This is a genomic window from Paenibacillus sp. LHD-38 (genome assembly GCF_031157315.1).
Lineage (GTDB): Bacteria > Bacillota > Bacilli > Paenibacillales > Paenibacillaceae > Pristimantibacillus.
The window spans coordinates 115,343-161,635 of sequence record NZ_JAVIFU010000015.1 but is presented as its reverse complement, the minus strand read 5'-3'; the positions used below and the strand labels follow the sequence as shown (position 1 = coordinate 161,635).

32 protein-coding genes and 3 pseudogenes (1 of these 35 running past the window's edge) are annotated in these 46,293 nt (G+C 41.7%); 5 read left to right on the top strand and 30 right to left on the bottom strand.

The features are described from left to right. Window positions 1-291 (top strand): annotated as a pseudogene (locus RCO25_RS15150) (IS4 family transposase); the annotation flags it as partial. Between the two features lie 417 nt (window positions 292-708). On the opposite strand, the gene RCO25_RS15145 reads toward RCO25_RS15150, so the two are convergent. The 10 genes and pseudogenes from RCO25_RS15145 to RCO25_RS15100 form a co-directional block, all read right to left on the bottom strand. Continuing rightward, entirely contained in the window at window positions 709-1,071 is a 363-nt protein-coding gene (locus RCO25_RS15145; protein WP_308996973.1) for a hypothetical protein, read from the bottom strand. Between the two features lie 227 nt (window positions 1,072-1,298). Continuing rightward, complete coding sequence (gene murD, locus RCO25_RS15140) at window positions 1,299-2,705, bottom strand: UDP-N-acetylmuramoyl-L-alanine--D-glutamate ligase (RefSeq protein WP_308996972.1); 1,407 nt, start codon at window positions 2,703-2,705, stop codon at window positions 1,299-1,301. 365 nt (window positions 2,706-3,070) lie between these two features. Then, window positions 3,071-3,850, bottom strand: coding sequence for a hypothetical protein (locus RCO25_RS15135; RefSeq protein ID WP_308996971.1), 780 nt, complete (start codon window positions 3,848-3,850; stop codon window positions 3,071-3,073). 27 nt (window positions 3,851-3,877) lie between these two features. Beyond that, window positions 3,878-4,378, bottom strand: a complete 501-nt coding sequence (locus RCO25_RS15130) for a hypothetical protein (protein WP_308996970.1) — start codon at window positions 4,376-4,378, stop codon at window positions 3,878-3,880. Further along, window positions 4,375-4,788, bottom strand: a complete 414-nt coding sequence (locus RCO25_RS15125) for a MerR family transcriptional regulator (protein ID WP_308996969.1) — start codon at window positions 4,786-4,788, stop codon at window positions 4,375-4,377. The genes RCO25_RS15130 and RCO25_RS15125 overlap by 4 nt, the downstream gene beginning before the upstream one ends. A 599-nt stretch (window positions 4,789-5,387) precedes the next feature. Further along, the gene (locus RCO25_RS15120) at window positions 5,388-5,792 is read right to left on the bottom strand and encodes an NUDIX hydrolase (protein ID WP_308996968.1); all 405 of its coding nucleotides are present in this window, start codon (window positions 5,790-5,792) and stop codon (window positions 5,388-5,390) included. 359 nt (window positions 5,793-6,151) lie between these two features. Next, window positions 6,152-6,619: a nucleotidyltransferase family protein gene (locus RCO25_RS15115; RefSeq protein WP_374992117.1), complete on the bottom strand. Its 468-nt coding sequence runs from the start codon at window positions 6,617-6,619 to the stop codon at window positions 6,152-6,154. A 135-nt stretch (window positions 6,620-6,754) separates the two neighbouring features. Further along, window positions 6,755-7,126 (bottom strand): annotated as a pseudogene (locus RCO25_RS15110) (IS1595 family transposase); the annotation flags it as partial. 326 nt (window positions 7,127-7,452) lie between these two features. Continuing rightward, window positions 7,453-8,643, bottom strand: a complete 1,191-nt coding sequence (locus tag RCO25_RS15105) for a YfbR-like 5'-deoxynucleotidase (protein ID WP_308996967.1) — start codon at window positions 8,641-8,643, stop codon at window positions 7,453-7,455. A gap of 421 nt (window positions 8,644-9,064) precedes the next feature. Next, complete coding sequence (locus tag RCO25_RS15100; RefSeq protein ID WP_308996966.1) at window positions 9,065-10,762, bottom strand: ATP-binding protein; 1,698 nt, start codon at window positions 10,760-10,762, stop codon at window positions 9,065-9,067. 312 nt (window positions 10,763-11,074) lie between these two features. On the opposite strand from RCO25_RS15100, the gene RCO25_RS15095 reads away from it, so the two are divergent. Together RCO25_RS15095 and RCO25_RS15090 are read left to right on the top strand one after the other, a co-directional pair. Continuing rightward, window positions 11,075-11,959, top strand: coding sequence for a DUF4062 domain-containing protein (locus RCO25_RS15095; protein ID WP_308996965.1), 885 nt, complete (start codon window positions 11,075-11,077; stop codon window positions 11,957-11,959). A 367-nt stretch (window positions 11,960-12,326) separates the two neighbouring features. Then, complete coding sequence (locus tag RCO25_RS15090) at window positions 12,327-14,642, top strand: AAA family ATPase (protein WP_308996964.1); 2,316 nt, start codon at window positions 12,327-12,329, stop codon at window positions 14,640-14,642. A gap of 146 nt (window positions 14,643-14,788) precedes the next feature. Here the strand turns inward: RCO25_RS15090 and RCO25_RS15085 are convergent, their stop codons facing one another. The 9 genes and pseudogenes from RCO25_RS15085 to RCO25_RS15045 all read right to left on the bottom strand — a co-directional run bounded on the left by RCO25_RS15085 (window position 14,789) and on the right by RCO25_RS15045 (window position 26,395). Beyond that, a complete protein-coding gene (locus RCO25_RS15085; protein WP_308996963.1) occupies window positions 14,789-15,406 on the bottom strand; it encodes a hypothetical protein in 618 nt (205 codons plus the stop codon). Window positions 15,407-15,485: 79 nt separating this feature from the next. Then, a complete protein-coding gene (locus RCO25_RS15080) occupies window positions 15,486-15,686 on the bottom strand; it encodes a hypothetical protein (RefSeq protein ID WP_308996962.1) in 201 nt (66 codons plus the stop codon). 698 nt (window positions 15,687-16,384) lie between these two features. Continuing rightward, window positions 16,385-16,768: a DUF6262 family protein gene (locus RCO25_RS15075; RefSeq protein ID WP_308996961.1), complete on the bottom strand. Its 384-nt coding sequence runs from the start codon at window positions 16,766-16,768 to the stop codon at window positions 16,385-16,387. Next, a pseudogene (locus RCO25_RS15070) lies at window positions 16,761-18,299 on the bottom strand (tyrosine-type recombinase/integrase). Before RCO25_RS15070 ends, RCO25_RS15075 begins: the two are co-directional and overlap by 8 nt. A gap of 411 nt (window positions 18,300-18,710) precedes the next feature. After that, window positions 18,711-19,841, bottom strand: coding sequence for a tyrosine-type recombinase/integrase (locus RCO25_RS15065; protein WP_308996960.1), 1,131 nt, complete (start codon window positions 19,839-19,841; stop codon window positions 18,711-18,713). A gap of 460 nt (window positions 19,842-20,301) precedes the next feature. Then, window positions 20,302-21,051 carry a hypothetical protein gene (locus RCO25_RS15060; RefSeq protein ID WP_308996959.1) on the bottom strand — a complete coding sequence of 250 codons (750 nt, stop codon included), beginning with the start codon at window positions 21,049-21,051 and terminating at the stop codon, window positions 20,302-20,304. Next, complete coding sequence (locus RCO25_RS15055; RefSeq protein ID WP_308996958.1) at window positions 21,044-22,666, bottom strand: site-specific integrase; 1,623 nt, start codon at window positions 22,664-22,666, stop codon at window positions 21,044-21,046. The genes RCO25_RS15060 and RCO25_RS15055 overlap by 8 nt, the downstream gene beginning before the upstream one ends. 15 nt (window positions 22,667-22,681) lie before the next feature. Continuing rightward, entirely contained in the window at window positions 22,682-25,129 is a 2,448-nt protein-coding gene (locus RCO25_RS15050) for a hypothetical protein (RefSeq protein ID WP_308996957.1), read from the bottom strand. A gap of 18 nt (window positions 25,130-25,147) precedes the next feature. After that, complete coding sequence (locus RCO25_RS15045) at window positions 25,148-26,395, bottom strand: hypothetical protein (RefSeq protein ID WP_308996956.1); 1,248 nt, start codon at window positions 26,393-26,395, stop codon at window positions 25,148-25,150. A 952-nt stretch (window positions 26,396-27,347) separates the two neighbouring features. Here RCO25_RS15045 and RCO25_RS15040 point away from each other — a divergent pair. After that, a complete protein-coding gene (locus tag RCO25_RS15040) occupies window positions 27,348-27,725 on the top strand; it encodes a YfbR-like 5'-deoxynucleotidase (RefSeq protein WP_308996955.1) in 378 nt (125 codons plus the stop codon). Window positions 27,726-29,080: 1,355 nt separating this feature from the next. On the opposite strand, the gene RCO25_RS15035 is transcribed toward RCO25_RS15040, so the two are convergent. The 11 genes from RCO25_RS15035 to RCO25_RS14985 form a co-directional block, all read right to left on the bottom strand. Further along, window positions 29,081-30,697, bottom strand: coding sequence for a glycoside hydrolase family 3 protein (locus RCO25_RS15035; RefSeq protein WP_308996954.1), 1,617 nt, complete (start codon window positions 30,695-30,697; stop codon window positions 29,081-29,083). 31 nt (window positions 30,698-30,728) lie between these two features. Then, window positions 30,729-32,372, bottom strand: a complete 1,644-nt coding sequence (locus RCO25_RS15030) for a response regulator transcription factor (RefSeq protein WP_308996953.1) — start codon at window positions 32,370-32,372, stop codon at window positions 30,729-30,731. Further along, window positions 32,369-34,180, bottom strand: a complete 1,812-nt coding sequence (locus RCO25_RS15025) for a cache domain-containing sensor histidine kinase (protein ID WP_308996952.1) — start codon at window positions 34,178-34,180, stop codon at window positions 32,369-32,371. The genes RCO25_RS15030 and RCO25_RS15025 overlap by 4 nt, the downstream gene beginning before the upstream one ends. A gap of 20 nt (window positions 34,181-34,200) precedes the next feature. Further along, complete coding sequence (locus RCO25_RS15020) at window positions 34,201-35,046, bottom strand: carbohydrate ABC transporter permease (RefSeq protein WP_308996951.1); 846 nt, start codon at window positions 35,044-35,046, stop codon at window positions 34,201-34,203. Further along, entirely contained in the window at window positions 35,046-35,927 is an 882-nt protein-coding gene (locus tag RCO25_RS15015) for a carbohydrate ABC transporter permease (RefSeq protein WP_308996950.1), read from the bottom strand. Before RCO25_RS15015 ends, RCO25_RS15020 begins: the two co-directional genes overlap by 1 nt. 94 nt (window positions 35,928-36,021) lie before the next feature. Beyond that, window positions 36,022-37,392, bottom strand: coding sequence for an extracellular solute-binding protein (locus RCO25_RS15010; protein ID WP_308996949.1), 1,371 nt, complete (start codon window positions 37,390-37,392; stop codon window positions 36,022-36,024). Between the two features lie 193 nt (window positions 37,393-37,585). Then, window positions 37,586-37,777, bottom strand: coding sequence for a hypothetical protein (locus RCO25_RS15005; RefSeq protein WP_308996948.1), 192 nt, complete (start codon window positions 37,775-37,777; stop codon window positions 37,586-37,588). A 9-nt stretch (window positions 37,778-37,786) separates the two neighbouring features. Beyond that, window positions 37,787-40,690: a DEAD/DEAH box helicase gene (locus RCO25_RS15000; protein ID WP_308996947.1), complete on the bottom strand. Its 2,904-nt coding sequence runs from the start codon at window positions 40,688-40,690 to the stop codon at window positions 37,787-37,789. Further along, a complete protein-coding gene (locus RCO25_RS14995) occupies window positions 40,687-42,303 on the bottom strand; it encodes an SWIM zinc finger family protein (protein WP_308996946.1) in 1,617 nt (538 codons plus the stop codon). The genes RCO25_RS15000 and RCO25_RS14995 overlap by 4 nt, the downstream gene beginning before the upstream one ends. A 168-nt stretch (window positions 42,304-42,471) precedes the next feature. Next, entirely contained in the window at window positions 42,472-44,226 is a 1,755-nt protein-coding gene (locus tag RCO25_RS14990) for a sensor histidine kinase (protein WP_308996945.1), read from the bottom strand. A 115-nt stretch (window positions 44,227-44,341) separates the two neighbouring features. Then, window positions 44,342-45,016, bottom strand: coding sequence for a tetratricopeptide repeat protein (locus RCO25_RS14985; RefSeq protein ID WP_308996944.1), 675 nt, complete (start codon window positions 45,014-45,016; stop codon window positions 44,342-44,344). Between the two features lie 216 nt (window positions 45,017-45,232). On the opposite strand from RCO25_RS14985, the gene RCO25_RS14980 reads away from it, so the two are divergent. Continuing rightward, window positions 45,233-46,293, top strand: the 5' portion of a protein-coding gene (locus tag RCO25_RS14980) for a catalase (protein WP_308996943.1). It continues 514 nt past the right edge of the window; only the first 1,061 of its 1,575 coding nucleotides appear in the window; the start codon lies at window positions 45,233-45,235; the stop codon falls past the right edge of the window.

The following is a 46,293-nucleotide window of genomic DNA, read 5'->3' as shown; positions in this document are numbered from 1 at the left end:
ATCATCCAAGAGATTTTTGCAAGAATGATTATGTACAATTTCGCTGAAATGATGACCTCGCACGTCGTCATTTCCCAAATGGATAAACGGCACCAATACCAAGTTAATTTCACGGTCGCTGTTCACGTTTGTAGACATTTTCTGCGCTCAAAAGGTGATGAACCCTTGCCTAATGTTGAAGCACTGATTCGCAAAAACATTTTGCCGATTCGACCCGTTCGCAAAGGGCAGCAGAATACGCGCAAAATCCGCTGGAAATCAGTCGTGAGCTTCGTCTATAGAGTAGCATAATTCGTTTCACATGAACATTTTTTAAAGCGGACACTCCATCCGCTTTGTTTGCTATGCGCTTTTTCTTTGCTTTCCCCAAAAAAACAAACGGCACAGGACTTTTCCCATGCCGTTTTGGATTTCATTTTTATTCCTGTTCTTGTCTTTGAGCTAAACTAAATGACATTGACCAAACGGCAGCCCTTTCGGTGTTCAACTATCGTTACCCGTCAATCCCATCTATATATCGAGACACTGTTTCCAATCGTAATGGGGATGTCATAGCCAGTTTTATTTCGTTCCTTCAATTCAATACCATGACCAACCGTGTAAATCCCGACATTCGGCGTGATCAGTCAGTCATCACCGAACCAAACCTCCACCCAATACCAAGCGGTTTTTACCTGCTCGGTTTCTTTTTTCTTGCATTACTCGGCATCATGCAAAGGCATATCTGAACAATCCGTAATACAAAGGTCCGACCATGACAACAAATGTTATCAACATCCAGACTCTCCTCGCCACAATCGGCAGCTCCTCCAGGATTTCTTCCCCTTCATAACCTTTTAAAAGCATCGTGAATGATAAATCCCACAGAAACGCTGCCACGGAGACAAATTTCCAGACAGTAGGATTTAGAATAGCTGTTTCCGTAACGTACCCGAACAATCCAATCCATGTAATGATGGATACGACGAAATCTATTTTGCTAAGTTTCGACTTATATTTTCCTTTTATTAAAAAAGTGAGGGAAGCTGTTGCGAGCAATCCTAAATAAATCGTCCATAAAACGTCAACCATACATTCTCCTCATTCTTTTTCTTTATACTTTTGAATTTGATGACCCTTCGCCATCCTATTGCTATTATAGCTAATCAAGTCCATAACCGATATATTAAATCCCTTTCCATATTTAGGGTGTATTTTGAGAGGAATGATTGGATATCGACCTATGGAATACTGGGTAGTCCTTATTCAACTATCCTGCCCGTTAGCTTAATAAAGGTTAGAATTTCAAATCAACATCATCATTTATAAAGCCCTAGAACAGCCTGTTTAAAAATTTGTCCACGTTCCTCAAAAGTCGCAAACATATCCCAACTAGCGCATGCAGGAGAAAGAAGTATAATATCGCCCACTTCTGTCAGATCCGTGGCAAACTGTACCGCCTTTGTCATAGTATCTGCAGCGACAGGTTCATTTTCAATCAAAACTATATTTCTAATTGCTGCTTCTTGTGCGATATGTTCAATCTTATTTTTAGTTTCGCCAATAGCGATCACTGCTTTTACTTTATTTTTGAGATGCGGTATTAGTTCGAAATATTCCATATTCCGTTCTAATCCTCCTGCAATAAGTACAATGGGTGCATCGAAGGAGTGCAATGCCTTGATCGTCGCAGCTGGATTTGTAGCCTTAGAGTCATTATAAAAAGAAATTCCATTTTGTTCAGATACAAATTCAATGCGGTGTTCTACTGCATCAAGGTCGCATAAAACCTGAGCAATTATCTCTGACTTTATGCCTGCTGCCTTACCTACTGCAGTTACAGCTAATGTGTTTTCGATATAAATCTTTGCTGGCATACAAAGATCGTCTACAAGAACTATCTGCTCCTCTTTCCCATTGTGGTCACGAAATATAACACATGAGCGGTCATTAGTTTCTTTCAGATAAACTCCCGTGTTTAATTCTTCTTTCACAGAGAAAGGGATAACTTTGGCTTTAATATGTGGAATTAGACTTTGACATGCCGAGTCGTCCCAATTAATCACAGCTATATCTTCAGACGTTTGATTATCGAATAGTTTAGCTTTTGACGATACATAATCTTCTACAGAACCGTGATAATCAAGATGTGTAGGTGTTATATTTAGCAACAGAGCAACTTTGGGTCGAAAGTTAACTGTACCCTTCAATTGAAAACTGCTTAACTCGACCACTAGAGTGTTTCTTGCCGTCAACTGTTGTGCGACCTCACATAAAGGCACTCCGATATTACCTGCGATGACAGGTGACATTCCTACCTTCTCAAGTAGTTTCCCGATCCACGTTGTGACGGTCGTTTTACCGTTAGATCCCGTAATTCCGATGATCGGGGTGTGAGATATTTGGAATGCAACTTCAACTTCAGATACTATCTCTATTCCTAAGTCCAAGGCTTTCTGTACTGGTGAAGTGGAGTAAGGAATACCAGGATTTTTGACCACCAAGGATACACCAGGGTGTATCAAATTTGTTGAATGAAACCCGCATACAACAGAAATACCCATTGCCTCAAGTTCTTCAGCCTCTGGGCATAGATCTCGTTCCTTTTTATCATTCACTTTCACAATTGCACCAAAATTGTGAAACAATTTAGCCGAAGCTACCCCGCTTTTTGCCAAACCAATAATGATAACCTCTTTATTACAATAGTCTCTCGGATGCTTCACGGCATTTTCACTCCTTTTGTTCTTAGGCTTGGCGATATTTCAGTTGGTGATCTATCGAACAGTTTCATAAGTATTATTTTACATTTTCTCTATGGATTTAATTACTAATTTATTTGCGCTATACTGCCCTTTAGTGGGGAAAAGGCAGCCGAGATGGCTGCCTTTCATTTAGGTTATTGAGCTATCGTTCCCCGTTAGTTGAATCAGGAAATTTTAATAAACTTTGTCCCTTCATCTCTGCGGTTTCCGAACAAATCCTTCTCTTTTACAATCATACCGCTACATTGACCCGAAGGTCCCAAATTAAAATGTATCTTCATGCTGACATAATCAAGATAAAATGTACTCAGATCTTCTGGCTTCAATTATCGATCTCCAAACCCGAATAGTTGACCGTCTTTCAACTCAACGTGGATATGAAGGTTCAATTCCTCGTTGTAGTACACCCCGACATATTTCATAAGTTCAGTATATGGAATAATTGGATCGGGTACGCAAGACCAGCAGAAGTGATCCACGATGGTGTGATAATAAGAACTCCAATCCCAATTGGTATTCTCGATCGACAGAGACCATGGACTGCACATGCTATTCGCAATTCCAGCAATTTGCGCAAAATCCATCAAAAAGTCGAGATGTGCTTCTGGATTTGTCTGCCCCCGATTCACATAATAGGGTTCTTGTTTAAATTCCTCAAATTTCGCATTTAGCCAGTTGACTCCTCCTTTTGCGTTCATCATTCTTTTAATCCCAACCATTGGGTCACTCTGATACAGATACACTAAATGGAAATCAAAATTCGTAAACCGTGCACATATGCTTTCGATGAACCGAATAATCGCTTCTTTATCCAGATCCATATGGAGCAGATGAAGAATGGGCGCCTGGAATAATACTGACTCCATCACAAAAGTAGCCTTTTTGTCCCTTAGTTCTTCTAAGAACCGATCCCAATTCAATAAATACTGTTTCATCCAAGCCGCAGGGTTAGCAATCGTCTCCGTTATCAAGATTGGATGATGGTATGTAGTTTCATGGAAAAGCTGCGTCGTATTTCCGTTCCGTTCAGACTGCAAGGCGAGGAATCTTGCTGTTGTAGACTTTCCCGAACCAGGAATTCCCTCGACAACGATCAATTTCAACATGCTCACCCCCCAATGATTAAAGCGCCTTCAAAAGTCAATACGATATTTTTCTTCTAAAAATGCATATTCATTTACCGTCTTGTATGTTTTGGGCTGTGGTGTGACATTGTCGTCTTTTGCTGACTGTAAATTTTTTAGAAACGTTATTACGTTTTCATCAATCACTAAGCCCTCCATATCACCTTCGTCGGCAAGGGTCATCGTGACAGTATTCTCATATTGTGATGTTGTGGTATCCTTGGACTTCAGGGTTAACACCGTATTTACCGTTGTTTGCTCGAAGTTTAATTTTTCCTTCGTGTATAGTTCAATCAGGAGGTGTTGTGTCCATTTTGTACGATGATCGATTAGAATGGAGCCTGACTCATCCTCATAGTAACCAGTCAAATTTTTCGTGCGGAATATGCCGTCTGGAAGGATAATGCCCACTTGTGCTCCCTGAACATCCAGAGGGGGGATCTCAATTAACAGGTGGTTCATGCCCTCTTCGTTTTCCATCATGGATTTGGCTATGCTGGTTTTCATCATTCGGTGCTGCCTCCTTTAAGGATTTGGGCCACCGAGTTAATTACCCGTTCCTTAATCTCTACGGAAATTCGAGGACTCAACGTGATCAGCACATCGTCGTTGACCTTGACCGTTTCATGATCGTTGTTGGGCTGATAAAAGGGCATGAGTTCCCCGATTTTACGGATTTCTTCGATAGGCATGGTGCCAAGCTTTTCTTGGATTACCTGCAAGGACTCGCCCGCCTTTGACAAAGTACGTATTGCGCGAAAATAGTCCAAGTGACTAACTGTGTACACTCGTTTATTGCCAACCAATTCAAGTGGAGGGACTAAACCGATCTGCGTATAATAACGAACCGTACGTAAGTTCATCCCTTCGTCGTGTTCTTGCAAAATTTCTGAAAGTTGTTTTGCAGTATAGTAAGCCATATTATAACCAGCCCTTCTTCACACTTAAAATACAACCGTTACAGTTTACTGTAACACTTACACCATACTGTAACATAATTGAGTTGTCAAGATTTTACTTAACACAAAAAGGCTACCGATTGTCGGTAGCCCCATGAAACTAAACTGCCAAATAGCTTAACGAGGCTGCCGATGCCTCGTCCTGGTTGTGTATTGAGCTAACGTTACCCGTTAGCGTAATAATCTAAGGAGAAATTTAATCCACTTGGGCTCGTATGCTTCGCTAATTGGGATCCCTGTATAATATTTATGATAAGTGTCCATTTCCCATATCTTCATGAGCCCCTCAGGAACTTCATACTTAAATATGGTAGAGCCATGATTCGCCCTATAATAATACTCTTTACATGCAACACAGTACAAAACCTGCGATCCATCGGAGGAATATGAGTAAATACTAAGTTCAGTGCTACAGGCTTCGCATCGATTATCCGTTTGCGGTTTAACCAATCAAAAAATACCTTCAGATTATCATCTCCTGTCGTAAAAAAAGAAATTTCAATCGCATACTTGTATGCCGTCGTGAACTATCGTGTCCCGTTAGCGCAATGATTGAATATTTATGATTCTATCGAACTCCACACCTTAATTAAAAAATCCTGATCCTCAGGGTATGCATGTTTACACTCCATTACATCATCCAACGATTTCCATCCAACATTATGTATGATACCGTCAGGATCATCGATCCTTTGTTGGCCACCTATTAATTTCACTTCAAAGTAATGTGTTTTTACCTTTATTCCACTAGCAGTTTGTTTATTTTTAACAAAAATTTCTTTCACAACCTCAACGTCATATCCTGTTTCCTCTTTTACTTCTCGCACACAACACTCTTCAAGTGTTTCATATTTTTCTAAGCCTCCTGAAGGAATGGCCCATTCAATTAAGTCTTTACCTTGAACCATCAGTAGTTGTTTCTGGCTATTAATGCACACAGCTGCCGAACCTATCCATTCTTTCATAAGAGACCTCCATCAAATATTTATATACATATTCAAGGCACAAGCTTATCATGGCCATCGGGGTCTAACAGGGTAGGATTAATTCCAGTTGATTATATTGCTTCTTCTTTAAATATATTGTTACATTTGTTGCAAATATAAAGTTTGGTTATGCCTTCTTTAATTTTCGTATATTGTGGATCACCTGGTTCCAACACAAACTTTTTTGCACATGACATACATCTAGCCTCCAAAAAATCACTCCCTTAAAAGAAATGTTCAACCTAATTTTACCATGCAATGAAATTTTTCTGTATGACAATAATATGAATACGTATACATTTCACATTCTTCAGTATTTTCGAATAACTCACTAATGACTATGGCTGTTTAGGAATAAATAATGCGAATACGATCCCATCTTGCAGCCCATTTTTTTCTGTGATCCGTTGTTCATAGATAGTCCGTTTATCTTTTGACGTGAAATAGGGAGTAGGACGTACGATTAAGTTGACCAAATCCTCTACGCCATAAGGAGCAACTAAAACCACTTCACCATTCGAATTTAAATAAACTCCTATTGCCGTACAGACTTCAGGGTAGTTTGACAGTCCATCAGCGGTGGAAGTGTAGGGGACATGACCATTTTTAGTGTGCATTCGTGCCTGATTTTTCACAGACCAAGGAACTGAAGAATTAATCTTCTTTAGACTTCGCTCATACTCTTTTTCGATGGATTCGTCGGTGTGTTCGGGATCAAAATACACTACGTCGACGTCAGGCAAACGTGTCTCTTCGAACCCATGAAGGTAATCCCAAACTTTAGATCGAACAAAACCTGCACACACCAATCGGGCAACCCCAATGTTTCAACGACACGAAGGACCTGCATCATTCGTTCGTCATCTTTTATCAAACGAACAATATCTTGTTTTTGCAACTTTCAACCTTCTCTAGGTTGTTCAACTCTCTTGCCCCATAGTTCAACAATAAGCCATCCGTCGAAGTCTGGCATTCGTATCCTTCACAGAAAACAGGCATGAAGACGCCAACATGCTCTTCTTATTCGCCGTTGTGTTCTCATAGTCCTTGCTGTCGAGATAGCGGAACCACGCCAGGTAATGCTCCAAATACTTTGTTGCAACCCCATTGAAGCGGTACATCCATTTTTTCAGACGCCTATGGTAGCTGTTGACGTTCTGGATATGGTAAACGCCTTTGACGCGCTGTTTCCCATCGGACTTGAATCGGTAATGCGCCAATCCCTTTTGATTAGCATAGGAACTGAACGCGCGCCAGGAATCAGTACAAAGCACGTTGGAGCTCGACAGGTGATAGCGGATGGCTTCATCCAGCTTCGTTGTACGGATGCATCCACGCCAACCATTATTCCCTTGGTTCGCGATTGCAAAAAGCGGTTGAGTTCTTGTTTGCCGTTATCGTCCAATGCGTCAGCAAGTCTCTTCAATTCATTCATTTCCATGGGTAAATCTTCTCCGAACCATAATGTTACCTTAATTACAGAACGAACGTTCGATATATTCAAATATCAACAATTGGATTTAACATAGCCAAATATATAAGATACTCAACAAAAGACTATCTATGAAATCACAAAAGGGCTGCTCGCATAGATCGCTCGCAGCCCTTATTTTGTTCAACCATAATTTATATGATATTTTTATTTAACAAAATTTACGTATGTCAAATCATGCAGAATGTATGCTAGAAAGAAAATTACACACGGGTTTTCGAATTGATGTTGAATTTTTGTTAGCTGCTCATAGTATGTTTCTGCATAATGAGGATTGTTACGCATTTCTAAATTTGTTTTTATTAATGCATCAATTTTATCTGCAATATCCACCATTTCTCCTTCGTAAGTTTCATCCTTACAGTTGATCATAAAATCTCCCATATCTTTGTGAAAAAACGGAGGAAGTTGATTTACCATTGTACGAGCTATTTCTTTCTCATATTCTTCAAATGCTCTTTTGATATCTTCAGTAGATTTTTTTATGGTTGAACCGACATCCCCACTTATACCTTCAACAATATCATGCAAGATAGCTTTGCACACCAAGCGGTATACATCTAGATCATTTTTTCCAAATCGCTCTCTTTCAAGGAATCCATTAAATAGGGAAATTGCCGCTACACGGAAAGAATGAGTAGCATCGTTATCAGGAACAAGGTTAAAATTTCCACTCCACCGCTCAACTTTATCAAGGTTTAATATATAGCTCAAAAAGTTATATGTCCCTTCCTGCTTATCAAATTCCTGTGCTAACCATCGTATCGACTGAAGTTCAGAGTTCTGTATTTTATCATGAAGAAGTTGAAACTGAGAGTTGAAGTAAGAGCTGGAATCCGAAATGTCTTCCCGATGACAGAATAACATCGCATCAAAAGTGTCAATTTCCTTGACAAGTTTCCCCAAATAAGTGTCATCTTCAGCATTTACGATAAATTCTTGAAAGTATGGTCGCAATGATTTAGATAGGTACGAAACAATAGTATGGTTGACTTCATCTTCAAGGTTTTGAATGTATTTATTAACGACGCTGTCTTTTTTAGTAATATGTTTAATGCTGCCAGTAACCGTTTCATTTAAATCATGCAATAATGCTCTTGCTAGCAATGATAATTTATCTATTTTGTTAGCGAAAACTCTTTCTTCAATAATCCCCAACAAAATAGCTAATGCAGCACATCGAAAGCTATGACTTGCTGCATTATCTTTGTATCTTGGTGCATAATCGTTCCACCTTGGAACATAATGCATTTTAATAATAATGCTTGTAAACTTTCCATTCTTCATTATCCAGCCCTCACCTTTTTGTAAGATTAAAGGAGTATGTAAGACAAACAAACGTTCCTCCTGGCATTATAACAAAAAAACAGTAAAAGTGTGATCATGCGTTATCTAGACTAAGTTGATGGATTAGCGCTATTGTTGGTGCTTTATTCATTATTTGCATATAATTAATGAAATATCACGATAACAGACAGTAATAAGGCATACTGATTCCCTATGAGAACGTCAATAAAGAAAACTTAGTAAAAAAGCTAAGAAGCATAAAGTATGCAATATTCAGTATGCTGCACTTGAACGGACAATCGCACATAAGCTTGAGTAGTAACGATTTTGAAATTGGTACTGCGTGCTTGACGAAGTTTCTGTAATCATTAGGCTCAAAATTGAAAAGGGGCTGCACGCTTATCCGTGAAGCCCCTTCATTTTAATTTGTACAAAAAACACTAGAAATAAGCGCTTGTCTCAAACAGCAAGATTATCTTGTTCTACGAAATTGAATGCCAAGCTTTTCAGATAAATACTCTTCAAGAACAATTATTTCTATACGATGTGGGTCTCGTTCATCTTCAAGGAAATATTGTGTAAATGAGCTTTGTCCTGATCTTGGCACTATTCTCAGTTTCCGCGGGTTTCCAAAGGCATCGTTAACAACCTCGTCATGTAATATCTTTAATTGCCAACATACTATGCCGTAGAGACGACTAAAAGAGTGATTGAAGTTCTTATTTAATAGATATTTAAATTCCACATATCTGAGCATTGATTGATCTAGGTGTACACGTGAATCTCTTAATTGTGCGAGTACGTCGATTCCAGCATGCGTATCATAATCAATAATATCAAAAGGAAATAATTGCGGTTCGAGAACATCAATAGCACGATAAATGGAAAATACACCCTGCTCTTGTCGTGGTTCGCGTAAAACTATTCCCTTAAACTCAGCTGTTTTAGCACTACGTGCATGCTTTACACGCTTATCCAGATCGTTCTTTTCACGTCGTTCACTTTGATAGGCATCAGACTCTCTAGTTAGATAATCAATATTAGCCCAATCATCACTTTCAGTAATTTCTCGGTAAAGCCTTTCTATCTCTCTTTGAACTTGACTCAAAATATCTGCTGGTGTATTGTCTATAGATCCACGATTTGCAGTCAGTTTTAAAGCTTGGCAATTGAAGAAGGCATGTAATCTTGTAAACTCACTACCCTTTGAACCAATCCAATCATTCTTCTTTTGTACAGGAATAAAATCTTTGGATAACCAAAGTCCATACCTTTCCTGAACAGTATAAGAGCCATCAGGTGCACGATATCCACTCCGTTTGATCATTGGATTGTATTCTCTTTTTGCTTTGTTTCCCTCAATATAGAAAACAGCTTGATATTCAATCTCGGGGAAATTTGGCAACCGATCTATATGACAAAAACGTTTCACAAACCTATCAGGTGCATCAGCTAAGTGGTCATCTAACAAGCGATCCAAACTCAATGTTTCCGTAGCGAAGACATGTCCAAATGAAATCTTCTTGGCTTCCCTAACATCGATACCTTGCAAGAATAACTCTATCTGTTGATGTGGCAGATCTCTGTATTCGTCAAACTGTTGCTCAAATGAACCGAATTTCGTAAACCATAAAATGTAGTCCTTAAGTTGCTCTTGTTTGAACATGTATCTCTCATTTCCGTTGTATCCTATTATTTCAATGAGAGTTCCTTCAAAGATTTCATCCGATTCGATAACCTCCACTTCAGGAACATATCCATCATAAAGACATCCAATAGGATTTCTCATATGACACTCGTACTTTTTCCCTTCTTTTCCAGTTACTACACCTATTTGCTCTGAGTTGAAGTAGATTTTGGTTCCATGACCTTTTTCACCAATTAATGAAGGATCATCATCTTTTTGGTGGACGCGGTTGGAATTGCCTAAATCAAAGAAGGAATTTAAATCATCGTAATTCATACCACTACCGTTATCACGAATCAATATTTTTAGTTTTGGTCGACCATGTTCTTGAAATGTAGTAAAAGATAAATCCATACGGGTGGCTTTCGCATCAAAAGCATTACTTATTGCTTCACGCACCAAATCAAGAGGGTTTGAAAAATCAGATGCTATCTCAAGGAACTCTCGACTAGGATTTACTTTTGGAATAAAGTTTCGATTCATTAGATCCTCCAAAGATTTGTGATAGGTTATAATAATTGTTTTGGTTTAAGAAGGATATTTCCATCCTTAATGAAAGGAGGTTTATCCCAAATATTCACAATTCGATGCGATGCGACCTTTTTCCTGCTTTTGGATAAAAGAATGCGTATTTTTGATCGCTAAGTCCTACAACCAGTTTTTCATGGTGGCTTTTTGGAAGTCCGAAGTAAGTAGTTTCTTGTATACAAAAGCCCTTTGAACATTACTTTTAACGTTATATTAATTGTGGTATAATCTGGATGTTGTTTTTATCGAACACGGGGGGAAACAAAGATGTCTTATCAAGCTGAGGTAATAAAAGTACTAATCGCATCTCCATCAGATGTGGCGAATGAGAGAGTTGCAATACCTGAAGTTATTTATTCATGGAATGCAATAAATTCTGAAGAAAATAAAATTGTGATGCTGCCCATAAAGTGGGAGACACACTCTACACCAGAAATTGGTGATAGACCGCAAGCATTAATAAATAAACAGTTGGTCAAAGACTGTGATATTCTTGTGGGGGCTTTTTGGACAAGAATTGGAACGCACACTGGTGTTGCTAAGTCAGGCACCGTTGAGGAAATTAACGAGTTCATAGAAGCTGGGAAGCATGTGCTTTTATACTTCTCATCTCAACCCATCGAACCAGATTCGATTGATCTTGAACAGTACAAACAATTAAAAGAATTCAAAACTGAAATGCTGAAGAAAGGCTTAGTGGAAACATATTCGAACATTTCAGAATTTCGCGAAAAAGTGAATAGACATCTAACAGCAACGACAAGAAAAATTGCGAAAGACACAGAATCTAAAGTACTGGTTGCAGAAACGCCTACACCAAGAAATGAACTAGCTATGGCTAAAGAGCAGTTACTCTCTTTTTTAGATCGCTTTCGCCTTACATGGGTGTCTGAACGGGATAGCACACCTTTGAATGTTAATTCTGGCAAAGGTTTACTTCGGGATTTTGGTAGTCAACTCATTGAACATAGCCAGATGTTGAATGGGAGAGTTGAAGATAAAATTATTGCCGATATTCAAGAGATCATTCTAAACACAAGGAAAATACAGAATTATCTAATTACAATGGATGGCGGGGAATCTTTCGGACGTTTTTGGCGAAGTGGAGATAGTATTCTTGATGAAATGCAACACATAGCCGAGAATATTTGATTCAGACTGGCACATATCTCTGATACCTTCACACATTTAAATACTAAATTAATGGCGAACGAGAGTTTAATAACTCGAATTAAACCGCGGTTTTTTATTTGTGCCACTAATTCAATAATTATAAAAGATGACGTACTATAAAATGCTCTTCCATTAGGAAGGGCTTTTTGGCCATTAAGCATATTTTCATTTCTAGCATCTATTTTCTACAGACTGGGAGATATGTAGTTTAAAAAAGCATTTCAGTCAGGACCACAGAAACGAAATAACCATACCTCGACATCACTCTCTGTTTAATACCAAAAAATAAGAGGAAACCTACGGAAATTGTCGAATATTTCCTTAAATCATTGTAAAGGGTGATCCCATGATAAGAAAAATAATTAGCATCAAAAATACAGGTAAATTTAGATCATGTGCCCCAAAAGGGGATTTGCAATTAAACAAATTCAACATTGTTTATTCTGAAAATGGTCGTGGGAAAACAACACTCTCAAATATTTTTCGTTCTCTTCAAGAACAAGATGAATCATTAGTTATTGGCAGAAGGACACTAGGTGGCGGAGGTGAGCAAGCGATTGACCTGTTATCCGATAGCGGTAAGCTAATGTTTAAACAAAACAAATGGATTAGCAAGCCCAACTTTGATATAGAAATATTTGATTCGCAGTTTGTCAGCCAAAATGTCTATTCAAAACATATCGAGCATGAACAGAAGAAGCAGTTATATCTATTCACGATCGGAAAGCAAGGTGTAGATATGGCTGATCGCCTGCTTGCTCTCGACGAGGAATTAAAAAAAGAAAATGCAGAAAAAAAAGAAAAAGAAAAAGAACTTTTACATGGCGTTCAAGGAGTATTGAGTGCTGCAGACTTTATTCGGTTATCCCTAAGTAACAACATTGATGATGAAATTCTGGATCAATCACGAATGTTACGCTCATCGGAAAGAGAAGGTGAAATTAAATCAAAACCATCCTGTATTCGAGTCGCATTACCCGCTTTCGACAAAACAAAATTTCTTAGCAACATTTCAAGCCCCTCTCTCAAGCGCATCTTGGACAATGCTGAGCAACTAACGAAACAACACATGAAACAAAACCTTGATCAGCACGGCGAACAATGGCTAGAATACGGTGTATCCAAAATTTCGGATCATGAACGATGCCCGTTTTGCGATCAGGAAATTAACGATGTTACGATTGTTGAGGCTTTTAAGACATACTTCAGCGATGAGTATAAAAAAGCTATACATAGCGTTAAAGTATTGGAAGCGGCGTTTGCCAAAACATTCTCTATAGAAGCTATGTTTACGCTTCAAAAACATGTGGCCTCCAACTTGGAACTGATAGAATATTGGAAAACGTATGCGTCTGTTGGTGACCCTACATCACTGGATTGGGAGCATATCAGCAAGACATGGGAACAATTTACTTATGGTATCAGAAACGTCATCGAGGCTAAAAAGCTAGCGCCGTTAGAGGAACTAGTTGTTTCTGATGACACAATCATACTGATCGATAAGTATCTTTTACTAATGAACGAACTAACTGCGTACAACGATGCAAACGATCAAATCAATAAAATAATAGAGGAACGAAAAACCACCGTTAATAAAATAAAGATCCAGGATATTAAGAGTAGACTAAGCTATCTCTCCAATGTGAAGTTGCGGTTTAGTGATGGTAAAGTAGCTCTGGTTGAGGAATATAAGCGATTATTATCTTCAATAAAAAATATGGATAACTCAAAAAGTGATTACAAAACATCACTAAACACCTACACTGCGGAAATTTTCTCGAAATATGAAGAACGAATTAATCATCATTTGGTTAATTGCGGAGCTAGTTATAAAATTTCTGATTTTAAATCGAGTTTTCAAGGTGGCAAACCGAGTAGTAACTTTATTCTCAATATAAATAACGTGGCAGTGGATTTAGGAAATGAAAAATCACCCTTAACAGCACCTTCGTTTAAAAATACACTAAGCGAAGGAGATAAAAGCAGCTTGGCTTTCGCGTTTTTCCTGGCGAAACTGGAGTCTGATCCCGAAATTAATAATAAGGTTATTATCTTTGATGATCCCATTTCCAGTCTTGATAGCCATCGAAAGAGCTATACTGCAGATCAAGTAATGAAGTTTTCAGCCCTTGCCAAACAAGTTATTGTTTTAACGCATGACATGTTCTTTGCGCGTGTTCTTTGGGGAAAGTTTGCTGACAAGAAAACTCTTCTAACTCAGCTTTGTATTAAAAGAGATGGAATACATGACAGTACGATCGATTCATGGGACATTGAAGCGGAAACGAGATCTGACTATTATCAATTGTATTTTACATTAGCCGATTTTTTAGAAGGTAAGCCGAAAATGAATCACCGATCTGTAGCGATGTGTATTCGTCCCATTCTCGAAGGAAATCTGCGTGTTCGTTTTCCACAGGACTTCAGCAGCAATGAGTGGCTAGGCGGCTTTATTCAGAAGGTCAGAACGACAAATGAGGTACACCTGCTACCACTCAAGAGCAATCTTACTGATCTAGAGGATATAAATGATTATAGTAAGAAGTACCATCACGATCAAAATCCCTTTGCCGAGAGTGAGGCGATAAATGAACAGGAGTTGTTGACATATGTCCAACGAACCCTGCTAGCCCTTAAAGGTTTGCATAATGCTGTAATCTAATGCTAAGGAGGTTTACTGTAACATCAAGATAAGCCTGTTTCTCGTATAGTGTAAAGTTAAACACAACCACGGATACAGGCTTGTCTTATCATATTAAAAATTTTGTCGAACTAGTTTGAAATTAATCTCTATATGATATCCATAGATTACAGACTCAATTCCCCCTTAGTTGGAGAAGTAGATACCAAACGATTCTTAAAAATGTCATACCTTTTATTTTGAAAATAAATGCAATCACAGAGTGCCTCTATAAATTCAATAAAGCTTTGTGCGCTCTCCTTCGTGAAAGCATCCTCTGACTTGAATCCTACTCCACAAGGTATTTCCTGTCCCCAATCATACATTCTACGACCGATAAGCCCCTGATTATGTAATAGAGCTAATCCCTCACTATATGTAATAACCTTCTCATCTTCTGCATTGTGGGTTCTGTGAATTACACTAATAACATTCATACATATATGAGCGCATGTGTCATAAGCCCCCTTGTTAAAACTAGTTCGCGCAGCTTCCATGCACTCATACACGTCATCGGAGACATCCCAAAAAGAAGATAATGCGTTCCTCGGCCAGATTCTACCGACCTTCCCCCATTTAAGTGGGTGTGTTGCAATAACACTCTGAGAGGCCAATATTGAACAGCCGCAAGTTGGGCAAAAAAGCAAAAGGATTCTAGTTGCTTTCGCATCATTTTCATCGAGAATATGTGAACCGCAGTAAAGTGCATCGACATCGGTCTCACAAATAAAACAATTGACGATCATATATTACTCCTTTCCTGTAATATGGGAATTGGAGGGACGATTCACTTTTTTCTAACCTTTCTTCTTGCCACTTGCCCCATTACCATACTTGTTGATTATTCATTTCCTCAGCCCGACGCAAGGCTTCTAAGTGCTGTTTGTGTGTAATCTTATCGGCATACAACTCCTGAAAAGCTAACAAGTACGCGATGGCGTCAGATCCCTTCTTGAAACCATTGCCGCTAGCGAAATCGTCGAGCGACACCTTCACATTCGATTCCACATGTACCGTTTTCCGCACAAAATATAACCCCCTTGTATATGTGCACACAACTTGTTATTTTGGGTCCAAAAAATATTAATTTGTACCCAATTCACAGAGGACATGCGGACGAATCAGTTACGATATACCCAGTTTTCAAAAATGATTTTTTCCATGCCTTTTTCCTCTGTACGGTGAATTTTTGCTGTTGTATAACCAATCAACCAGTTTGGACCTAATAAATTAAAATATCATTTATCAGCCTGAGCCATATCTGTTTGGATATAGGTATTGATAGGAGCTAGGAGTTTTATCGCAGCTTTTATTCCTTTTGCTACCTTGATATGCCGCCACGTTACCAATGTCCATACACACCGTTCGCTTACGTATCATGAAATGGCGGCATGTTTGTTTCCAATTGACACATTTAGTAGGCTGGTGGCACAGGTCGCTTGTTATTAAATTTTGTAATCGTGATCGTGTCTCCGTTAAAAAGCTTAATATGCGAAACTTCCATCTTGAGGACATGTTGCTCATCAAAATCTTGTATGTGTTTTTTCTCATTTTTCTTTATTAATCGGTTTAGTAAATCGAATTTCACGAGGGAAACTGCCTCCTTAAGATACGTTTTATCTACAGGCGGTCTATCATGAACTTAACCTCACTGTAAGTAGAATGATCGTTTGGTTTCCAACTTGATTGATTCCGCAAAAGTAAAGAATCATTGCCTATTTTTATTATAAATTGTTATATTGCTGCCCTAAAAAGACACTTAATTTTCTTTTTAAATCTTCATTTTCCTTCTCTAATGTTTGAACCCTGTTGCGTAATGATTCAATAATTACAGCTTTCGATGGGTCGCTCATATTTCGCTTTACTTTCTTTATTGATGATAAACCTTCCTGTTGACCACGGAGATGCTTAATCCGTTCTCTAATCGCTTTTTGTGAGTATAGGTAAGCAGTAGAAACGTTTGATTCTTTTGAAACAGTATTGAAGTTTATAGATACCTGTTTTTTAATCGTGCGTTTAATAGCATCATCCACTTTTTTAATGGTTACTTCAGATTTAGTTTTAGCATGATGGGCTATGCCCGACATGTCAGGAGATTGATTAGCCATGTTTCTTTTCCTCTCCTACATATTCACGTTTTGCTTTCGGCAAGCCGAAAATTCCTCCAGTGGTTTGGATTGAATTAGCAAGTTCTTTATAACGGTTCAATTTCGGCTCTATAAGCTCAATTGAGCGGATCCTACCTGATTGCATGTAAGTCTTTATGTCTTGCTCCATTTGGTTAATCTGTGACTCGTAATAGGAAAGAAACGTTGTGTCAACATGAAAACTGCGGCAGTTGTTTTTGATGCAAGGTGGTTCCAGTGTTTGATTTAAAAAGTCACATGAAATTTTTGGGCTTTTCACGCATAACCCGTGATCGAGCCGAATGGAGTCCAAGTTATGGCGGATCCATTCTAATTCTAAGCCGTTTTCTAGCGCTTGTACCTCTAGATCCACTTTTACCACTTCGCCAATAGTACTGAGCCTTACAGCTCCTTTTTCGCGCGCCATTTCCCATTGCTCACGAAGCGTAGAATACAAAATCTTTGCATAAATAAGCGTCATTTCAGGACTAGCATGTGCCATTAATTGCTGAATAAGTACCAAAGGCATACCGTTATTGACTAAGGTAACGCCATAACGATGGCGAAATGCATGATTTTTTATATGAAATATGTTACCTTTTTCATCTAAAAGCGGTATTTTCTCAGCCACTCGATTTCAGCTTGTATTGAATGTATTTCTACTCAAAGGTTTATTAATTCTTTTCCCGTCAAAACGGGGAAACAGAAATCGATCGGGATTGGTGCCATTGATACTTTTCTCTGTTACCAATTGTATTTGAGCAGCGACTACTTTAGCGATATCTTCGTTGATGGGTACCCGATGATCCTTATATTTCACCTTCATTTGGTTACCGCTGATCCACCATCCATCATTGCGATGTTGCAGGCAGTCCAGCTTTAACGTCAATATATTAGATCCCCGAAAGCCCGTAGCCTCAAACAGTAAAATTATAGGTACATATTCAGGTGGGAATAAATGAATGTTGTTAAGAATCTGGTTCCATATTTCGTCAGGGATAAATTTAATATTATCGGGATTCGTAGGAGACCGTTTAGGCTTGTCCTCAGGATATATAAGACGTTTAATCGATTTAAGAGGAGCCTCTTCCCATTCATACCGTTGTATGTCTGAGAGGAAAGTCTCCAAATAATTAAGGGTTTTGTATACATAATTGTCGTTAGATTCCCTCTTACCTTGTCTTATATTTCCAATTCCCTCTTTCCTCAACAGGTCGTTAAACAAAAGAATATCATCACGATTTAACTGAGTTATATCTTTCCATGACGGGTGTTTTCCCTTAACCATATTAAATAATCGGTTTAGCATATATACGTAAATAATAGCAGTGCTCACTTGCATATTTCTTACAACAATAAGTCGTTGTTTAACATAACGTTTGGATATCTCTCTGAAGGGTAGCGGAATGTCACCAAAATTAATGAAATATTGTGTACTTGTTAAATTAAAATCAATGCCTAGTTTTCGAACATCCCAACGATCCTTTTCCGTTTCCTCTCTTTTGTCATACATTTCTTCAAAATAACGATAAATATTACTATAAATACTTATATTTCTTGGATTTATACGTTTGTAATTAATGTGTAAATACTTCTGAAATCCAAGCTTAAATTTCTCGATTGGAATATCAAGTAAGCTTTTCATTGTAGGATAGTATTGTTGAATATAAGAGCCAATTTTCTTGATGGAGTTGCTGTATAATGGCCATACGCTGTATGGTGATAAATGCTTATTCGATAATTTCTTGTAAAAGTAGTACTTGAACATAGAGCGCAAAGTCTCATTAGGAAGGTTCTCAAAAGATATTTTCATTTGACTTCGCCCCCAGGGCTTATCAAGCGGTATGGGATATTCTCGAATATCCCATACATCATTAGCCCAAAAAGTTGTTAATTCACTGCTAATTTGGTAAGCAAATCAGCTTTATATACCTTCTTGTGTATGACTTCCATTTTTATTTCCTCCATGATGTAAATTCTTCTTTGAATTGGCTGCGTTATAACTTTTACGTATCGTTTCATCGGAGGGGTGGATGTAGGTGTTAAAGGTTGTTTGTACACTTGAATGTCCAAGCAATTGTTGGATGACACCAACGTCTACTCCGTTTGCGTGAAGTTCGGTTGCATAAGTATGTCGTAACATGTGGGGAGTGAAAGGAACATTAGATTTCTTGATTGCACGTTTTACCATTGAGCTTACTGCGCTGTATGAAAGCTGTTTCCCGTGATTTTTCCCATTTAGAGTAAGGAATACATAATTGCTATCAAATTCATCGCAAATATCAATTAAGTAATCCTGAAAAACATTCATCGTATCAGCGTCAACGTACACAGTTCGTCCTTCTCCAGCTACGGTTTTGGACTTTGTCACCTTAATACTTTGTTTTGAAAAATTGAAATCTGATATTTCAAGGTTTAACGCTTCCGAAATACGGAGACCGCTCTCATAAAGAATGCGAAGCAAAAGCTTGTCACGAATGTTGGTGACGGAGCGATAAACCGCTTCAAGTTGTTCCGACGATAACGTCTTAACTCTTGAACGCGGTACTTTAAGCTTGAGTGTATTCTTACCGATGGTTTTACCTATAGATATGTGATGCAAAAACGGTTTAAACGATTTGAAACGGCCTGATATTTGCCGCTGGGTATGGTCAGATATTTCTTTTTCGAATGCTTCCGAACGGAATAAAAAATCATAAAAGCTAACCACACATGTCAAAATCGTGTTGACTGTCCGTTCTGAACGTTTGGATACTTGCTCATTCATTGAAATCACATTCATATTCACTTGGGGATCACGCAGCCAAGCGATAAACTGACCGAGTATCGTCAAATTCACTTTTGTGTACTCTAGCGAACAACTATCCAAAAACTCGAAGTACAATTTGAGGTGATAACAATAGGCTCTTAATGTACTCGGTTTATTCCCTGTGTTATCAAGATATTTTATGTAATGCATGACAGGTTGGACAAGAGCGCCTCTGTTATCGACTAGCATGTACCTCTTTTTTTGGTTATCATCTTCCACATCAATTAATATCTCATGAACTTTCACGCTGTTCACTCCTCAACAGAAATAGGGACAGCGCTATTCTAACATAATCTTATCAAAGTATACATAATAAAATAACATAAAAAAAGTAAACAATAAATTAATTCCCATGTGATGTATGAAAAATAACAGATAAAGTTACAATTTTATTTATGGAAAATATATTTAATATTAAAAATATATAAAAAAAACCAATAATAATATACATATCATTTTCTACATCATTTTATTGGGTATCCAGATATTCCATATATTTCATATAGGAGGTAGGTAACTAATATTTTAATAAATGCTCCCGCGCCTCCGCTTGAGCTTTGCCCTCTAAAACAACCTAACCAATATAGGCTTTGTAATCATTGTTATAAGAGTATAGTTATTCATTCTACAAAGAAATAAAAAAGAAGCATTCTTTAACGTTGTAAACGTTGTGGAGTGCTTCTTCTGTAGGTATAGTTAACGGTTTTCACTCATCCTCTAATAATCCTGGAGCAAGTTCTTTCAAATATTCAAAATTCTCTTTTTTTACTTGATGTTCTTTTTCAAGCAAACTTTCATTTATCTTGTCTATAGTCTCAGGAAAGAACTGGTGAAGATTTTTTATCTGTGTATTTTGCTTTATGTCTTTATCGAAATCTAGTATATTGTTCTGAATGCCCCTTTCCTTTCTAAGATGTTCAAATGAGCTAGAAACAACGTGCCGTTTGTAAAGTTCCTCGTAATGGGCAGCTTGTTGTTGATATATGTTCTTTTTTTCCGACAGCCGTTCATATTCTTGTTTATATTTCAGATTGCGTTCAAGCTCTTTTTCTGACTCCAAAAGCTCTGAATATATTTTTTGTATAATTAACTCTACCTTTGTTAACTCCTCTAATAACTTGATTTTATTATCACCGAAAACTTCTATTAGTTTAGCCATATTAGGTAAATAAACTTCATCTTTTTCAGACAACGTTCGGTAACTAATGATGGGTTTATTCAATTCGTCTATAAAGCCTGGTATTTTACGTGCCCATGTGTTTCTGCCAATCCCTGTTTTTTTTTGTAATCCTAAATAGGTTAATTTTGCCCCATTTAATTCACTTTTCATTTTCAAAGCTAGTTCCTTCAAGAGATCTACGGGGAAATCTTCAGCTCTTCCTCGCTCTTTTTTAGGGGTGAGCGATTTGTTATTATTTTTTTCTATTTTCTTTACTGTTCTTTTGCCCTTAGTCATACATTTCTGACTCCAAACGCTTTGCATCTACAATTGCTTTATGATCCATCAATGCTCCTAGATACCTCGCCTTAATTTTAAGTTCCGCATCGATTTTTGACTCGTTTATTTTTTCAGCCAGCTTTCCAATATGGAAAATTTCCTTTATTGTCGACTCAATTAGTTTGCCATATTCTCGTGAATAACTCGTAAGCCACATGGCACCTTTCTGAAATTGGTCAATACTTGGCTTGAATATATAATATGAACAAGATCGGCAATCTTCGGAACAATTATCAGGAAAGTTTGAAGATGTATCCTTACAATAACCGAAATCCACCTTTCTAAGTTCTGAGAGCTGTTCATACGTCATGCTAAGGCCTCGATCATAGGCAACTCTTTTGTCCCCAATAAAACCACCAGATATTTTTTTTTCCATCTTTTCTCCGAGTCTCTTTTGGGTAAGATGATATACAAACGATTCTGCATAATGGAGTGAATGATTGAAGTAACCTCCCTGAGTCGTTAATGTATCGTGACCTGCCATTCGAGCAATTGAAAGCGGGTTAAATCCTTGTAAGAACATATTGATAATCGCGAAATGTCGTGTATCACCAGGTTTTATTCCATCAATATCTGTTATATTATATATCTCATTGATGATTTCCTTATAAAACCATTTGAGTAATTGTTTGAATTTATCTAAATCTATCCGTGCATGTGTCCACCTTGATTTCCTTCCCCGCAATCTGTAGAGCTCATAGGGCATTAAAAATTCAGAAACTATTCCAGACAATTCTAATTTTATACTATAATCTCTGATCATGCTGTACGTCGATTCATCAATTTGAACTCTAGTATAACCAGTCTCCTCACCGCCGTCTCGTTCTACATTCGATTCCTTGATTATTGGTTTTCGAATCCAAAATAGGTTATTATGATCTCTTTCGATACAATCACTTCTAAGTTTGAGAAATTCATTGGGTCTCATCGGTAAGATGTTTGTAATTCTCCACCAAAGAAGTATTGGTAGAAAGAGTGTCTTGGTATCTGAATCTGGAAATTCATTGAAGTATGCATCAATGTATTTATCAAATGTCATGACATGTTGGAAATCAGGCAACTTCCTGCTTCCATGAACTTTATTTGGTCGACTTTCACAAATCTCTCTGACTCGATCGATATTAGGTATACTGTAAAACGTCGAGAACATTATTATTGTTCTTGCAAGCCTAGAAGCTTCTGGCGCAGAGACAGAGAGCAATAATGCATCAAGATTGCTGGTATTCATAAAACCGTTCGTTTCAAGTATAGCGCGTTTTAAGTACCGTTGTTCTAGCCATACCGTATCCGCAGCAGTATTGTTAATAATTCTCGCTAATGTGAAAGCTTTTAGTGCAAGATTTAGATCCTTGTATACTTCTAAGTCATACAACAATTTCAGTGGGACGTTGTGAACTGTACTTACGTATCTCCATTCAACATCTTCAAAGGAATTTGCAATTATTACTCCATACTCTTTATAAGAATTAAATGTTTTTTTAAGGTCGTCATATTTGTCAGAAGTAAAAACAATATTTTCGAGCAAGTGTATTCGAGTAACTCCTGATTTATCTACTCTTTTTCGAACCTGCATCTTATCACCAGCTATTTAAATTTTCATTTGTAAGAAAGGTGATATTTCCTCCACCAAACTCTTCAAATCTTTCCTATCAATAAATGAATCGACATATTCTTTACCGAACGCTTGATATGCTTCATTAATCAACAAATAAATATACAGAAAGCGCTTAGTATCCCTTTGCAAGGTTGCTTCATATTTGCAATCTGTAATTGAATCGCGTAATCGTTTTAATTCAACTACTGCTTCCGTCATAACATAGAATTGTGGAATGAATAACCCACAATCCATGCATGATTTCTTATTTGGATATGAACATTCAGGATACACTAGACATTGACCACCATCTGTACGCGAAGGTAAATCTCCTTTAAGGATGTCTCTAATTATTTTTTTGAATATATCCTTTGGAAGTTTAGAAAGCTTTAAAATAATCGATTCTTTCTGCTCAATTTTTTTTGTTAGGAATATACCCCAAGCTTCTATTTCATGAGGTTTCCAACGATCTCGTAAACTTTGAATAAGCTCAGTTTTATTCTCAATGCCTTGGACATATTGAGTTTGATCCGAACCCATCAACACCAAATAATTGAACAGCCAACCAAAATGCCCTCTTCTAAATACATTAATTGAAACTCTATTAAGAGAACCATCCTTATTCGTATTCCTTACATAAATTTCTGGAGAAGTTGAATCTTTCACATGCGACCGCGTTATTCGGTTAAATTCGAGGGCCAAGTCTGCATCTGGACCATCTTCTTCAGTTACAGAATAAAATAAATAAGTGAGCGTACTTCGATTCATTTTTCTTGATTCAAACGTCACCAAAGTAGGAAAATCTTTGAATATTTCCTTTTTCTTTTTTACACTCAATCCATTTTTCAATTGATTTCCTAACAAAGTGGAGTGTTGTTTATCGCGACGGTGTAGTTCACTTAGCACAGCCGCTGTTGCAAATGGAATTATCAGATCAGGTATTACATAAAATTTAAGTAATTGCTTTGTTTTGCTGACTATTGCATTTTTTATTTTCAATTGAACCTGATTCACTATGGTCTGGGCTTGATAAATCGATAATTTATTGTGATCAAACCACTCTAAAGAGCTAATACCTATCTCTTCTGTATCGACATCAGGCATGTTTGTTACAATATCAGGAGCTCGCCAGACATCAGTCAAATGCATAATAATAAACAACCATGCATTAGCATGAAGTTGTGAAAATAAGGATCTTTCCGTCAAAACATCAATATCATGGACAAAAAACATGTACCGTTCATAAATTTCTGGCTCATAAATTGATTCTTCATTTGAATCGAAACGTTTAGATGTCCGAAAGACTTTAAATTTTTTATTCCTCTTTATGTCATTTACGCTATCGCAGTATTCAATAAATTTGGAAATAGTTTCTTTCGCATAAGAAGGAATATCCTGCCTCATTAGTAGAAATTCAAGTTCAGAATCAGAAAGCATAAACCGTTTTTTGTTGATAAGCGATAACCATTCTATAAAGATCTTAATGTATTTACTCGTGTCATCCGCTTTTTTACGGATCGACGCCTTGCTAATAGAAAGTTTCAATGAGGAAAATTCAAAAAAAATGTTTTTGTTAACTTCAATTGCTTCTGTACCATTAATTTCTAATTTCAACCTTTCCAGTAGGCTTTCGGTTGTAATTGGTTTATTTTTTTTCTCTTTAACTTTTTCGACTGCCAAAACTTCGTCAACTGGTATAAAAGAGGTTCCTAGACATTCGATTGGCTTACTAAGTTTACAACTCCATATATATTTATAGACAGATTTATAAACTACCCCCCATCTTCTCGCTACTTCATTGATACTCATAGTATTTTTAGGTTTTATTGATTTCCAGCCCGTTTCCAATTTATCCACAGAAAATATATGGTAAACTTCAAAGTTATCAATAAAGTATTGATACTCGACATACGGAATCAAATAAAACCTCCCTTTTTTCACAATCCCCTTTATTAAACCGTTCTTAATAATCTGCGTAAACATTTTTTGGGGGGGAGAGAAACCCTTATCTATCAACCAGTCTTTGAGAAGCGTACTGTTAACATAATGTTCTTTAAGTTCGGGTTTCCTTAATTTAAGCTTTGTTAACTCGTATTCTTTTACATCATCAACCGAAACAAATACTGCATTCATAAATATCATTGTGCTTTTAAGTAACTTTGAAATAGAATACACAATATTTCTGGATAAACCCCACTTTATCCTCAATTCACTTAAGCTCAGATAACCTATTGGTCGTATTGAATCATTAGTATTTTTTTCATAATTTTTCATGATACAGTAGCAATCCTCGTGTAAAATGGAAATCTGATTGCCGTTATTTCTGTTGACACTTATAACTTCGTATTGAATAAGGCGTTTAAAAAGTCTACCAGGGTTACTAATACCTATTTGGTTAAACCAATCGATCAAAACCGTACTTTCAACGTATGTTTTCTCCACTTATTCTTCCTCTCTTAGTTAATTGTCAGTATTGTTAGTCATATTTTTCCTTCGTTGAATAAGAAGAGGGATGAAATTTACGTGCATATTCTGAAATTTTTCTTCAATTTTCTTTCTCATTCGTTCTGTTTCCGACATATAGGCGAGAGATGATGTCAATTCCTTATCTCCTCTTGGTTGTGCAATGTCGTTGGGATTTGATGCTTCCTCAGCCAATAAATTTGTAAAAGTACCTCGACCAATATGTGTTGACCATTTTGTAATGTCCAAATGATTCGCAAGTATTACCTGGTCGTGGTTTCCTAATCTTAGATTGTTAATAAAACGCATTTTTGCCTTTTCAAAGAATTGGCGATAGCTGCCAGCGGTCATTGCCTTACCATTTTTATTTACAAATAACGCATTGGAGCCATCAATAGCTTTATAGAGAGAAACATGGTTGTTGTAGAAGTGATTTAGCCAATCATAAATGCCTATAATTTTTTGTTTTCTCACTCTTTTTACTCCAGGATTGGTTGCTCGCAAGTCTCCTCGTAAACTGTGTGGTTCTAATATGACTGCCATGCTTCCTGTGGGCGTTATCTTGATATTTGACCGCTTTATGTTCACAATTTCTCCCATGCGTAGACCTCCAAAAAACTGGAGGTAAATACCTAAAGCTATCGGATTAGCCTCCATAATGGCGGTTTCTAAAAACATCGCTATATATTGATAAGGCAGAATGTGTTCTACTTCGTTTGCACGTATTGGGGGATATATAGGATTGAAGATAGACTCAACATATGAGCCGCCGTATGTACTTTCCCTTTTCACAAAAGTGGTTAATGGCACATTACTCAACACTTCTTTTTTAGCGAGAAATAAGTAAAAGTGAGTTAAGGTTCGTTCAGCCTCTTTAACGGTTTTATAGGCTAAATTTTTTGACACCATTTGATTTAAATATTGATTTCCGTGGGAAATTTTCAATCCAGCAAGTGAATTAAGATCGAACTCACGTGCGTTGGTCACCAAAAAATTCAAAAAAGGTACGACTACATTGGCGGGTTTTCTCATGGTATTAATTTTATGATTCGACCACTTTGAAATAATAAACTCTGAGATTGGATGAATAACTTTACAACCGCTTCGTTTATCCATCAGTGAAATAACCATCAGTTCTTTCTCTTCAGGATGCTTTTTATTCCTTAATTTCATCCATTTAAGCTTTATTGGTTCAGCTACGAATTTGAAATTTTGATCTGGATTCATTTCAATTATTGTGTTCATGATTTCTCCCTTCAAAACACAAGTGGCTTACTCTGGTCAGTAACGAAACTTATTAATAGTAAAACACATTATTCAATAAATTACAACATATACCTTATAATGTATTTAAGTATATTAAATTATATTTTAGTTATTTTATTTTCATTTTCGGAATGTTTTTTGTCGTTCCTGATATTTTTTTCGTTATTTTTTGTTAGTGATAATATAGAACTTGTTTAAATTTTATTAAAAATAATTAATCATACTTTTACGAGAATGGAGTCTAAAGACGGTGAGTAGGTTGACTGTGGAGGAAAAGTTTTGTTGAGTATATTGTCTGCAGAAAGGTTGCACGCAAAACTAATTCACAATCTGTTTTAGGAGCGTCAGTCCGAAAACGGATACAGCTATCCTGCTTACTACTGATCGCAAAAAAAGGAGCCCATAAAGAGAGCCCTGCAAAAGTCCATTTTGTTCAGAACAACAAAAGAGATTAAAAAAAACGAGCCTCTAGAATCGCTTCTAAGGCTCGTTTCGCATATAGGGAGACATATTTAACCCCTAAATTCTTTGGTTTTTCCAAAAACACTACTTTTGCAGCGGTCTCCATAAATGGACTCCTTTTTAATCTTAGACATATACTATCGAAGTTTTTAGTTATTATCCCTCGTTTAAAATTCCATATCCTTATTGTTCATTAAGGATTGACCTCAAACAAATAAGAGCCTAAGGGTTACTCCATATATATGATTTTATTGCCATTGTCCGTTTGAATGAGATGTTTGAGATCAATGTTCCATTTATTCAATCGATTCTAAAGCTCGATTTCCCATTATGTGCAACTCTTATTCTCTTCTTTGTCTTTTTGTACAAGTACTACATTATGTACACCCTTAAAATTCATAAATCTATGTGATATGACGCGGTTTTTATGAATTTCTTTATTTTTGTACATGTCATTTGATATAGATATTTGGTAGAGGCGCTCTCCGGTGACGTCGTTTCGAACTTTAAACACAACAATCCGGAAATCAAGCTAGCTTTCGAACAATACGAGAAAGAAACCGCTCATTTTATGATTAACAAGCTGCCTGAGTTTTTCCATGCGGAGATGTTCGAGTTCATTGCGCACAGTAAATCCGATGACTATGTCGGAGAAATGGTCGATATCGCTGACAAGCTGGACGCGCTCATTAAAGCAAGCCTAGAAATGCGCAATAATCCTCATTACGCGGATACCTACTATAATCAGCTTGTAAAAGTACAGCATCGCTTTGAGAATCCTTGCGTTATCTTTTTCTTGGCTTATATTTTACATGATTTAACCTATTCCAATCTGATTGGACAGTAGGAGGGAAGGTAATCATTCGAAGCTGTACGGCTGGCTTCGAGTGATCTTTTCTGCTGCATAGCCCCATCATTTGCATCCCATGTAAGGTTTCTGTTGCACAAAGTACAACGTACGACATCGGCATTCCGCCTCGCAAACCTAGCTGCACTCCCGCTGCACGGCCTCCTCAATTCGGCAGCAAACTATCACACACCTATTCAGCGCAAATAATGCAGCGTATGGGCTGATGTGCTACAGTGCAGTTTCTGCAACGTATGATGCGAAAAGCGTGCTTCCGTTGTGCTACAGTGCAGTTTCTGCAACATATGATGCGAAAAGCGTGCTTCCGTTGTGCTACAGTGCAGTTTCTGAAACGTATGATGCGAAAAGCGTGCTTCCGTTGTGCTACAGTGCAGTTTCTGCAATAGAATCGCGTGGGAACCCCCATTTTGCTCGTCCATTCTTTGATTCTATTGCATTTTCTGCAGCGTAGCCCCATCATTTGCACCCATGTAAGATTTCTGTTGCACAAAGTACAACGTACGACATCGGCATTCCGCCTCGCAAACCTAGCTGCACTCCCGCTGCAACGCCTCCTCAATTCGGCAGCAAACTATCACACACCTATTCAGCGAGTAACGCAGCGCATGGGCTGATGTGCTACAGTGCAGTTTCTGCAACGTAGGCTGGGAAAAACGAGCTTCCGTTGAACTACATTGCAGTTTCTGCAATAGAATCGCGTGGGAACCCCCAATTTGCTCGTCCATTCTTTGATTCTATTGCATTTTCTGCAGCGTAGCCCCATCATTTGCACCCATGTAAGATTTCTGTTGCACAAAGTACAACGTACGACACCAGAATGCCGCCTCGCAAACCTAGCTGCACTCCCGCTGCACGGCCTCCTCAATTCGGCAGCAAACTATCACACACCTATTCAGCGAGTAATGCAGCGCATGGTCTGGTGTGCTACAGTGCAGTTTCTGCAACGTAGGCTGGGAAAAACGAGCTTCCTTTGAACTACATTGCAGTTTCAGTTTCTGGAGGACATGGCGCGAAATGGATGCTCCGTTGAGCTGCTTTGCAATTTCGGCAACGTATTGCGTGAAAAGGGGCTCCTTTGAGTTACAGCGCAGTTTCAGCAACGTTTAGTTCGAAAAGCATGCTTTCACTAAACTCATTGCAGCTATTTCAACATATGGCGCGAAAAGCGTGCTCCATTGAGCTTCACTGCAGTTTCGGCAGCGCATGGCACGAAAAGCGCGCTTTCTCTAAGCAGTAATGAAGTTTCTCCAGCAACGGCATCTAGCAGCACAAAAAAAAGACTGCCGAGATTTCTCGACAGTCTAAACACGCTGATGGGGACGGCAAAGCAACTATTATCCGTTGGCTGCCGCACTCCAGCCAAACGGGTATGCTGCCGAAATCTCTAAAGGCAGCTTGCCCGTCGGCTCAAGGTCACCAAGCAGGGCTTTCGCAGCTGCTGCAAGCGCTAGCGGCCTGCATTCATACACTGCCAGATAGGCTTTCACGTCCGGGTACAGCAATAAATCCAGCGGATTTCTAACCGATACGGCTATGGTCCGATCCGGCGCAAGCCGTACGGCCTCGCATGCAATATCCCGCTCTAAAGGATGCTTCGAAGCGTCGTAGGTTACAACAACGATTTGTGAGAAGCACTCCAGATCAGCCAGCGGGTTAACCCCGTTCATCTGTCGCTCAACTACATTCGCGCCAAGCTCCGTAAGGAAGCTGCCTAACGAGCCGTCACCCGATAGCATCTCATCAGCTACCGATACCGGTACGATTTCCGGCCATAGCACAAGCGTGCTTTCGCTGCGGCTGATCGGCAGCAAGCTGCCCTCATTTTTAACCAACGTTACAGAGGCTTCGCTCCATCGTCTCGCCGCTGCTTTATTCGCCTCGGTACCTATAGCCTCTTCGACCTGTGTCCACGGCAGCAGCGGCTCATCCAGCTCAAGCTTCTTCTTGAGCATCATGATCCGATCAAGCGCCTCGTTAATGCGCGCCTCAGTAAGATCACCTTTCTCAACCGCGGCAGCAACGGCTTCTAACGCAGCCCATTGCTTCTCAAACGTGTGGCTGATCAGCACCATGTCAGCTCCTGCTCGAATCGCCTTGATCGCGCCTTGCTCCGGACCATAGCTTTTATCGATAGCATCCATCTCCAGGCAATCAGTTACGACAACCCCGTCATAACCCAGCTCCTTGCGCAGCAAACCGGTTATCACTTCCTCCGACAAGGTGGAGGGCTCTCCGGAAGGATCCAGCGCCGGCAAGCAAACATGTGCGGTCATGATACAATCCGTTCCTGCTTCGATTGCCGCTCGGAACGGTTTTAGCTCAATTGCATCCAAGCGTTCGCGTCCGTGAAGCAGGATAGGGAGCGCATGGTGAGAATCGACCGCCGTATCGCCGTGTCCCGGAAAATGCTTAACTGTCGCTGCTACTCTAGCAGCTTGATAACCTGCAACGGCAGCAGCGCCAAGCTCTGCAACCACATCCGAGCGATCGCTGTATGAGCGCACGTTAATGACTGGATTCTCGGGATTGTTGTTCACATCGATACAGGGCGCATAATTCATCGTTATGCCCAATTGCCTGAGCTCTTCACCGCAAATACGCGCCGTCTCACGAGCTCCCTCTGCAAGACCCGCCGCTCCTAGCGCCATATTGCCGGGCATAAGCGTTACGCCTTTCACCAATCTCGCGACCATGCCGCCCTCTTGGTCAATGGCAACGAATAAAGGCGGGCTTCCCGCATGCTTTGCAAGGCTTTGAAGCTCTCCGCTCAGCTTATGCACCTGCTTCGCATCCTTCACATTGCGGGAGAAATAGATCGTTCCGCCAATGCCGTTCGCTGCAATAAGCTTCTTCATTTGCTCGGTCGGCTCATAGCCATGAAATCCAAACACAAATAATTGACCAATCTTTTTCTTCAGGCTCCAGCTTTGCCACTCACGCTCTTTCGTCAATTCCTTCCCCATCCCTTCCGCATTCCAACCCTTAATACATAGGTTCAATCAAATCCTCGCCGGCTTGCGCGCCTTCTTGGCGCCTGTTCCGGTAGTCCGTCGGATTCTCCCCTGTATATTTCATAAATACCTTTGTAAAATAACGCCGCTCCGCATAACCGACTTCCTTCGCAATTTGAGCCACGCTCTTTGCCGTTTCCGCAAGCATCGCCTTTGCGCGTTCCATCCTCTGCCGAGTTACATATTCAATAAACGTTTCGCCAAACGTTTGTTTAAACAAAAGGCTAAAATAGGAGGTGCTCAAACCCACATGGGTAGCCGTCTCCTCCACGCTGAGGTCACGATACAGATTGCGGTCCAGAAAGGCCTTTGCCTCCGTCATCGAACGCTCCGACTGTTTTTTCTTATCCATCGATTTATCCGATACGGTATTCGTTACCTGGCGGATGACCGACAACAAATCCTTGATCCCGAAACGGCGATCCAATCGGCGCCACAGCATATCCTCCTGCTCGCGCGAGAAAACGCCCATCTCCTTCATTTCCCGCATCAGATGCAGCACAAAGAAATGCAGAAGCGGCTTGACACGGTTAAGCGATGGCTCATTCATACGCTGCAAAAGCACCGTTATACCTTGAAGCTCGATATCTACGCCAATCGAGTCACCGCGCTTAACCGCACCGATAATTTTCTCGGCGGTATCCCAAAACGCCTGATCCGCTTGCGATGATTTCTGCTGCTCAGACGGATATACCGCAATAATGTCATGAACAGGCGTTAGCTGCATGCCCTGCTGAACAAGCTTATAAGCCTGAGACAAATCAGCAACCGCTGCAAACTCCCGATATATCCCTGCAAACAAGGATAGCTTGACATGGCTCTTAATGGCTGTCAGCAGCATTTCTGCCCATTCCTTAATCTTCGCAAAATCATAGGCTGCTGTTTTTTCCGTTTCGATCAGCACGCACCATTCCCCGTCACGGATCTGAATGACCGCATGATGCAGCCCATTTTGCTGCAGCCTTTCTCGCAGCACGTTGCAGACGGCAAAATTCCACAGCTTCCGCTCTTTATCCGACCAATCCCGCCAGTCCTTCGTTTTCTCGGAGCTTACATCGAGATCAAGCACGATTAAGACGAACTGCTGCTGCTTCAGCTGCTGTTCGTCTCCGGTCAGCAGCCAATGATCTGCCGTAACGTCGGTATAATCCATAATAATGTCATATAAAATTTTCTCACTCGCCAAATCGATCATGCGGCCCAGCTTCTGCTTCTCTTCCTGCAGCTGCTTCTGCTTGCTCCGCTGACTGGACATGATTCTCGCAATGACGCCGGTCAGCTCATCATACGGAATCGGTTTCAATACGTAATCATTGACGCCGAATTGAATAGCCGTTCGCGTATAAGCAAAATCCTGATAGCCTGACAGCATAATGATATCGCATGGCATCGCCTTATCACGGATATGACGCACCAATTCCAAGCCGTCCATCACCGGCATCCGAATATCGCATAGCAATAAATCAAAGGCTTGCTGTTCCATAAGCTCCAGCGCTTCCACCCCGTTTTTGGCCGTGCCGCCAACGGTAAGCCCAAGCATTTCCCAGGGGATAACTTTTTCTAAGTTTCTCGTTATATGTGCCTCATCGTCAACTAAGAGCACTCTACCCGTCATGGCTGATCACCTCTGCTTTTCGGAATTACACAACGAATAACGGTACCGCTGCCCTCTTGACTACAAATCCATAAACCAAAAGCCGGACCGTAGTGAATACGTAAGCGATCTGCAACATTTCGCAGTCCGAGTCCTCTTCTTTCTCCAATCTCCGCCGCATTTGACAGCTTACTGGAAGGGTCAGAGCCCGCAGCCAGCTTATTTAGCACACTCGCGCTCATGCCTAGTCCGTTATCACGAACCATAATAACGATTTGATACGGCTCCGTTATGACCTCTATTTCTATTTTTCCTTGCCCGTCTTCATAGCCGTCAAACCCGTGCTGAATGCTGTTTTCTACGAGCGGTTGAAGCGTAAGCTTCAATATCGTATATTCCAAAGCCTCTGCCGGAACATTCAGCTCATATGAAAATAGCTCCTCGAAACGATACTTTTGAATTTCCAAATAGCTTCGCACATGTTCGATTTCTTGATTAATTCTTATTTCTTCGGTATGGTGCATGCTTGTGCGGAGCAGATTGCTTAACCTGCGTACCATAAGCATGATTTTTGCGCCTTCGTTTTGTGCGGCAAGCGCATTAATCGACTCCAGCGTATTAAATAGAAAATGAGGCTTGATCTGAGCCTGCATCAGCATCATTTCCGCATGCTGCTTGCGGGCCTGCTCTCTTCTCACCTCGCTCAGGAGGTTGCCGATCCTCTCGACCATACTGTTGAAGCTGTTGGCGAGCAATACCGTTTCATCCTTGCCTTGGGCAGTTACGCGAATATCGAGCAGCCCCTGCTCGACCAATCTCATTTTGCGAACAACCTTAATGATCGATTTGGCCACCCGATTGACAAAAAAGACGTTAAACAGCACCGCAGACAACAAACCAAGCACGGTAATCATGCCGATCCATTGCACAAACCTTACATTTTCATTCGTGAGTGAGTTCCATGGCTTTACCGATACGAGAATCCATTCGTTCCGGTCCAATTGATAGGAGGAGACTAAGCTGTCTACCCCCTCAAACTCCACTCTGGAGCTGTTATAATTATTCGTTTGCTGCGGCAGCGAGTCCGTCTGTTCATTAATGTTGTGTCCGTCAAACTCGCTTTTGCTGTCCAGCATGATGAGACCCGTTTTATTCACGATCAAATATCTGGTTTCAGCAGCATCCGCCTGCGGGTTTTGGAAAGCCTTGAGCATGGCAGAAATCTCTTCCGTTTTGTACTGCGTAATCATGACGCCAAGATCGTTGAACGTCTCGATATCCTTAACCACGCGCATTTGCGTGAATAGCGGCGGCTCAACGCCCGTAAGCTCCCGCTGCTCATAAGGACCGATCCAGAGCGGCCGTCCCCCAAGCTCCAGCACTTCCTTATAGGTGGAATGAGCCTTCAGCATGTCGAACGAAATCGGCTTGAATGTCGTCGGATCATTGCGGTACGATCGAAACATCGTGCCATCCTTCGCGTACAGCACAACGAAGCTTACCGCGGGATGCTGAAACAATATCCTCTTCATTTCTTTTTCGGCCTGGTTGATCGCAATCAGAGTACTGGCATCGTTTGATGTATAAGTGCTGTATTTGAGCGTATCCTGGACCTCTGAGCTCGTCAGGTTACCGTCAGACAGCTGATCCAGCTCACGGAAGAAATAACGGATGTTCCCGCCTACCGCCCTGAGGGAAATTTCTGTTTGCTCGCTATATTTTTTCTCGAGCAGCGTCTCTGAATTAATAAAGGAGAATATGCCGAGGCCGATCATCGGGATGACGATCAGGAATATAAAAGCAAGCATCAACTTCGGTCTCAGGTTCATCTAGCAGGCTCCTTCTTTCTTTACCCCTTTACGCTTCCAGCCGTCATGCCTTCAATAATTTGGCGCTGCAAGAAAACATACACGGCAAGAACCGGAATAATGCTTATAATTACAGCAGCCGAAAGCGATGCAAAGTTCGTGCGGTAACCATCATTAAAGGTTGCCATACCCGTTGGGAGCGTTTTGAGAGATTCAGACGTTATAAAAAGCTGGGATAAAATATATTCGTTCCAATTGGAAATAAAATTCAAAATAAACACGGTAACAAGCGCCGGCAAAGAGATCGGAATAATGACCTTGAAAAACAGTCCCGTAGCGCCGAGCCCGTCCACGATGCCCGCTTCCTCCAGCTCATTCGGTATCGAGAGCATAAAGGCATAAATAATAAAGACGGTTATAGGCAGCGCATATGTGCAGTATACCAAAATTAATGACCAATGCGTATTGTACAATGGTTCTCCGAATACTTTAATGCCTTGCACTAAGCGATACAAAGGAATAAACAGCGCTCCTGGAGGGACGATTAAGCCGAGAAGTATAAATTGATAGATTGCTTTATTCGTTTTCTTGTATTTCATCCGGGCAATCGCAAACGAGGTCATGGCGGCGAACAGCAGCGTAAGCACACATGCACCAATCGTTACAATTCCGCTGTTCAAAGCGTATTTTCCGATATTCGCGGTTTGCCAAGCAGCAACATAGTTATCGAAATTGAAGCTTTTTGGCAGAGCCCATGTATTCATTGTAATTTCGCGATTCGTTTTGAATGATGACATAAACAGCCACAGCAGAGGGAAAAGCAATACGATGACATAACCAAATAAAAAGGTATGCATCCACCATTGAGAATTACGGGAACGTTCCATCAGTATTGCACCTCCTCGCTTTTCGTGATGCGTTGCAAAATACCGGTTAGCACTAAAATAATAATGAACATCGCGACCCCGATCGCGCTGCCGTAACCAAGCTCCAGCGAACGGAAGCCTACCTTAAGCATATAAGTTGACATAACCTCCGTGGATTGAAACGGGCCGCCGTTTGTCATAATTTGCACGATATCAAGCACCTTCATCGTTCCCGAAACCGTGAGAAGCAGCATGACGAACAGGATCGGCCTAACGAGCGGCAATGTAATGGACCATGTTTCCTGCCAGCCGTTTACGCCGTCCAGCTTGGAGGCTTCGACAATCTCTTTCGGAATGTTTAGAATCGCTGCCAAACAAAGGACAATGAAGAAGCCGATATTTTGCCATGCGTTTGCAATCAGAATCGAAAGCATGGCAAGCTTTGGATCGGACAACCACTCACGTGCCCAGTCTTCCGGCGCAACGAGGCGGATAAACTGGTTGATCAAGCCCGAATCATAGTTGTACAGCACCCCGAACAAAATCGCTACCGTTGCTGTCGATATAACAACCGGCACGAATACGGCCGATTTGTAAAAGTCACGCATCCGTCTAACTTTGCTGATAATAATCGAAATCAGGAAGACGAGCGGAATGTTCACGATTAAGGAAAACGCCATAAAGTAAAAATTGTTTACAAGTGCTTTTCTAAAAACCTCATCCTGCCAAAGTCTCGTAAAGTTATCGAAACCGATGAACACCTTCTCGGTAATGCCGTCCCAACGAAAGAAGCCGTAGAAAAAGGAAACGATGACTGGGTATACGAAAAATAAAGCGTATAAAGCAAGCGTCGGAATAATGAACGCCACGTAAGTAATCGGATTTTTGAGTGCTCTGTTCATAATGTCCTCCTTTTATCCTGGCGTGAAAAAAGGGTGTCCTCCTGGAAGGAAGGACACCCTCTCGCCCATCAGGATCGATTGTAATGTCTCGCAATTACTTCGCTGCGTTAGCTTTATCTTGCGACGCTTGAATTTTTTCCGCTACTTTTTCCGGTGTGGTTACTTTACCGATTAGCTCTTGGATGCCAACGTTTACATCAGCGCCAACTGCTGGTTGAACGATCGCATCATACGCTTTCCAAGAGGAAGAGGCATTCGCCATTACCGTCAAGATTTCAGTTGTAAGCGGGTCTACGCCGGATAGGTCGCTAAGCTTCATGGAAGGAAGCAATTTGTCTTCAACCAACGTACGTTTTTGAACTTCTTCCGTGAAGAAGTTAGCGATAAATTTCTTAGCTGCTGCTACTTGATCTTCATTTAGGTTTGCAGAGAAACCAAAGCCGTTCGAGTACGAAGCATTGATTGAAGTTTGGTCGCCGGCTCCGCCATCGATGGACGGGAATGCGAAGTAACCGATTTGACCTTTCAGGTCGCCAGCTTCGTCGCCGGAGAAGCGGTTTGCATCCCAAGTTCCTGTAAATACCATTGCTGCCTTACCCGATAGCAACTGTGCACCTTGGTCAGCATAAGCAAGACCTAGAGCGCCTTTTGTGAAATAATCTTTGTTAACAAGCTCTGCATAAGAAGCAAAACCTTTTACGAAGTTTTCATCTGTCCATTTCGCTTCGCCGGATACGACTTTGCTGAATGCATCAATACCTACGTTGCGTTCCATAACCGTATTCCACAACATGCCGTTAACCCAGCCGTCTTTAGCTGCCAAACCGAACGGCGTGTAGCCCGCTGCTTTGATTTTTTCGGATACGTCAAGCAGCTGCGCCCATGTCGTAGGAATTTCCAAGCCCAGCTCGGAGAAAATTTTCTTGTTGTAGAAAATCGCTTCGCTATAGCCGCCGAAAGGAAGCCCGTATACTTTGCCGTCTATTGTGAACTCATCCAAGCTTGCGAACTTGTCTTTAAGGCCAAGCTCATCAATAATGGGAGTCAAGTCCAGCATGCGGTTTGCTTTTACATAAAGCTTGAGATCCGCACCGCCGAATACTTCAAAAATATCAGGAGGATTGCCGGCTGCCATTTCAGCTTTCAGCTTTTGATCGCGGTTAACGATTTCATCAATGCCTTCAAGCTTGAAGGTTAGGCCTTTGTTTTCTTCCTGGGTTTTTGCAACGACATCTTCAAGAATTTTCAAACGAGTTTTGCTCGTTTCTTTAATTTGAGTATGGCGGAGAGACAAGGTTACATCCTTCGCTTCTGCAGGCGGTTCAGTTGCTTCGGCAGGAGTATTAGTGCTGTTGTTTGTGCCTGTGTTTTTGTTCGTTTCCGCGTTGCCGTTAGAGCCGCATGCGGATACAACGAGCATAATAGATACTAACATTGTGGCAAGAAGTGTAGATCTCTTTTTCATTGGGAAGACCTCCTCGTTTATGGTGTTGCTTGTTTGCCTCGCACCTTTATTATAGTCGGCCCTGCTCCTAAGTAAGGAGGTCCAAAAAACGACGAGTTAGGGATACAATTCTCTTTTTTTTGAAAAGAGGGATAAAATTAAATAGCCCGCCGGGTTATTATTCCCGACAGGCTATGTTCATTTACATTGCGTATTAATAACGCAAATCATTCGTTATTCCTTTGATAACCTCGTAAAACCGCTGCCACTCTGGATTCGCTCCTTCATTCTTGCGGTTTTCACGCAGGCTTTCCTCTACAGCAGGTGAAGTTTGCTCTGCATGAAGCATTTTTTTGCTTTCAAGCTGAAATTTTTCCTGCTTCGCTCGCAAGCTGCCATCTGACATTTATACCCCTCATCCCTTCAACCAGCCTTTTCGCAATGCAAAAAGCTCCCTCAGATCCTCGGTAGACATTTCCGTAATCCATTGATCCGACTGGCCGACTACTTGATCATTGAGCGACTGCTTCCGCTCGATCATCTCGTCAATCTTCTCCTCGAGCGTGCCAAGCGTGATGAACTTGTGCACATGTACCTTCTTCGTCTGCCCGATTCGAAATGCCCGGTCGGTCGCTTGGTTTTCCACTGCCGGATTCCACCAACGGTCGAAATGAAACACATGATTCGCTGCCGTCAGGTTAAGGCCGGTTCCGCCCGCTTTAAGCGAAAGCACAAACGCGCAGCAAGGCTCTTCGACATTCTGGAACTGTTCTATCATTTGATCCCGCTTCGCCTTCGGTACGCCTCCGTGCAAATAAGGCACAGGCAGCCCTAGCTTCTCCTCAAGCAATTGCTTCAGCTGATGTCCCATATCAATATACTGAGTAAAGATGAGACAGCGTTCGCCTTCTGCAGCTATTTCCTCGCACATTTCTAGCAAGCGGGCTACTTTATTGGAACGTTCGACTTCCCATAATGCCGTTTTATCTTCATTTCCAAGCAGAGACGGATGGTCGCATAATTGCTTTAGCTTCGTTAACGCGGCAAGAATAAGTCCCCTGCGCTGCATCGGACCCAGCTTATCGAGACTTTCAAGAAGGTCAGCAACAAAATTCTCATACATCACACCTTGCTCTGCAGTTAAAGTCATATAGGTTTTCGTCTCATTCTTATCCGGAAGCGAAAGCTGGATGGAAGGATCCTTCTTGATTCGGCGGAGCATAAATGGCTTCACCCAGCGCTGTAATCCTGCAATCATTTTCTCATCGCGGGTTTTCTCGATCGGCGTAACAACTTCCTTCCGGAATTCGTTAATGTTGCCTAAGTACCCTGGATTTATAAAATCATAGATCGACCACAGTTCCGTCAGCCTATTCTCCATCGGCGTTCCTGTCAGCGCAATGCGATGCTCCGCAGGCAGGCGCCTTATCGCGGTCGATTGCTTCGTATACACGTTTTTGATGTTTTGCGCCTCGTCAAGGCACAGTGCATCCCAATCGACTAAGCATAAATCCTCTTCGTCCAGCTGGGCGAGTGAATAAGACGTAATCACCAAATCGGCGCCTGCGACCGAATCACGGAACTGCTCTCCCTTTTCCCGCTTATTCCCGTAATGCAGCATAACGCGCAGCGACGGCGCAAACCGTTCAAGCTCCTTCTCCCAGTTTCCGATGACCGACGTTGGGCAAATGAGCAATGAAGGGCCGCTTTGCTGCAGCCTATGCTCCTTGATATAAACGAGGTACGCCATAAATTGAATGGTTTTGCCTAGTCCCATATCATCAGCAAGCACCCCGCCAAGCCCGAATTTCCTTAGAAACAAAAGCCATGATACGCCTTCATGCTGATAAGGGCGAAGCTCGCCCAAAAACGTAGTCGGAATTTCGGCAGGCGGAATTTGCGAAATTTGCTGCAGCTGCGTAAGCCATGACGTTAAATGCTCATTCAGTTCGACCTCTGCTTCTAGTTCCGAGTCCAGCTCACCGCTGTCATCCAGCGGAATGCCTCCTCTTAGATGCATCTCCAGCACGTCGCGGAAAGATAGTCCTTTTCGCTTACCCATCCGCTTCAGCCATTGCTTGATTTGCGTGACATCCTGCGGGTCCAAGTGAACCCATTCTCCGCCAATATGGAAGAGACGCCGGTTCTGCTCGGCAAGTTGAAGAAATTCTGCCTCCGATAAATTGACATCCCCGAGCGCAAGCTTCCAATCGAATTGAACGATTTGGTCCAGCCCGAACATCGGCTGCGCCGCCGAGCCTACGGACGACTTCATTTTCGCCTTCAATCGAAGTTTTCGCGTACGAACCGCTTCCCACCAGCTAGGCAGCAGCACAGGACAACCGGCCTCCAGGAGTCGAACGCTGGCATGCTCCAAAAAATTCCACGCTTCGTTATCCGTCAGCTTATCGCGAAGCCTGACTTCTTCCGAAGCTTCCTTTAGCTCCGGCAGCGCCGTTGTCCATTTCAGCTGTTCTTTAGCAAGCTTCCCGTCTAGCAGCGGCAGCCACTCTTCCGGAATTGACCGTTCATCCTCCGTATCTGCCTCCCAGCTTTCCTCCCGCATATCTGGGCGGATCGGAAGCCATGGTCCTCCATCACGATCCTGCAGCGCAGGACGAAGCCGCCAAACCGGTGACTCTGCAGGCTCAACAAGCTGAAGCGCGATCCGGAATGGAAGAACATCCTTCCGAAGTCCGATGGCGATGAACCAATCTTCCTCATCTGCTGACTTTCTTCTGAGCACAGCCTCACCGGACGCTGAACCAATATCTCTCCACGCCCCTGCAGCCTGGTCGTTTTCCGTTATCATTTGTTCAATGGCACCGCTAATCCAATATTCGATACCCTTATCGCCGTTACGATGCGCTGTTGCTACATTATTCTCCCATTGGAGTCCAAAAGCCATTTCCTGCTCAGGGATTGCCATTCGCCAGCTGCGCTGGTCATCGCTCCAGCGCTCCCAATCAGGCTCAAACCAGCCGGATAGGAGCGCCGTTCTTACTTGCTCAGCCAGCTGCATAATAACGGATAACCGATCCGTCCACTCTAATTGAAGCAACCGCACGGGCTGCGGGGAGGACAAATAATCGATGGCTAGCAGCGGCGGGATCCTCAGCAGCTTTCGTTCGCCAACGCTAATTTCTTCGACATCCGCTCCGTACCAGGATGCTTTATGCCAGGCGAACAATAAGGGACGCAGCTTTCCGTCCGCCGCATCCTTCCGATCGACTGCGCTCAATAAAACGGAGGTTCCGCCTTCGTCTTCGTTCCAAAATCCGTCTATCGTCAACTTGCGCGCGCCAATGTATGTTCTCATGTAACAATTTTCCCTTTCCACAGCTCTTCCTGAAACGCTCTGAGGCGCTGATGCTTACGCACGAGTCCGTCTATATATTGATCCCATCTACTCGGATCCTTGTCTGCTTTATATAACCGCTCTAACTTTTTCAGCTGCTTTACAGCCACCCGGTAGCCTTGACGGTTTCGTGTCTGAATCGATGCTTCGACCGACTGGTGATACATAGGCATTAATGCGCGCGGCGCAAGCTTAGCAATTTCCCGCAGCGCATGGGCGCCGACATCCTCCGGACGAGCACCTACAAGCATTTGCAAATCTGCCCACTCGTCATAACGTTTCTGATCGAGCCAATGATCAGATAATTCTGAATAGGAATGAGGCAGCAACTGCGTCATGTATTCGGTCCAAGTCGGTATTTCTGGACGATCAAGATCCGCCCTGCGGCATAATGTCACAAACGGCCCGACCGATCGGCCATTCTTCACCTTATTCACCCGTTCAAACAAGAAGCTCATCCATAGCTCCACAAGCTCCCATTTTCCTTCTTCCATTCGCTGTGCCGCGCAAGGATACATTACCTTTTGCGCGCGCTCAAAGGTCGCCAAGGAAAAATGCTCGATTGCCTGTATATCCTGCTTATCCAAGAAATACATAATGCCGATTGCGGTGTGCAAAAAAGCCTGGTTGACGCTTTCCGCTTCTTCGCTGTTCGCCTGCCGGACCATTGCGGCCAGCTCGCCTTCAAACCAACCCCGGTTTTCCGCAAGCTTCTCACAAAAAGCCAAGTACATGTACTCCCAATCGAAGAGCTGTCGCTCCGTGCTCGAAGCCCATACCTTTACTCGCGCTATTAATGCATCCGCCCAAGCTTCTTCCCGTGGCTCCATCGCAGCGGGAGTTAATTCGGACACGAGCGTATATAAATGCTCAATCCATGGCTCAGCCATTCGGATGAACGACATTTCGTGATAATATCTGCTAAACGAATCTACCGTATTAATAGCTCGCTCCGCTTGCTCAAGAACAAAGATAATAGCCATAGACCAATGCAAACGCTGCATAGGCTTCTCCCAATCCTTGGACAATCCCTTTAGCGAGGACAATAACGGCTGGAGCGCATGGAGAGAATGCCGGCACTTCCGCCATACTTCGCCATGCGTCGCTTCCATCCACTCCATCCACTCTTCCGCCGATCCGGATTCACCCGGATCGCGGAGGGGAGCCGGCACTTCGGCTGCTTGCGGCGTTTCCGGCTCAAGCGGCTTATTCTTAAGCAGCGTGCTGGCAGACGACAGTCCCAGCAAGCGAAAATAAGAACGCTCCGCCAATGTATGTCCGCCCTCCTGCTGGCTGCAATATTGAAAATAAACCGCGGCCATATGCTTGCAAAATCCTGTATAGGGACAGGTACACGAGCTGTACCGTAAATTACCGGCATCAAGGATAACGGCGTATAGATCCGATCCTTGGACAACGCCATAAAGATGATCCTGACTGCCTTCATTGGCGCTGTTTACTTTGCCTTCCATATAGTATTGCCAGCCCCGCTTCATGATCGTCGTCTCGACATGGACGTTAAGCTGTTGTTCAATCAGCGCGTGCAGCTTTTCATTGAGGTGCATAACAGACATTCACCCGCTTCCTTTCCGTTCACTTGCATTCTTACTATTATACCAAGCGGATAAGGCTGGTGCCATCATTTGGAGGTAAAAGCTCGATATCCAATGAAATTCGGTTATGCGCGCGCAAAAAAACGCCTTACCGAATGAATAACATCATCCGGTAAGGCGCAAAAGCTTTTATAATGGCATTTTAACAATAAAGGTCAATTTACCTGCAGGCTCCGCGGTGACATACACATCGCCTTTGTACTGTTTGGCAATCGATTTCACGATCGAGAGCCCTAAACCTTGATGATCCTGCTGCTTGGTCGAATAGCCGGCCTCAAATATCGGCATCGCTACGGCTTCCTCCGCATTTTCACAAGTATTCGTAACTGTAAATTCCAATAATTCGCTAGTCTGCTTACCCACCAGCGTCACATGGCGCCGATCCTCGGCATATTTCATAACCTCATCAAAAGCATTATCGATCAGGTTGCCGAGCATACGATTAACATCCAGTGTCTTAATGCCCATTTCTTGCATGTTGAGGCCTGTAAAGGAACAGCTGAATTGAATCTTATGGATCTCTGCCTGCGAAATCTTCGAGCGGACCAATGCTGCTATTGCCGGATTACCGATATTAATAATATCGTTCATCAACCGGATATCGCCGGTCAGCTCTTTCGTATAGGCAACAAGCTCCTGCGATTTATTCAGCTCCGCCAAGGAGTGAATGGTCTGCACATGATTCAAGAAGTCATGCCTTTGCGCTCTAATCGACTGGAACATTTGATTAATTTCGTCCACATAGGTTTCTTGCGTTACGCGCACGACCTTGTCTCGCGACTGCCTGTAATAGCGCATAGCCACGACCGCAACGAGCAAGCTGAAACCCGTAACGATTAGAATAATGATTCCTAAATTCAGAAACTGCGAATCCAGCTTTTCTTGAATAACATGATAGTCGGAGGTTAGCATCAGCACATAGCTGTTCATCGGCTGACCGTCCCGATCCGTGATATTGATGCCTTTTTCATTGACGAAGATCGGGATATACATTTTGTAAATTTCTTGGCCGTTAATGTTTTCGCGGAGCGTGACCGTTTTTTTGGAAAAATAGGCTTCACGCACCAGCTCCGTATCCTTCGCCGACTTTATCGTGTAGGAGCCGTAAAAGATAGGCTCTTGCACTTTATGCCCTTGAACATGGCCCTCGGTATTGATCGTCTCTTTCCCGTCTGGGAAAGTCTCCGGATTAATGAAGGCAATCTCTTTCAGTGAATCGCTGCTTTGCACGGAATTTTCAATCATGCGGTGAACACCCGTCGCAATCTCGTATTGCTCCTGGCGCTCGTAATTCACATAAGGGTCAATCATATAATTTGTCGCGCCATCATAATAATAGCCCCATTTGTTAATTTGGTCTACATTCGTAGACGATACCTCGAACGGTCCGCTCCAGAAGTTAGGCAGCGACTGGCCAAGCCAATCCACTGATGCATTTTTGTTGTCGAACAACTGATTAAACACCTCGTACCAAGGCTTCCATGTCTTCGTGCTCTTGTTCACCTGATTAGGGTTCGATGATTTGTACAGCACAATGTCGTCGGGCAGTTTCTTGAGAAGGGTTATGTGGCTGAGTCCCAGCTTATCCCGCAGCTCTATTAATTGCTCGGTCGTTACTTTCTCGACATCGGGATCTAGTGCATATTGTATAGCAATGGAGGCTGCTCGCAGCTCCCGTCCAATTTGATTTTGGAACTGCTCAGAACCTTCGCGGGATTGCTCTAATGAAATCTGCAGCCGATTGGCGGCATTCAGCAGCTCTTCATCAAAGGAATCTTCTAGTGTTTTTTTCGTGAGGAAGTAATAGGCCGTGTTATTCAATAAAACCAAAACGACGATAACACCAATGGCCGCCATCCAAATGTTGCGTTGCATCTCATGCATCTTGCCCTTCTATCTATTATAGCTTTCATTATGTAACATCCGGATCTAAACGACAATACAGAAAACACTAACAAATGATTACATATCAGTGATCTAAGCAAGCGAAGCTCTTCATCTAACCCATCAGCTTCTTAAAAAATAACCGCACGGCCCACTTGCGCTCCTGCCGTTTCTTATAGCGCGGAAGCATACGGAAAATACGCAGCCCTTCTTCGGCCCACCGTCGCGCTTCTTGTGCGTTGCCAAGCTTCTTATAGATAGCGGCTTGTTGATCGTATGCTTCACAGGACGAAGAGTTTATCTCTTGGAAGGCCTGCAAATACGCCAGCGCTTGATCTGTCTGGCCCTTTGCGAAATGAGCCGCAAGGCGTAAATAAGGAGCGCCATATTTCACTCGCGGATTAATCTCTAACGCACGAAGAGTGCTTGCTACGCCTTTTTCCTCATCTCCGCTGTTCAAATGACTGATCCCCAAATCATCCCAATATTCGGCAGAATCCTCAAGCATATGCTGCATAGGTACAAGCCAGCGAAGAGCTTCGCTGTATTTTTTCCGTTCGATTAACAGACGGGCCAGTTCATGCTTGGACGATACATCATTCGGCGAAAGATTTATATGCTGTCTCAGTTTTCTTATTCTCGACATTCTTTTAAACGGTTTGAACACACTCGGCGTTAACCCCACAAAACGCCGATCCAGTACATAAAGCAGGATAAGCATAATAAGAATTGCAATAAAAGGATTGCCGATCAACCAAAACAAAAATACGAAAAGACTAAATTTTAACATCTTATCCTCCTGGAATATTAGTGCACAACGATACTATTCGTAAATAGATATGCGATTTATTGTACAAATATGGTTCTATTATACCATAATTCTAACGATTTTTTATCAAAACTAGCAATTCGTTACTATATCTATTATATGAATAACAAAAATCATACCGAGGCAAACTACGCGCTGGAAATAAAAATTTACATAAAATTTGGAGGCTTCAGCATCATGTCATCAAATGAAACGGATAATCAGACACTCACTGACCGACAAGGTCACCCCATCTCGGACAATCAAAACATCCGGACAATCGGCAACCGCGGTCCTTCGACCCTGGAGAATTATCATTTTATCGAGAAAATCTCTCATTTTGATCGTGAACGGGTTCCTGAGCGCGTTGTTCACGGCCGCGGTGCGGGAGCCCACGGCTACTTTGAAGCCTACGGCAAGCTGGGTGATGAACCGATCGCGAAATATACAAGAGCCAAACTCTTTCAGGAGCCCGGTAAGCAAACACCTGTTTTCGTCCGCTTCTCGAGCGTTATCCATGGGGGCCATTCACCGGAGACGCTGCGGGATCCGCGCGGCTTTGCTACCAAGTTTTACACGGAGGACGGCAATTGGGATTTGGTAGGCAATAATTTAAAAATCTTTTTTATCCGCGATGCTATGAAATTCCCTGATATGGTGCATGCGTTCAAGCCTGACCCCGTTACGAATGTACAGAGCATGGAGCGCTTCTTTGATTTCGTCTCCCAAACGCCTGAGGCTACTCATATGATTACGTTTCTGTTCTCTCCCTGGGGAATTCCCGCAAATTACAGACAAATGCAAGGTTCCGGCGTCAATACCTATAAATGGGTCAATGCCGAAGGAAAAGGGATACTCGTCAAATACCATTGGGAGCCGCTGCAAGGCATAAAAAACCTAAAGCAGCAGGAAGCGGAGCAAATCCAAGGAAAAAACTTCAATCACGCTACCCAAGATTTATATGAAGCGATTGAACGCGGAGATTATCCAGCATGGGAGCTTCAGGTGCAGTGGATGAGCGATGCTCGGCATGACGAGCTCGATTTCGACCCGCTGGACGATACAAAGCTGTGGGACACCGAACTGTTTCCGATGCTTCCGGTGGGAAAAATGATTTTGAACAAAAATCCGGAAAACTACTTCGCAGAGGTGGAGCAAGCGGCATTTGGCACCGGCGTGTTAGTCGATGGACTTGATTTCTCCGACGATAAAATGCTGCAAGGACGTACCTTCTCCTACTCGGACACGCAGCGTCACCG

Coding starts and splice junctions, on each gene's coding strand:
- RCO25_RS15020 (WP_308996951.1), bottom strand. CDS start 35,046: ATGGAACGTTCCCGTAATTCTCAATGGTGGATGCATACCTTTTTATTT.
- RCO25_RS14985 (WP_308996944.1), bottom strand. CDS start 45,016: ATGTTAAAATTTAGTCTTTTCGTATTTTTGTTTTGGTTGATCGGCAAT.
- RCO25_RS15005 (WP_308996948.1), bottom strand. CDS start 37,777: ATGTCAGATGGCAGCTTGCGAGCGAAGCAGGAAAAATTTCAGCTTGAA.
- RCO25_RS15025 (WP_308996952.1), bottom strand. CDS start 34,180: ATGAACCTGAGACCGAAGTTGATGCTTGCTTTTATATTCCTGATCGTC.
- RCO25_RS14995 (WP_308996946.1), bottom strand. CDS start 42,303: ATGTCTGTTATGCACCTCAATGAAAAGCTGCACGCGCTGATTGAACAA.
- RCO25_RS14990 (WP_308996945.1), bottom strand. CDS start 44,226: ATGCATGAGATGCAACGCAACATTTGGATGGCGGCCATTGGTGTTATC.
- RCO25_RS15000 (WP_308996947.1), bottom strand. CDS start 40,690: ATGAGAACATACATTGGCGCGCGCAAGTTGACGATAGACGGATTTTGG.
- RCO25_RS15030 (WP_308996953.1), bottom strand. CDS start 32,372: ATGACGGGTAGAGTGCTCTTAGTTGACGATGAGGCACATATAACGAGA.
- RCO25_RS15100 (WP_308996966.1), bottom strand. CDS start 10,762: ATGAATCGAAACTTTATTCCAAAAGTAAATCCTAGTCGAGAGTTCCTT.
- RCO25_RS15095 (WP_308996965.1), top strand. CDS start 11,075: ATGTCTTATCAAGCTGAGGTAATAAAAGTACTAATCGCATCTCCATCA.
- RCO25_RS15075 (WP_308996961.1), bottom strand. CDS start 16,768: ATGGCTAATCAATCTCCTGACATGTCGGGCATAGCCCATCATGCTAAA.
- RCO25_RS15125 (WP_308996969.1), bottom strand. CDS start 4,788: ATGGCTTACTATACTGCAAAACAACTTTCAGAAATTTTGCAAGAACAC.
- RCO25_RS15090 (WP_308996964.1), top strand. CDS start 12,327: ATGATAAGAAAAATAATTAGCATCAAAAATACAGGTAAATTTAGATCA.
- RCO25_RS15060 (WP_308996959.1), bottom strand. CDS start 21,051: ATGACTAAGGGCAAAAGAACAGTAAAGAAAATAGAAAAAAATAATAAC.
- RCO25_RS15120 (WP_308996968.1), bottom strand. CDS start 5,792: ATGAAAGAATGGATAGGTTCGGCAGCTGTGTGCATTAATAGCCAGAAA.
- RCO25_RS15015 (WP_308996950.1), bottom strand. CDS start 35,927: ATGAACAGAGCACTCAAAAATCCGATTACTTACGTGGCGTTCATTATT.
- RCO25_RS15135 (WP_308996971.1), bottom strand. CDS start 3,850: ATGTTGAAATTGATCGTTGTCGAGGGAATTCCTGGTTCGGGAAAGTCT.
- RCO25_RS15145 (WP_308996973.1), bottom strand. CDS start 1,071: ATGGTTGACGTTTTATGGACGATTTATTTAGGATTGCTCGCAACAGCT.
- RCO25_RS15010 (WP_308996949.1), bottom strand. CDS start 37,392: ATGAAAAAGAGATCTACACTTCTTGCCACAATGTTAGTATCTATTATG.
- RCO25_RS15055 (WP_308996958.1), bottom strand. CDS start 22,666: ATGCAGGTTCGAAAAAGAGTAGATAAATCAGGAGTTACTCGAATACAC.
- RCO25_RS15085 (WP_308996963.1), bottom strand. CDS start 15,406: ATGATCGTCAATTGTTTTATTTGTGAGACCGATGTCGATGCACTTTAC.
- RCO25_RS15045 (WP_308996956.1), bottom strand. CDS start 26,395: ATGAACACAATAATTGAAATGAATCCAGATCAAAATTTCAAATTCGTA.
- RCO25_RS15130 (WP_308996970.1), bottom strand. CDS start 4,378: ATGATGAAAACCAGCATAGCCAAATCCATGATGGAAAACGAAGAGGGC.